The 55,777-nt window shown below is 68.0% G+C and carries 61 protein-coding genes (2 of these 61 cut by a window edge); 44 read left to right on the forward strand and 17 right to left on the reverse strand.

The features are described 5' to 3' along the window. The 5 genes from IU452_RS12465 to IU452_RS12485 all read left to right on the forward strand — a co-directional run. Window positions 1–1,455 carry the 3' portion of a [protein-PII] uridylyltransferase gene (locus IU452_RS12465; RefSeq protein ID WP_195109170.1) on the forward strand. Its footprint begins 960 nt before the window's first position, so 1,455 of the gene's 2,415 nt are visible here — the last part of the coding sequence; its start codon lies off the left edge, out of view; its stop codon occupies window positions 1,453–1,455. 173 nt (window positions 1,456–1,628) lie between these two features. Next, the gene (locus IU452_RS12470) at window positions 1,629–1,943 is read left to right on the forward strand and encodes a hypothetical protein (RefSeq protein ID WP_324192576.1); all 315 of its coding nucleotides are present in this window, start codon (window positions 1,629–1,631) and stop codon (window positions 1,941–1,943) included. A gap of 89 nt (window positions 1,944–2,032) precedes the next feature. After that, window positions 2,033–3,604: a signal recognition particle protein gene (gene ffh, locus IU452_RS12475; RefSeq protein WP_195109171.1), complete on the forward strand. Its 1,572-nt coding sequence runs from the start codon at window positions 2,033–2,035 to the stop codon at window positions 3,602–3,604. Window positions 3,605–3,718: 114 nt separating this feature from the next. After that, entirely contained in the window at window positions 3,719–4,606 is an 888-nt protein-coding gene (locus IU452_RS12480; RefSeq protein WP_195109172.1) for a helix-turn-helix domain-containing protein, read from the forward strand. 113 nt (window positions 4,607–4,719) lie between these two features. Continuing rightward, the gene (locus tag IU452_RS12485; protein ID WP_195109173.1) at window positions 4,720–5,526 is read left to right on the forward strand and encodes an SAM-dependent methyltransferase; all 807 of its coding nucleotides are present in this window, start codon (window positions 4,720–4,722) and stop codon (window positions 5,524–5,526) included. A gap of 11 nt (window positions 5,527–5,537) precedes the next feature. Here IU452_RS12485 and IU452_RS12490 read toward each other — a convergent pair whose 3' ends face one another. Further along, a complete protein-coding gene (locus tag IU452_RS12490; RefSeq protein ID WP_228817496.1) occupies window positions 5,538–6,599 on the reverse strand; it encodes a hypothetical protein in 1,062 nt (353 codons plus the stop codon). 260 nt (window positions 6,600–6,859) lie between these two features. On the opposite strand from IU452_RS12490, the gene IU452_RS12495 reads away from it, so the two are divergent. From IU452_RS12495 to IU452_RS12505, 3 genes are all read left to right on the forward strand, one after another. Continuing rightward, window positions 6,860–7,882, forward strand: a complete 1,023-nt coding sequence (locus IU452_RS12495) for an alpha/beta hydrolase (RefSeq protein WP_195109174.1) — start codon at window positions 6,860–6,862, stop codon at window positions 7,880–7,882. Window positions 7,883–8,087: 205 nt separating this feature from the next. Further along, entirely contained in the window at window positions 8,088–8,996 is a 909-nt protein-coding gene (locus tag IU452_RS12500) for an aromatic prenyltransferase (protein WP_195109175.1), read from the forward strand. 86 nt (window positions 8,997–9,082) lie between these two features. Further along, window positions 9,083–10,186 (forward strand): amidohydrolase family protein, encoded by a 1,104-nt coding sequence (locus tag IU452_RS12505; RefSeq protein ID WP_195109176.1) that lies wholly within the window; start codon window positions 9,083–9,085, stop codon window positions 10,184–10,186. A 15-nt stretch (window positions 10,187–10,201) separates the two neighbouring features. Here IU452_RS12505 and IU452_RS12510 read toward each other — a convergent pair whose 3' ends face one another. After that, window positions 10,202–10,516, reverse strand: coding sequence for a hypothetical protein (locus tag IU452_RS12510; protein WP_195109177.1), 315 nt, complete (start codon window positions 10,514–10,516; stop codon window positions 10,202–10,204). Between the two features lie 212 nt (window positions 10,517–10,728). Here IU452_RS12510 and rpsP point away from each other — a divergent pair, with 212 nt between their 5' ends. The 4 genes from rpsP to trmD are packed head-to-tail and all read left to right on the forward strand — an operon-like array spanning window position 10,729 to window position 12,671. Beyond that, entirely contained in the window at window positions 10,729–11,169 is a 441-nt protein-coding gene (gene rpsP / locus IU452_RS12515; protein WP_195109178.1) for a 30S ribosomal protein S16, read from the forward strand. Beyond that, window positions 11,169–11,411: an RNA-binding protein gene (locus IU452_RS12520; RefSeq protein WP_062511633.1), complete on the forward strand. Its 243-nt coding sequence runs from the start codon at window positions 11,169–11,171 to the stop codon at window positions 11,409–11,411. Before rpsP ends, IU452_RS12520 begins: the two co-directional genes overlap by 1 nt. After that, window positions 11,412–11,951, forward strand: a complete 540-nt coding sequence (gene rimM / locus IU452_RS12525; protein WP_195109179.1) for a ribosome maturation factor RimM — start codon at window positions 11,412–11,414, stop codon at window positions 11,949–11,951. Window positions 11,952–11,987: 36 nt separating this feature from the next. Next, window positions 11,988–12,671, forward strand: coding sequence for a tRNA (guanosine(37)-N1)-methyltransferase TrmD (gene trmD / locus IU452_RS12530; protein ID WP_195109603.1), 684 nt, complete (start codon window positions 11,988–11,990; stop codon window positions 12,669–12,671). 18 nt (window positions 12,672–12,689) lie between these two features. Here the strand turns inward: trmD and IU452_RS12535 are convergent, their stop codons facing one another. Continuing rightward, complete coding sequence (locus IU452_RS12535) at window positions 12,690–13,421, reverse strand: DUF2306 domain-containing protein (RefSeq protein ID WP_195109180.1); 732 nt, start codon at window positions 13,419–13,421, stop codon at window positions 12,690–12,692. A gap of 136 nt (window positions 13,422–13,557) precedes the next feature. Here IU452_RS12535 and IU452_RS12540 point away from each other — a divergent pair, with 136 nt between their 5' ends. The 14 genes from IU452_RS12540 (at window position 13,558) to IU452_RS12605 (ending at window position 29,239) form a co-directional block, all read left to right on the forward strand. Then, the gene (locus IU452_RS12540; protein WP_195109181.1) at window positions 13,558–14,499 is read left to right on the forward strand and encodes a TetR/AcrR family transcriptional regulator C-terminal domain-containing protein; all 942 of its coding nucleotides are present in this window, start codon (window positions 13,558–13,560) and stop codon (window positions 14,497–14,499) included. Between the two features lie 178 nt (window positions 14,500–14,677). Then, window positions 14,678–16,978, forward strand: coding sequence for a Tex family protein (locus IU452_RS12545; RefSeq protein WP_195109604.1), 2,301 nt, complete (start codon window positions 14,678–14,680; stop codon window positions 16,976–16,978). 152 nt (window positions 16,979–17,130) lie between these two features. After that, the gene (locus tag IU452_RS12550) at window positions 17,131–17,991 is read left to right on the forward strand and encodes a hypothetical protein (RefSeq protein ID WP_228817661.1); all 861 of its coding nucleotides are present in this window, start codon (window positions 17,131–17,133) and stop codon (window positions 17,989–17,991) included. Window positions 17,992–18,009: 18 nt separating this feature from the next. Beyond that, window positions 18,010–19,671 carry an alpha-keto acid decarboxylase family protein gene (locus IU452_RS12555; RefSeq protein ID WP_195109183.1) on the forward strand — a complete coding sequence of 554 codons (1,662 nt, stop codon included), beginning with the start codon at window positions 18,010–18,012 and terminating at the stop codon, window positions 19,669–19,671. A gap of 173 nt (window positions 19,672–19,844) precedes the next feature. Beyond that, a complete protein-coding gene (gene rplS, locus IU452_RS12560; RefSeq protein ID WP_195109184.1) occupies window positions 19,845–20,186 on the forward strand; it encodes a 50S ribosomal protein L19 in 342 nt (113 codons plus the stop codon). Between the two features lie 113 nt (window positions 20,187–20,299). Beyond that, a complete protein-coding gene (lepB, locus tag IU452_RS12565) occupies window positions 20,300–21,091 on the forward strand; it encodes a signal peptidase I (protein ID WP_416382310.1) in 792 nt (263 codons plus the stop codon). 159 nt (window positions 21,092–21,250) lie between these two features. After that, window positions 21,251–21,994 (forward strand): ribonuclease HII, encoded by a 744-nt coding sequence (locus IU452_RS12570; protein ID WP_195109605.1) that lies wholly within the window; start codon window positions 21,251–21,253, stop codon window positions 21,992–21,994. A 43-nt stretch (window positions 21,995–22,037) separates the two neighbouring features. Continuing rightward, entirely contained in the window at window positions 22,038–22,343 is a 306-nt protein-coding gene (locus tag IU452_RS12575; protein WP_011210678.1) for a DUF2469 domain-containing protein, read from the forward strand. An 89-nt stretch (window positions 22,344–22,432) separates the two neighbouring features. Continuing rightward, window positions 22,433–22,789: a YraN family protein gene (locus IU452_RS12580; RefSeq protein ID WP_195109186.1), complete on the forward strand. Its 357-nt coding sequence runs from the start codon at window positions 22,433–22,435 to the stop codon at window positions 22,787–22,789. After that, entirely contained in the window at window positions 22,789–24,297 is a 1,509-nt protein-coding gene (locus tag IU452_RS12585) for a YifB family Mg chelatase-like AAA ATPase (RefSeq protein WP_195109187.1), read from the forward strand. Before IU452_RS12580 ends, IU452_RS12585 begins: the two co-directional genes overlap by 1 nt. Window positions 24,298–24,506: 209 nt before the next feature. Next, complete coding sequence (gene dprA, locus IU452_RS12590) at window positions 24,507–25,616, forward strand: DNA-processing protein DprA (RefSeq protein WP_195109606.1); 1,110 nt, start codon at window positions 24,507–24,509, stop codon at window positions 25,614–25,616. A 100-nt stretch (window positions 25,617–25,716) separates the two neighbouring features. Further along, window positions 25,717–26,649: a family 2A encapsulin nanocompartment shell protein gene (locus IU452_RS12595; RefSeq protein ID WP_195109188.1), complete on the forward strand. Its 933-nt coding sequence runs from the start codon at window positions 25,717–25,719 to the stop codon at window positions 26,647–26,649. Next, window positions 26,621–28,243: a family 2A encapsulin nanocompartment cargo protein cysteine desulfurase gene (locus IU452_RS12600; protein ID WP_195109189.1), complete on the forward strand. Its 1,623-nt coding sequence runs from the start codon at window positions 26,621–26,623 to the stop codon at window positions 28,241–28,243. Before IU452_RS12595 ends, IU452_RS12600 begins: the two co-directional genes overlap by 29 nt. Before the next feature lie 72 nt (window positions 28,244–28,315). Continuing rightward, complete coding sequence (locus IU452_RS12605) at window positions 28,316–29,239, forward strand: tyrosine recombinase XerC (protein ID WP_195109190.1); 924 nt, start codon at window positions 28,316–28,318, stop codon at window positions 29,237–29,239. A 12-nt stretch (window positions 29,240–29,251) separates the two neighbouring features. Here the strand turns inward: IU452_RS12605 and IU452_RS12610 are convergent, their stop codons facing one another. Next, window positions 29,252–29,935, reverse strand: coding sequence for an ankyrin repeat domain-containing protein (locus tag IU452_RS12610; RefSeq protein ID WP_195109191.1), 684 nt, complete (start codon window positions 29,933–29,935; stop codon window positions 29,252–29,254). 77 nt (window positions 29,936–30,012) lie between these two features. On the opposite strand from IU452_RS12610, the gene IU452_RS12615 reads away from it, so the two are divergent. After that, window positions 30,013–30,768 carry a class I SAM-dependent methyltransferase gene (locus tag IU452_RS12615; RefSeq protein ID WP_195109192.1) on the forward strand — a complete coding sequence of 252 codons (756 nt, stop codon included), beginning with the start codon at window positions 30,013–30,015 and terminating at the stop codon, window positions 30,766–30,768. Between the two features lie 119 nt (window positions 30,769–30,887). Beyond that, entirely contained in the window at window positions 30,888–31,256 is a 369-nt protein-coding gene (locus IU452_RS12620) for a GatB/YqeY domain-containing protein (protein ID WP_195109193.1), read from the forward strand. A 179-nt stretch (window positions 31,257–31,435) separates the two neighbouring features. Here IU452_RS12620 and IU452_RS12625 read toward each other — a convergent pair whose 3' ends face one another. Continuing rightward, the gene (locus tag IU452_RS12625; protein ID WP_195109194.1) at window positions 31,436–31,954 is read right to left on the reverse strand and encodes a DUF1990 family protein; all 519 of its coding nucleotides are present in this window, start codon (window positions 31,952–31,954) and stop codon (window positions 31,436–31,438) included. 128 nt (window positions 31,955–32,082) lie between these two features. On the opposite strand from IU452_RS12625, the gene IU452_RS12630 reads away from it, so the two are divergent. Beyond that, window positions 32,083–32,847 carry a siderophore-interacting protein gene (locus IU452_RS12630; protein ID WP_228817498.1) on the forward strand — a complete coding sequence of 255 codons (765 nt, stop codon included), beginning with the start codon at window positions 32,083–32,085 and terminating at the stop codon, window positions 32,845–32,847. A 474-nt stretch (window positions 32,848–33,321) separates the two neighbouring features. Here the strand turns inward: IU452_RS12630 and IU452_RS12635 are convergent, their stop codons facing one another. Continuing rightward, window positions 33,322–33,819, reverse strand: a complete 498-nt coding sequence (locus IU452_RS12635; RefSeq protein ID WP_195109196.1) for a M23 family metallopeptidase — start codon at window positions 33,817–33,819, stop codon at window positions 33,322–33,324. A gap of 214 nt (window positions 33,820–34,033) precedes the next feature. Between IU452_RS12635 and IU452_RS12640 the strand changes: the two genes are divergently transcribed. Beyond that, window positions 34,034–34,408: a YidH family protein gene (locus tag IU452_RS12640; RefSeq protein ID WP_195109197.1), complete on the forward strand. Its 375-nt coding sequence runs from the start codon at window positions 34,034–34,036 to the stop codon at window positions 34,406–34,408. A gap of 160 nt (window positions 34,409–34,568) precedes the next feature. After that, the gene (locus IU452_RS12645) at window positions 34,569–34,880 is read left to right on the forward strand and encodes a DUF202 domain-containing protein (RefSeq protein ID WP_195109198.1); all 312 of its coding nucleotides are present in this window, start codon (window positions 34,569–34,571) and stop codon (window positions 34,878–34,880) included. Window positions 34,881–34,937: 57 nt separating this feature from the next. Here the strand turns inward: IU452_RS12645 and IU452_RS12650 are convergent, their stop codons facing one another. After that, on the reverse strand, window positions 34,938–36,389 hold the full coding sequence (locus IU452_RS12650; RefSeq protein ID WP_195109199.1) for a cellulase family glycosylhydrolase: 1,452 nt from the start codon (window positions 36,387–36,389) through the stop codon (window positions 34,938–34,940). A gap of 296 nt (window positions 36,390–36,685) precedes the next feature. Between IU452_RS12650 and rpsB the strand changes: the two genes are divergently transcribed. The 5 genes from rpsB (at window position 36,686) to IU452_RS12675 (ending at window position 41,016) form a co-directional block, all read left to right on the forward strand. Continuing rightward, complete coding sequence (gene rpsB / locus IU452_RS12655; protein WP_195109200.1) at window positions 36,686–37,516, forward strand: 30S ribosomal protein S2; 831 nt, start codon at window positions 36,686–36,688, stop codon at window positions 37,514–37,516. A gap of 106 nt (window positions 37,517–37,622) precedes the next feature. Beyond that, the gene (gene tsf / locus IU452_RS12660) at window positions 37,623–38,447 is read left to right on the forward strand and encodes a translation elongation factor Ts (RefSeq protein WP_195109201.1); all 825 of its coding nucleotides are present in this window, start codon (window positions 37,623–37,625) and stop codon (window positions 38,445–38,447) included. A 244-nt stretch (window positions 38,448–38,691) separates the two neighbouring features. Beyond that, complete coding sequence (gene pyrH / locus IU452_RS12665) at window positions 38,692–39,420, forward strand: UMP kinase (protein WP_195109202.1); 729 nt, start codon at window positions 38,692–38,694, stop codon at window positions 39,418–39,420. 36 nt (window positions 39,421–39,456) lie between these two features. Beyond that, window positions 39,457–40,014, forward strand: coding sequence for a ribosome recycling factor (frr, locus tag IU452_RS12670; protein ID WP_195109203.1), 558 nt, complete (start codon window positions 39,457–39,459; stop codon window positions 40,012–40,014). Between the two features lie 114 nt (window positions 40,015–40,128). Next, a complete protein-coding gene (locus IU452_RS12675; RefSeq protein WP_416382320.1) occupies window positions 40,129–41,016 on the forward strand; it encodes a phosphatidate cytidylyltransferase in 888 nt (295 codons plus the stop codon). A gap of 4 nt (window positions 41,017–41,020) precedes the next feature. Here IU452_RS12675 and IU452_RS12680 read toward each other — a convergent pair whose 3' ends face one another. From IU452_RS12680 to IU452_RS12695, 4 genes are all read right to left on the reverse strand, one after another. Beyond that, entirely contained in the window at window positions 41,021–41,419 is a 399-nt protein-coding gene (locus IU452_RS12680; RefSeq protein ID WP_195109205.1) for a LapA family protein, read from the reverse strand. 37 nt (window positions 41,420–41,456) lie between these two features. Continuing rightward, complete coding sequence (locus IU452_RS12685; RefSeq protein ID WP_195109206.1) at window positions 41,457–42,467, reverse strand: NAD(P)H-dependent flavin oxidoreductase; 1,011 nt, start codon at window positions 42,465–42,467, stop codon at window positions 41,457–41,459. Between the two features lie 36 nt (window positions 42,468–42,503). Then, window positions 42,504–42,905, reverse strand: a complete 402-nt coding sequence (locus IU452_RS12690) for a tautomerase family protein (protein WP_195109207.1) — start codon at window positions 42,903–42,905, stop codon at window positions 42,504–42,506. A gap of 196 nt (window positions 42,906–43,101) precedes the next feature. Then, window positions 43,102–43,908 (reverse strand): methyltransferase domain-containing protein, encoded by an 807-nt coding sequence (locus IU452_RS12695; RefSeq protein WP_324192577.1) that lies wholly within the window; start codon window positions 43,906–43,908, stop codon window positions 43,102–43,104. A 180-nt stretch (window positions 43,909–44,088) separates the two neighbouring features. Here IU452_RS12695 and rlmN point away from each other — a divergent pair, with 180 nt between their 5' ends. Beyond that, a complete protein-coding gene (gene rlmN / locus IU452_RS12700) occupies window positions 44,089–45,198 on the forward strand; it encodes a 23S rRNA (adenine(2503)-C(2))-methyltransferase RlmN (protein ID WP_195109208.1) in 1,110 nt (369 codons plus the stop codon). Window positions 45,199–45,231: 33 nt separating this feature from the next. On the opposite strand, the gene IU452_RS12705 is transcribed toward rlmN, so the two are convergent. Further along, window positions 45,232–46,143, reverse strand: a complete 912-nt coding sequence (locus tag IU452_RS12705; RefSeq protein ID WP_195109209.1) for a D-alanyl-D-alanine carboxypeptidase family protein — start codon at window positions 46,141–46,143, stop codon at window positions 45,232–45,234. 60 nt (window positions 46,144–46,203) lie between these two features. Then, window positions 46,204–47,043: an alpha/beta fold hydrolase gene (locus IU452_RS12710; protein WP_195109210.1), complete on the reverse strand. Its 840-nt coding sequence runs from the start codon at window positions 47,041–47,043 to the stop codon at window positions 46,204–46,206. 71 nt (window positions 47,044–47,114) lie between these two features. Here IU452_RS12710 and IU452_RS12715 point away from each other — a divergent pair, with 71 nt between their 5' ends. The 3 genes from IU452_RS12715 to IU452_RS12725 all read left to right on the forward strand — a co-directional run bounded on the left by IU452_RS12715 (window position 47,115) and on the right by IU452_RS12725 (window position 49,225). Further along, window positions 47,115–48,068 carry a GlxA family transcriptional regulator gene (locus tag IU452_RS12715; protein WP_195109211.1) on the forward strand — a complete coding sequence of 318 codons (954 nt, stop codon included), beginning with the start codon at window positions 47,115–47,117 and terminating at the stop codon, window positions 48,066–48,068. Window positions 48,069–48,146: 78 nt separating this feature from the next. Further along, on the forward strand, window positions 48,147–48,569 hold the full coding sequence (locus tag IU452_RS12720; protein WP_195109212.1) for a PPOX class F420-dependent oxidoreductase: 423 nt from the start codon (window positions 48,147–48,149) through the stop codon (window positions 48,567–48,569). Between the two features lie 83 nt (window positions 48,570–48,652). Beyond that, window positions 48,653–49,225 (forward strand): cupin domain-containing protein, encoded by a 573-nt coding sequence (locus IU452_RS12725; RefSeq protein WP_195109213.1) that lies wholly within the window; start codon window positions 48,653–48,655, stop codon window positions 49,223–49,225. A 26-nt stretch (window positions 49,226–49,251) separates the two neighbouring features. Here IU452_RS12725 and IU452_RS12730 read toward each other — a convergent pair whose 3' ends face one another. Next, entirely contained in the window at window positions 49,252–50,196 is a 945-nt protein-coding gene (locus IU452_RS12730) for a MerR family transcriptional regulator (protein WP_324192578.1), read from the reverse strand. A gap of 75 nt (window positions 50,197–50,271) precedes the next feature. Between IU452_RS12730 and acpM the strand changes: the two genes are divergently transcribed. Further along, window positions 50,272–50,577 (forward strand): meromycolate extension acyl carrier protein AcpM, encoded by a 306-nt coding sequence (gene acpM / locus IU452_RS12735; protein ID WP_195109214.1) that lies wholly within the window; start codon window positions 50,272–50,274, stop codon window positions 50,575–50,577. 7 nt (window positions 50,578–50,584) lie between these two features. On the opposite strand, the gene IU452_RS12740 is transcribed toward acpM, so the two are convergent. Next, a complete protein-coding gene (locus IU452_RS12740; RefSeq protein WP_195109215.1) occupies window positions 50,585–51,799 on the reverse strand; it encodes a winged helix DNA-binding domain-containing protein in 1,215 nt (404 codons plus the stop codon). Between the two features lie 59 nt (window positions 51,800–51,858). Further along, window positions 51,859–52,833, reverse strand: coding sequence for a helix-turn-helix transcriptional regulator (locus IU452_RS12745; RefSeq protein WP_195109216.1), 975 nt, complete (start codon window positions 52,831–52,833; stop codon window positions 51,859–51,861). Window positions 52,834–52,894: 61 nt separating this feature from the next. Here IU452_RS12745 and IU452_RS12750 point away from each other — a divergent pair, with 61 nt between their 5' ends. The 3 genes from IU452_RS12750 to IU452_RS12760 all read left to right on the forward strand — a co-directional run bounded on the left by IU452_RS12750 (window position 52,895) and on the right by IU452_RS12760 (window position 54,810). Next, a complete protein-coding gene (locus tag IU452_RS12750; protein ID WP_228817500.1) occupies window positions 52,895–53,248 on the forward strand; it encodes a YybH family protein in 354 nt (117 codons plus the stop codon). Between the two features lie 73 nt (window positions 53,249–53,321). Continuing rightward, the gene (locus IU452_RS12755; RefSeq protein WP_195109217.1) at window positions 53,322–53,801 is read left to right on the forward strand and encodes a DUF488 domain-containing protein; all 480 of its coding nucleotides are present in this window, start codon (window positions 53,322–53,324) and stop codon (window positions 53,799–53,801) included. A 142-nt stretch (window positions 53,802–53,943) separates the two neighbouring features. Next, complete coding sequence (locus IU452_RS12760) at window positions 53,944–54,810, forward strand: LLM class flavin-dependent oxidoreductase (RefSeq protein ID WP_195109218.1); 867 nt, start codon at window positions 53,944–53,946, stop codon at window positions 54,808–54,810. A gap of 308 nt (window positions 54,811–55,118) precedes the next feature. Here IU452_RS12760 and IU452_RS12765 read toward each other — a convergent pair whose 3' ends face one another. Then, window positions 55,119–55,777: the 3' portion of an AI-2E family transporter gene (locus tag IU452_RS12765; protein WP_324192579.1), read on the reverse strand. It continues 484 nt past the right edge of the window; 659 of the gene's 1,143 nt are visible here — the last part of the coding sequence; its start codon lies off the right edge, out of view; the stop codon is at window positions 55,119–55,121.

Below are 55,777 nucleotides of genomic sequence, written 5' to 3' on the forward strand. Positions count from 1 at the left end.
CACGCGGGCGAGGTGGTGCTGGCGCGCGATGCCCGCCCGCAGAAGGATCCCGGGCTGATCCTGCGGGTCGCCGCGGCGTCGGCGCAGACCGGGCTGCCGATGTCGGCGACCACGCTCAACCGGCTGTCCGAGGACGCCCCCGAACTGCGCGAGCCGTGGCCGCGCGAGGCGCTCAACGATCTGCTGGTCCTGCTGGGCGCCGGTCGCGGCACCATCGACGCGGTGGAGGCACTGGACCGGACGGGACTGTGGGGCAGGCTGTTTCCCGAGTGGGGCGCGGTGCGCGACCTGCCCCCGCGCGATCCGATGCACACCTGGACCGTCGACCGCCACCTGGTGGAGACCGTTGCCTATGCGAGCGCGCTGAGCACCCGCGTGGCCCGGCCCGACCTGCTGCTGCTGGGTGCGCTGCTGCACGACATCGGCAAGGGACGTCCCGAGGATCACAGCGTCGTCGGCGCGGAACTGGCCACCCATATCGGCCGCCGGATCGGGCTGTGGCCGTCGGACGTGCACACGCTCAGCGCGATCGTCCGCCACCATCTGCTGTTGCCCGACACCGCGACTCGCCGGGATCTGTCGAATCCGGAGACCGCGCGGATGGTGGTCCAGGCCCTCGACGGCGATCCGCAGCTGCTGGAACTGCTGCACACCCTGGCCGAGGCCGATTCGCTGGCCACCGGGCCCGGCGTGTGGGGCGACTGGAAGGCCTCGCTCATCGGCGAGCTGGTGCGCCGGTGCCGGCTGACGATGGCCGGTGAGCCACTGCCGCAACCGGATCCGATCGAGCCCGAACTGCTGGACAAGGCCAAGACGGGCGGCGTGCACGTGGAGCTGCGGGTGGGTGCGGGCCGCTACACCCACGTCGTCACCGTCGTCGCGCCCGATACGCCGGGGCTGCTGTCGGATGCGGCCGGTGTCCTGGCATTGCACTCGCTGCGGGTGCTGTCGGCCTCGCTCGGGGGAGCGGGGGAGTCGGCGATCGACAGTTTCGTCGTGACACCGAAATTCGGTGATCCGCCCGACGCCGGGTTGCTGCGTCAGGAGTTGATCCGCGCGATCAACGGTGATCTGGACGTGGCCGCGGTGCTGGCCAAGAGGGAACGCGAGGCGGCGGCGCGAACCAGCCCGTATGCTCAGGCCGAGCCGCGCATCAAGTGGACCGATACCAGCGTGCCCGGGCAGGTGCTGCTGGAGCTGCGGGCCGAGGATCGGGTCGGACTGCTGAGCAGGCTCGCGGCCGCGTTGGCCGCGGCGGGCGCCGATGTGCGGTGGGCGAAGGTCGTCACCATGGGCGCCGCGGTCGTCGACTCGTTCTGCCTGGACTTCGGGGACGCCGATACGCCCCGGCGGCGGGCCGACATCGAGGCCGCGCTGCTGACGGTGGTTCCGCATCCCGAACCGAAGAAACCGGCCGAAACGGACAATGAAGCCAGGTCCGAGGGCGTTTACTGATCGGTAGCCCTGCCTGGTGGTAACTGGCAAACCGGTCGATTGCTGGTTAACCAGATCGTTGCTTCGCAAGTGCCGCGAGTTATGTCGCAGGTGAGCTGGATCACTCTAATATCAGACCCGTCCGAGCTGTCGCTGTGCTGGTCGCGTTAGTCGAACGTGAGGGGAGCGGGTCGGTGGCCATCGAAGTCGTGTCCGCGTCGATCATGACCAGCGATATGACCCAGCACATCGCCCGTTGCGTCGGCGGCGATCGCTGGGTGGTGTCCTGGCTTCCCGGCCGCACGCTCACCGGCCAGCAGGCCGTGACGGCGATGACGATCGCCTCGACCGTCGCCGACCAGGAGGAACTGACCGAGGCCGAGTGGACGATGCTGGACAATATGGCCCTCGAGCTGGGACTGACCGCCCGCGAGGCGGTCGGAATGGTCGCCTCGGAGAACCACGACATCCGCCAGGCACCCAGGCCGCGGCGGCGCAGCCTGGAGTAGGGGCGCCGGGGTACGGGGAGGACGGCTCTCCGTTGCCCGTACCCTGGTATATCGAGTGACGTCCCCTCGAGAAACCAGGAGCGCGATCGGTGTTCGAATCCCTGTCCGACCGGTTGACCGGTGCCCTGAAGGATCTGCGCGGCAAAGGGCGTCTGTCACCGGCCGATATCGACGCGACCGCCCGCGAGATCCGGCTCGCCCTGCTCGAGGCCGACGTGGCACTGCCGGTGGTGCGCCAGTTCATCGCGCGAATCAAGGAGCGTGCCAAGGGCGCCGAAGTGTCGGCGGCACTGAATCCGGCGCAGCAGGTCGTCAAGATCGTCAACGAGGAGCTCATCACCATCCTCGGTGGTGAGACCCGCCGGCTGCAGTTCGCGAAGAACCCGCCCACGGTCGTCATGCTCGCCGGTCTGCAGGGTGCGGGTAAGACCACCCTGGCCGGGAAGCTCGCGAAATGGCTGAAGGGCCAAGGACATACGCCGCTGCTGGTGGCCTGTGACCTGCAGCGCCCGGGGGCGGTCACGCAGCTGCAGGTGGTCGGCGAGCGCGCCGGGGTGCCGGTATTCGCGCCGCATCCGGGCACCTCGGTCGGCGGCGGCGAGAACCCGCTGGGTGTGACGGCGGCCGATCCGATCAATGTCGCGAAGGCCGGTGTCGAGGAGGCGCGGCAGAAGCAGTACGACGTCGTCATCGTCGACACCGCGGGTCGCCTCGGTATCGACGAGGAACTGATGCGCCAGGCCGCGGGCATTCGCGATGCGGTGCAGCCGGACGAGACGCTGTTCGTGCTCGACGCCATGATCGGTCAGGACGCCGTCACCACCGCCGAGGCGTTCCGCGACGGTGTCGGCTTCACCGGTGTGGTGCTCACCAAGCTCGACGGCGACGCCCGCGGTGGCGCGGCGCTGAGCGTGCGCGAGGTGACCGGCGTCCCGATTCTGTTCGCCTCCACCGGTGAGAAGCTCGAGGACTTCGACGTCTTCCATCCCGACCGGATGTCGAGCCGCATCCTCGGCATGGGCGATCTGCTCACCCTGATCGAGCAGGCCGAACAGGTCTACGACCAGCAGCAGGCCGAGGAGGCCGCGCGCAAGATCGGCTCGGGTGAGCTGACCCTCGAGGACTTCCTCGAGCAGATGCTCGCCATCCGCAAGATGGGGCCCATCGGGAACCTGCTCGGCATGCTGCCCGGGGCCGGCCAGATGAAGGACGCGCTGGCGGCGGTCGACGACAAGCAGTTGGATCGGGTGCAGGCCATCATTCGCGGCATGACTCCCGCCGAGCGCGAAAATCCGAAGATCATCAACGCTTCTCGCCGCCTGCGCATCGCCAACGGTTCGGGCGTGAGCGTGTCGGAGGTCAACCAGCTGGTCGACCGGTTCTTCGAGGCCAAGAAGATGATGGCCATGATGGGCCGCCAGATGGGACTGCCCGGTGGGCGCGGCCGGGGCGGCAAGAACAAGAAGGGGAAGAAGGGCAAGAAGGGCGGTCGCGGACCGACGCCGCCGAAGATGCGCGGCGGTTTCCCGGGGATGCCCGCCATGCCGGGCGCGATGCCCGGCGGGTTCCCGGACCTGTCGGATATGCCTGCCGGACTCAACGAGCTGCCGCCGGGGCTCGAGGGAATCGATATCTCGAAGCTGAAGTTCCCGAAGAACTGAGCGGCTCTCGCGTCGGCGAGTTCGAGGGATATTATTACGGGTTAACGCGGTGCGATTCGCAGCAGTGCGGACCCGCACACCGTGGGTGACCCTCGAACATCGGAGTGGGATCTCATGATCGCAGAACCGGTCCGGCCCAGCGCTATCGAGTCGAACGTCGTGGAGCGTGGCCCGACGGCGTTGCGGATTGCCATCGGCGGGCAACTCCGCAAGCTGCGCGAGGCATGCGGCATTACGCGCGAGGCCGCGGGTGAGCACATCCGCGGCTCGCACGCCAAGATCAGCCGGCTCGAGCTCGGGCGCACCGGCTTCAAGGAACGCGACATCAAGGATCTGCTGACGCTGTACGGCGTCGTCGACCCGGATCAGCGCGAGATGCTGCTCGATCTGGTCCGCAAGGCCAATCAACCGGGGTGGTGGCATCGCTACAGCGATCTGCTGCCGCCCTGGTTCGAGACCTACCTCGGTCTCGAGGGCGCCGCGAAATCGATCAGGACCTATGAGAGCCAACTGATTCCGGGCTTGCTACAAACCGAGGAGTACGCCCGCGCGGTCGTCGCGCTCGGTCACGGGCAGGCCGCGGCGGCGCGGCGCGTGGAGCTGCGCAGGCGGCGTCAGGAGATCCTGAACATCTCGGGCGGACCGCTGCTGTGGGCAGTGCTGGACGAGAGCTTGCTGCATCGGCCGATCGGCGGCAGGGACGTGCTGCGCGCGCAGATCGAGCATCTGGTCGAGACGTCGGACCGGCCCAACGTGACAATTCAGGTGCTGCCGTTCCTTGCCGGCGGCCATGCGGCGGCGGGCAGTTCGTTCACCATTCTCCGCTTTGCCGAGCAGGAACTGCCGGACATCGTGTATCTGGAACAGCTGGCAAGCGCGCTGTATCTGGATCGCCGGGTGGATATCGACATCTACCGGCAAGTAATGGAACAGCTCGCCCTGCAGGCCGAGTCGCCGGAGCGATCGCGTGACATGCTGGTCGCCGCCGCCGCACGGTTGTAATCGCGAAACCGATTGAGCCGCAACATCTGTCGAATTCCTCGTCCAGGTTGTTCATTTCGACAGGACAGCGGTGCGGAGTTGTTACCATTGTCGAGAATGTGGGAGGAGGTGTGGTGTCGGAGAACCGGGGTGCACCGGAGGGGGCCGACGCGTCCAAGCCCAACTCGGCTCGGATGTTCGACTATTTGCTGGGCGGCAAGGACAACTACGAGATAGACCGGATGGCCGTCCACGCGATGCTCGCGGTCGCGCCCGACACCCGCACCTTGGCCTGGTTCAGCCGCCAATTCCTGCTGAAAGCCGTTCAGATCGCGGCCGAATCGGGCGTGCGGCAGTTCATCGATCTCGGCGCCGGTATTCCGACCTCACCCGCCGTGCACGAGGTGGCCCAGAAGGTCGATTCGTCGGCGCGGGTGGTGTCCATCGACTTCGACCCGGTCGTGCAGGTGCACGCCACCGCCATGCTCTCCGGAATCCCCGGTGTGACACCCATGCTCGCCGACGCCCGCAAACCCGACGACATCATCGCTCGGCTGCGAGCGGACCGGTTGATCGACTTCGACCGGCCGGTCGCGGTGTTGATGGTCGGCCTGCTGCACTTCGTGATGGACGAGGAACATCCGGCCGAGATCGTCGCGCGCTTCCGCGAGGTCATGGCGCCGGGCAGCTATCTCGCCTTCACGCACGGCGGTGACGAGAGCGATCCGGCATTCATCCAGCAGACCGTGAAGGACACCGGTGGCAGTACCGCCCATCCGGTCTATCGGTCCAGGGCCGAGGTTGCGTCGTTCTTCGAGGGGTTCGAAATGCTCGGTCCCGGTGTGGTTCCCCTGCAGGAATGGCTCGGCGGCGACCTGCCGCACACCGGGCTCGTGCTCCTGGGCGGAATCTGTCGTACGCCGACGGCCCGGAAGGACTGACCGCACCCGGGCTATTCCGCCGTTGCCAGCGCATGGGCTCGCACCATGAGCGCGTCCGCCACGTCGCGCGGGCGACGACCCAGCCCGCAGGCGCTCGCGACCGCGCCGACCTGCCGTCCGAGCGACTCCTCGATCATGTGCAGCGTCCGCACCTGCTGTTCCTCGGTCGGCCCGTCGTGCACCAATCCCGCATAGAATTCGGTGTCGGCGCCGAGCGCCAGATCCGCGAGCGGCGCATAGAATTCTGGCTTCTCCGACGGTGGTATGTCACCCGCGGCGAGCGGACCGTGCACATATTCCAATATGCGACCCGACGGCCATTGCCGCGCAATCGAATTGGCCAGATATACGAGCGGGCGAGCATCTCGTAAGGTTGCGCGTGCCTTGTTGCGCATGCTGCCGAGGCACAGGTGCACGCCGAAGCGAGTGCCCACCGGCGCCGCCGCGGCCAATGCGGCGATCCCCCGTCCCAATCCCAGCGCGGCCTCCACCAGCCGGTGTACCGGTTGGGTTTTGGCCATGAGCACCAATTCGGCGGTGGCCTCGAGTTGCACGACGACGTCGTTGCCGGCCAACTCGTGGATGGCGGTGATGTCGCGGACGGTGGCGTCGGTGAATGCCCGGCGGTGCGCGCGCAGGCCGGAGGCGCCCATGGCGATGAACGCCAACGTGAAATCGGTGGGCATCCCGATCTGGAGCGACAGCCCAGGGAGATCGCGCTCGGCGCGCAACTGTCGGAACAGCGGCAGCGCCTCGCGGGCCTCGCCGAGATATCCGAGCTCCATCATGTCGCCACGCAGTTCGGTGCCGCGGGCTACTCGATGAATCGTCCGGTCCCGGCTCGAGGTCCATGCGCCGGGTTTCTTCACCTCCAGCACGCCCTGTGCCACCAGATCCTCGATGATGGGTTGGATGTAGAACTCGTAGCGCCGCGTCTCGCCGGTGGGTAATGTCCGCAACCGCGGCCCCGCGGCGTCGAGCATCGCCCGCATCGCCTCGTCCGTGCTCTCGGCCGGAAAGCTGCCGACGAAGTGCACGGCCCGCGTGCCCGCACTGCGCTGTGTGGAAGGCAACGCTGCGCTCCTCGTGTCACCCTCATTGTCCGGATGCTCACTCTACAACCGCCCTGGCGATCTTGGAGCGAATGCTGCCCGGCTGTGTCGGCAACGGTCGAAACAGTCTGTCGCAGCGGACATTTACCCGCCCGGCCGGACACGGCGTGTTCGGTGCAAACCTTGCGTGCCGGTAGTCGCTCGCTATAACCTGCCTCACTAATAACCGATAACGGTGGGCAAACCCACGCACTCGTACTTCGGCAAAGGGAGCGCATCTCGTGCGAACCTCGGTACGGACGATAGCCGCACTCGCGGCGGCGGCACTGCTCTGTTTCGCACCGAATGTGGCCCGCGCCGACGGCACGTCGGCACCGGGGAGCTGCCGATCCTTCCCCTTTCCGGTCCCGCAGGGACAGCTCGCCTCGACTCTGTGCCTGCCGGACGAGCCGACCGACACCGTCATGGTGCTGATGGCCGGGTCCAACTACAACGGCTTGTATTGGGATTTCCCCTATCAGCCGGAGACCTACAATTTCCGGCGCGCGATGAACGCCGCCGGCTACGCGACCCTCGTGGTCGATCGGCTCGGCAACGGCGCCAGCACGCATCCGCCGGCCTTGACGCTGACGGCGACCGCGACGGCGAGCGCGCTGCACGACATCGTCGGCTCTCTGCGCCGCGGGCTGGCCGGTGCGCAACCGTTCGGCAAGGTCATCACCGTCGGCCATTCCCTCACCTCGGGCACCTCGGTCATCGAGGCCAGCACCCATCACGACGTCGACGGCGTTGTGCTGACCGGGTATTCGCACGTGTTGAACGTCCCCGAGGTCCTCGGCGTCATCTCCACCTATCACCGTGCCGTCGACGATCCCGTATTCGCCGGTCGCGGTTACGATCCGGGCTATCTGACCACCCGCCCCGGCACGCGCATGCACGACTTCTATGCGCCCGCCACGGCCGACCCCGAGGTGGTCGCGTTCGACGAGCAGAACAAGGAGGTCTTCTCGCTCACCGAGTATCCCGACGGCCTGCTCTCGACCCTGCCCGGCATGTCCAGCCTCATTACGGCGCCGGTCCTCATCGTCAACGGCAGCCTGGACCGCCTCTCCTGCGGTCCGGGGTACGCGGTGTGCCGCGACGCCGCCACGCTGCACGCGGCGGAGGCGCCCTACTTCGGCCCGGCCGCGCAGCTGCGCACCTTCGTGCTGCCGGGCAGCGGACATTCGGTGAATCTGGCCCGCAACACCGGCGAGTATCAGGCGGCGGTCATCGACTGGGCGAATGCCTTCGTCGGGCGCTGACGGTCGGCCACGCGAGGGCTCGATAGCCGTGGCGTCGCCGTTGTGTAGCGAGTGAAACACTCGAATTCGCAACCGAGTTGCGCAAGTGGGACGGATGCGGGCCGCCGACGGATTATTCTGGCCCTGAAGACCGTGTGAGGTGCTGAGTGCGGTAGCCGTCAACGGGACGGCCGGTGGATCCGGCCGTCGGACACTCGAGGTGACCATGAGCGCGTCCGCCCGCTTGACACTCGACCAGTTCCGGCGAGATCTGCGCACGTTCGCCGCGCTGGCCGAGGTCGACTACGACCCCTCGGTGGTGGATCCCGGACTGGAAGTGCTCGCCGATCTGTGGACCAGTTCCTGGATCGGCGTGCGCACCACCACCCATCCGCAGCGGCATCGGACGGTCAATGCTCGGCTGATGACCTCCGATCCGCACGCCGACCCAGTTGCCACACTGCGGGCGGCCGGATTGCTCACCTTCAGCGGCCATCCGATGGAGCGGTTGCTGGCCGAGGTGTCCACGACGGTGCCGGTGCGCTGGGGTGTCGATCTCTCGCTCGCGGACGGCATTCAGAAGATCTGGATGGTCTTTCCCGAACTGATCTCCGTGCAGCGCATGCTCGCCTTCGAGGGCATGCCCGCGGGGGCGCGCGACCACGCAGCACACCTGTCCCGCTACGGCGGCGAAATCGGAATGATGGCACTGGATTTCGTCAGCCGCACCATGAACTGGTACTCGCAGGTGTTCCCGCCCGGGCGGCTCACGCCGGACGATATCGCGACGATCCTGGCCGGCCTCGACTTCGTCGCCGCTACCGATGAGGAGCTGGCGGTGCTGGGGCGCACCTTCAACACCTACCGCACCTTTTCCTGGGCCTCGCCGCGGATGGAGCGCATCTGTTTTCCGGTCCGCACCGACGCCGCCGGGTTCCCGGTGCACTTCCACCCGCTGCTCGAGCGTTTTGTCGGCGGCGCGCCCTACGCCGATCAGGGCCCACGCGGATTCGTGTTCTACGCCGCCTACGGATCGGCCGATCGGTATTACAAGGTTCAGGCCGACTACACCTCGGCGAGGCACGCGACATTTCCGGGCGGGACCGCCCCGCGCATCGAGTCGGCCCGGCGATAGCGCCTCGCGCCGACCCCGCCGGCGGGACACGCGGTGTCGTGCGCAGTAGTTTGTGCTCGAGCACATCGGCGCGACCAGGAGGCGGTATGCGGCTGCATCTGCGGGGAGTGGTACTACCGGACGACGAGGTGCGCGACCTGTGGGTGCACGACGGGCTGATCTCGTTCGAGCCGGTGCGGGACGCCCAGATGCTCTGTGGGAGTGGGTGGATCGTGCCGGGGCTGGTCGATGCCCACTGTCACGTCGGGATTCGGTACGGCGGCGGGCACGAGGACCACGCGGGCGCGGTCGCCCAGGCCGAGATCGAGCGGGATGCGGGTGCGCTGCTGCTGCGCGATGCGGGGTCGCCGATCGATACCCGGTTCATCGATGGGCGCGAGGACCTGCCGAAGATCATTCGCGCCGGCCGGCACATCGCCCGGCCCAAGCGCTACATCCGCGAACTGGGCATCGAACTCGACGACGAGCGCGACCTGCCGGAGATCGTCGCCGAGCAGGCGCGGTTCGGGGACGGGTGGGTGAAGATCGTCGGCGACTGGATCGACCGGTCCGTCGGCGATCTGCGCCCGCTGTGGAGCGAGGCGATCCTGAAGGAGGCCATCGACGCCGCCCACCGCGAGGGCGCACGGGTGACCGCGCACGTCTTCGGCGAGGACGCGCTGCCGGGCCTGATCGAGGCCGGAATCGACTGCATCGAACACGGGACCGGGCTGACCGACGAGACCATCGCGATGATGGCCCGGCACGGGACGGCCCTGGTGCCCACCCTGATCAATATCGACACCTTCCCCGACATCGCCGAGGGTGCCACGAAGAAATTCCCGGTGTACGCGGCCCACATGCGCGACCTGCACCGGCGCGTCCGCGACACCGTCGCCGCGGCCCACGCCGCAGGCATACCGATCTACACCGGCACCGACGCGGGCGGTTCCATCCGGCACGGGCGCATCGCCGACGAGATCGCGGCGCTGGCAGCAGCGGGCCTGTCCCGGCACGAGGCCCTGGCCGCAGCGTCCTGGAAGGCCCGGGAATGGCTGCGCCGCCCCGGCATCGAGCCGGGCGCCCCCGCGGATCTCGTTGTCTACGAGGAGGACCCGCGCACCGCCCGCGCTGTGCTCGACGCCCCCTCGTTCGTCGTGCTGCGCGGCCGCGTCCATCCGCGCCGCGACCCCGTCACCGGGCACCGGTGAGTGCGGTGCGCGCCGCTACGGGCGCGTTCGCCGGTTCTGCCGGACGGCGGTGGGGTAGGGGCGGGCCTGCATGACCAGCCATACCGAGCATCCGAAGGCTCCGCTCGCGGTGACGAGGACACCGAAGATCCAGTGGATGTGCCAGAAGGCGGCCACGACGCCGACGGCACCGCTGTTCATGCCCAGCACCTTGGCGACACCCTCCCACCGATTCTGGTTGGTGTAGTGCTCCTGGTCTTCGATGCGGTCCATCAGGAGGAGAAAGCCCAGCAGCGGCAGTCCACCGTCCACCTCTCCCCCGGGGGTGAACGGTGAGGGTAACTCGCGCAACCGTGGTCCCCAGGGGATCGACGCGGGCCGATTTCCACGCGTTGCGCACGGTCTGGCAGAATGGTCGATCGTCCTCGTCGAGGACGGTGTCAGCCCGTCTCCGGTTACGTACCGCGCGGCGGTCACAGCACCTGACGCAAAACCGGGCCCGTACGCCGTACGGGTCGCTGAATTGCGACCGTGACCAAATCACCGAAAGGCATCAACAGCACATGGCTGTCAAGATCAAGCTCACCCGGCTCGGCAAGATCCGCAACCCGCAGTACCGCATCGTGGTGGCGGACGCCCGCACCCGTCGCGACGGCCGGGCCATCGAGGCGGTCGGCAAGTACCACCCGAAGGAGGAGCCCTCGCTGATCGAGGTGAACTCCGAGCGCGTGCAGTACTGGCTGGGCGTGGGCGCGCAGCCGACCGAGCCGGTCAAGCGCCTGCTGGAGATCACCGGCGACTGGCAGAAGTTCAAGGGTCTGCCGGGCGCCGAGGGCACCCTCAAGGTCAAGCCCGCGAAGCCCTCGAAGCTGGACCTGTTCAACGCCGCGCTGGCCGCCGCCGACAGCGAGCCGGTCGCCGAGGCCGTGACCCCGAAGAAGAAGGCCTCGAAGAAGGCCGACGAGGCTGCCGGGGCTCCGGCCGCGACCGAGGCTTCCGAGTAATGAGCGCAGTCGTCGCCGATGCCGTCGAGCACTTGGTTCGCGGCATCGTCGCCAATCCCGATGACGTCCGCGTCGAGCTGATCACCAGTCGCCGCGGGCGCACCGTCGAGGTGCACGTGCACCCGGACGATCTGGGCAAGGTGATCGGTCGCGGCGGCCGTACCGCGACCGCGCTGCGCACCCTCGTCGCCGGTATCGGCGGCCGGGGCATCCGGGTCGACGTGGTCGACACCGATCAGTAGATGGAACTGGTTGTCGGACGGGTCGCCAAGTCCCATGGGGTACGCGGCGAGCTCGTGGTCGAGGTGCGCACCGACGAGCCCGAGCTGAGGTTCGCGCCCGGCTCCGTCCTGCGCGGCCGCGCGACGCGCACGAATACGACGCAGGAATACACGGTCGAGTCGGCCCGAGAGCACTCGGGTCGGCTCCTCGTGCGGCTGCACGGTATTTCCGATCGGTCCGCCGCGGATGCCTTGCGGGGCACGGTATTTCTGGTCGACACCGAGGATCTGCCGCCCTCGGAGGATCCCGACGAGTTCTACGACCACGAACTCGAGGGACTGACCGTGCAACTGGGCGACGGCACCGTGGTCGGCGTGGTCGCCGAGGTCCTGCATTCCGCCGCGGGTGAACTGCTTTCGGTGCGTGCCGCGGAGAGTTTCGACGGCCCGGGCGGCCGCGAGATCCTGATTCCGTTCGTGACCGCGATCGTGCCGACGGTGTCGATCGCCGAGGGCCTGATCGTCATCGATCCCCCCGAGGGGCTGCTCGACAAGGAGTGAGGGATGAGCACCGGCGTCGACGCATCCTCCGCCGCGCTGCGGATCGATGTGGTCACGATCTTCCCCGAATACCTCGAGCCGCTGCGAACCGCCTTGCTGGGCAAGGCGATCGAGAAGGGCATCGTCGAGCTGGGCGTGCACAATCTGCGGCGCTGGACCCACGACGTGCACCAGGCCGTGGACGACGCACCCTACGGCGGCGGCCCCGGCATGGTGATGAAGCCGACCGTGTGGGGTGACGCGCTCGACGAGGTGTGCCCCGACGACGCGCTGCTGGTCGTGCCCACCCCGGCCGGAGTGCCGTTCACTCAGGCCACCGCCCAGCGCTGGTCACGCGAGAAGCACCTGGTCTTCGCCTGCGGTCGCTACGAAGGCATCGACCAGCGCGTATTCGACGATGCCGCCCGCCGCGTGCGGGTCGAAGAGGTCAGCATCGGCGACTATGTGCTCATCGGCGGCGAGGCCGCGGTGCTCGTGATGACCGAGGCCGTGGTGCGCCTCATTCCGGGCGTGCTGGGCAATCAGCAGTCCCACCAACAGGATTCGTTCTCCGACGGATTGCTCGAGGGCCCTTCCTACACCCGCCCGGTCTCCTGGCGTGGCCTCGATGTCCCGGAGATCCTGCTGTCCGGCAATCACGCCAAGATCGAGGAATGGCGCCGCGAACAGTCCCTGGCCCGGACGAGACAGCGCCGCCCGGATCTGCTCCCGCCGGACTGATTCGACCGAAAAGGCCTGTCACACAACGGGTTGGTGTACCCGGCCTCGCCGGCGTCCACGCTCCACGACCCACCATTCGGCCGCCAGCAGCGCGACCGTCCAGCCGAGCCACGTGCCGATACCGGCGGTGACCTCGGTGAGGCGTTCCTCGGGCATGGTCGGTGCCGCCGTGCCCACGATGATCATGATGATCGCGGCCCAGAGGCGGTTTCCGATGATCGAGAGGGTAAGGGCGAAACTGCGGATCATCCAGCGCCGGTGGTCGGCGTACCGGCGCTGGCGGGCCATCCGGAATCCGGCCACGGTGCAGGTCAGCCACAACAGCGCCACCATGACGTTGCTGACCCGGGCGACGGGGCCGAAGGGGGAGAAGGCGCCGATTGCCAGGGCGGTCACACCGGCGGGCAGGACGCCGCCGAACATGTAGATTCGCCCGGAGATTCGGTGTGCCCGGGGATTCCGTTGCCGGAACCACGGCCAAACCTGCAGGCAGCAGGTGATCATCGCGACCGATCCGAACAGCACGTGCGCGACCAGCAGGGGGTAGTGCGGGGCGAAGCCCTCGGGAGCCGGGACGCGGGAGCGGTCCGGATCGAAGGTCAGATAGGGCGGTACGGAGAACGCGACGAAGGCGAATACGACGAACCCCAGGGGCATCACCCACGGCCGTCGCCACCATCGTTGGGCGCGCGGGCCCGGTGCCGTAGGGGGAGATGGGGAGTTCGCAGGTGCGGTCGCGGTGTTCGTCATGGGGACCCTTTCGTGTACGTCGTATCTACGTCTACGGCGTATCGCCAATCATGGCTTGAATCCGATGTTTTCAGCGAGTGTGAGCAACGAATTGGTGCACTAGAGAACTAGTGCACCCTGAGGCACAATGAAGCCCATGGAGATTCCCGGCCATCCGCTCGAACCGCCGTATCAGCGGATCGCCTCCGAGATCCGCCATCGCATCGAGACAGGCAGTCTGCAGCCCGGCGACCTCGTGCCGTCCACCCGGCAGCTCACCCGTCGCTACGGCGTGGCGATGGCCACCGCCACCAAGGCCCTGTCGCTCCTGCAGCGGGATGGCCTGGTCGAACCGGTGGCCGGAGTCGGGACCGTGGTCCGGCTGCGAACGGCCGCCAGCTCCGCCCCCCGCCCGGTCCGACCCGCCCGGCCCACGGTGGCGGATCAGCGGCCACATCGTGAGGCGATCGTGCGCACCGGAATCGACATCGCCGACGCCGAGGGGCTGCGCGCGGTATCGATGCGCCGAATCGGCGCCGAACTCGGGGTCGGGGCCATGGCGCTGTACCGGCACGTCGCGAACAAGGAAGAGCTGTCGGCGCTCATGGCCGATGCCGTCTTCGGTGAGCAACCGCTGCCCGAACCGGGCCCGACGGACTGGCTCGCCCGGCTGGAGTTTCTCGCGCGTCACCGATGGCGCATGTGCCGCCGCCACCCGTGGGTGGCCGGTCTGGCCGCGTCGCTGGTCGACCCGCCGCTGTTGCCGAACGCCATCGCACAGGTCGAGTGGTCGCTCGTGGGGGCCCGTGAACTCGGTCTCGAACCGATCGCGGTGGCCAGGGCCATGATCACGGTGGCGGGTTACGTCACCGGTATCGCGGTCAGCTGGGCCACCGAGAGCCGTTCGGCCGGCGAGCCCGACGGCTTCCGGCGCGTCTCCGACGCCGCGGCCGTCGACGCGGTGTTCGGCTCGGGCCGGTTCCCGCTGGTCGCGGAATTGGAGGTCGACGACGAAGACCTGAACGACCTGGACGCGATGTTCGAGTTCGGGCTGCGCCGTCAACTCGACGGTCTCGCCGCCTACCTGGGCCGTCGCTGATCCACCGGTGTCGGAAATACCTGCAGCCGTGCCGGTTCGACGCGCCACCTTGCCGGTTTGTCGGGGGAACTCTGTAGTGTCTGCGGGCGTGACGACAGCCTCCGAACCCGTCAGCACCGCAGCCGCTGGTTCCGCGCAGCTCGCCGGAACCGTCCGCCTAGCCAGTGTCAGCCGTCGCATCGCCGACGAACTGAATGTGCGCGACGAACAGGTGCGCGCCGCCGTAGAACTGCTCGACGGCGGGTCGACCGTGCCGTTCATCGCCCGCTACCGCAAGGAGGTCACCGGCGGGCTCGACGACGCGCAGCTGCGGCAGCTGGAGGAGCGGCTGCACTACCTGCGCGAGCTGGACGAACGCCGGGTGTCGATCCTCGAATCCATCCGCAGCCAGGGCAAATTGGATGCCGCGCTGCAGCAGCAGATCATGCTGGCCGAGACCAAGGCCCGCCTCGAAGACATCTACCTGCCCTACAAGCCCAAGCGGCGCACCAAGGCCCAGATCGCGCGCGAGGCCGGGCACGAGCCGGTCGCCGACGCCCTGCTGAGCGACCCCACCACCGATCCCGCGCAGTACAGCGCCGAACAGCTCGACGGCGCCCGCGCCATCCTGGTGGAGCGCTTCGCCGAGGATGCCGACCTGGTCGGCGAGCTGCGCGAACTGATGTGGAACCGCGGGCAGATCACCTCGCGGGTGCGCGCCGGTAAGGAAGAGGCCGGTGCCAAATTCGCCGACTACTTCGACTTCAGCGAGCCGTTCACCAAGCTGCCCTCGCACCGCATCCTGGCGCTGCTGCGCGGGGAGAAGGAAGAGATCCTCACCCTGCACCTCGAGCCGGACACCGAGGAGCCCGAGCCGGGTGACCGCACCCTCTACGAGGGCCGCATCGCGCTGAAGTTCGGCATCGCCGACCAAGGCCGTCCCGCCGACACCTGGCTGCTCGACACCGTGCGCTGGGCCTGGCGCACCAAACTTCAGGTGAGCCTGGGCATCGATATCCGGATGCGGCTGCGCCAGTCCGCGGAGAAGGATGCGGTCGACGTCTTCGCCGCCAACCTGCGCGACCTGCTGCTGGCCGCCCCCGCCGGTACCCGCACCACCATGGGCCTGGACCCGGGTTACCGCACCGGCGTGAAGGTGGCCGTCGTCGACGGCACCGGCAAGGTGGTGGCCACCGAGACCATCTACCCGCACAAGCCGCAGGGCCAGACCGAGAAGTCGCTGGCCGTGCTCGGCGCGCTGGTCGCCCGGTTCAATGTCGAACTGATCGCCATCGGCAACGGCACCGCCTCCCGCGAAACCGATGCCCTGGCCGCGGAACTGATCTCGCGCATCCCGGACAACAAGCCCACCAAGATCGTGGTGTCGGAGGCGGGCGCCTCGGTGTACTCCGCCTCGGCCTATGCCTCCCAGGAACTACCGGAACTGGACGTGTCGCTGCGTGGCGCGGTGTCGATCGCCCGTCGCCTGCAGGACCCGCTGGCCGAACTGGTGAAGATCGACCCGAAGTCGATCGGCGTGGGCCAGTACCAGCACGACGTCTCCGAGACCCTGCTGGCCCGTTCGCTCGGCGCGGTCGTCGAGGACGCGGTGAACGCGGTCGGTGTCGACGTCAACACCGCCTCGGTGCCGCTGCTGTCGCGGGTGTCGGGTATTTCGTCCTCGGTGGCGGAATCCATTGTGGCGCACCGCGACCAGAACGGCCCCTTCCGCAGCCGCACCGCGCTGCGGGAGGTGCCGCGGCTGGGTCCGAAGGCCTTCGAGCAGTGCGCGGGCTTCCTGCGTATCCGCGGTGGCGACGACCCGCTCGACAGCTCCGCGGTGCATCCGGAGGCCTATCCGGTGGTGCGTCGCATCCTCGACGACACCGGTCGTGGCGTGCACGAGCTGATCGGCAACACCACGGTGCTGCGGTCGCTGCGTGCCGACAAGTTCACCGACGAGAAGTTCGGTGTCCCCACCGTCACCGATATCATCGCGGAGTTGGAGAAGCCGGGCCGCGACCCGCGCCCGGAGTTCAAGACCGCCGAATTCGCCGCGGGCATCGAGAAGGTCGCCGATCTGAAGCCGGGCATGGTGCTCGAGGGCGTGGTCACCAACGTGGCCGCCTTCGGTGCGTTCGTCGATATCGGCGTGCACCAGGACGGGCTGGTGCACGTGTCGGCCATGTCGCACACCTTCGTTCGCGATCCGCGCGAGGTCGTCAAGTCCGGGGACGTGGTGAAGGTGAAGGTGCTCGAGGTCGACGTGGCCCGTCAGCGCATCGGCCTGTCGCTGCGACTGGACGACGAGCCGGGCGCGGGCGGCAAACCCGACAAGGCCGAGGGACGCGGCCAGGGCCAGCGGGGCGGCGGCAATCAGCGTCAGCGACCGCAGGGCCAGGGCCGGGGCAATCAGAATCGCGGCGGGCAGCGCCGCAATGCACCCGAACCGAGCGGTGCCATGGCCGATGCGCTGCGCCGCGCCGGTTTCGGCCGCTAGCGTTCCGCGCGCCGGACGATCGGCACCGCCCCGATAACTGCGGTTGGGTCACCCGTCGGCTGAGTGCTGCACAATGTGGCAGGACGGGTCCGGTCTGTTGACCGGACCCGTAGCTCGGCGGCTATCGCACAGGGAACGGGGATATGGCGGATTTGCGACGGTGGCTCGACGATTCCGTGATCGCGCACGGCCGTCTGCCGCTGATGTGTTTCCTGCTCGGGTTCATCGTCGGATTCCTGCTGATCCGGCTCAGCGTCCGGCTGATTCGCAAGCAGGTGCGCTGGTGGCCGGGCAATCTGCGCGCCGGTGACGTGCACATCCACCACATGGTCTTCGGGGTGGTGCTGGTGCTGCTGTCCGGGATCGGCCTGGTCACCCTGTATCAGAGCGGGGTGGGCACGGTGAGCGCGCTGGCGTCCGTCTTCGGGCTCGGCGCCGCCCTGGTGCTCGACGAGTTCGCGCTCATCTATTACCTGCGCGACGTCTACTGGGAGGAGCAGGGCCGCACCTCCGTCGACGCGGTGTTCGTCGCGCTGGCGGTGACGGGGCTGCTCCTGCTGGGTTTCCATCCGCTGTGGTTGTTGGACATCAACGACATTCGGCACGACGACAGCCTGCCGGGCCGGTTGTTCCTGACCGTTTTCGCCGTGGTCAACCTCGGGCTGGCGGCCGTCGTGATCGCCAAGGGCAAGATCTGGACCGGGTTGTTCGGCATGTTCTTTCTGCCGTTGCTGGTTGTTGGCGCGCTACGCCTGAGCCGCCCGGGAGCGCCCTGGGCGCGCTGGCGATATGCGGGCCGGCTGAAGCTCATGCAGCGGGCCATCCGTCGCGAGCGCCGGTATCGCAGACCCGTGATTCGCGCCAAGATTTTCGTACAAGACCTGATAGCGGGCAAACCGGACGTAGCACACATTCGCCGCGCGACCGAAGAGGAATTGGCACGTACCGTCGTTCCTGCCCCCGCTCCGCCGCATCCAAACCGTGGTAGCCGACACGTTGCTGGCAAATTGTAGACGTGTCAATGTGGAAGTATGGCTTATGTAGTCGGGGACTATCTGCTCGATCGTTTGCATGAACTGGGTGTCACCGAAATCTTCGGTGTCCCGGGCGATTTCAATCTCCGCTTCCTCGACCACGTCGTCGCCCACGAGGGCATGCGGTGGGTCGGTGGCGCCAACGAACTCAATGCCGGATACGCGGCCGACGGGTACGCCCGGCTGCGCGGTATCGGCGCGGTGGTGACCACCTACGGCGTGGGGGAGCTGAGCGCGGTGAACGCGATCGCCGGTAGCTATGCCGAGCGGGTGCCGGTGGTGCACATCGTGGGTGTTCCGGCCAAGGACATCCAGGCCCACCACCGCGTCGTCCACCACACGCTGGGCGACGGCGACTTCCACCACTTCCGGCGCATCGCTGCCGAAGTCACCTGCGCCCAGGCGGATCTGGGAGCGGCCGACGCCTGCGCGGAGATCGACCGGGTGCTGCGCGCGGTGCGGGTGCATCGGCGGCCCGGCTACATCATGCTCGCCACCGACGTGGCCCAGGTCGAGGTCGAGCCGCCGAGCGCGCCGCTCGCCCCGGCCAGCGACTTCTCCAGTGCCGGTGCCCGCGCGGCCTTCGAGGAGGCCGCGCGCGAATTCCTGGCCGGTCGGCAGGTCACCGTGCTGGCCGACGTCTTCGTCGACCGGGTCGGCGCCACCGAGCGGCTGCGCAAACTGGTGACCACCGCCGACCTGCCGCATGCCACCCTGGCCTGGGGTAAGACCCTGGTGGACGAGTCCGCACCGAACTTCCTGGGCGTGTACTCCGGCGCGGCCTCGGAGCCGGGTGTCCGCAAGGCGGTCGAGGACGCCGAGCGCCTGGTGACCGTCGGCGTGCAGTTCACCGACAGCATCACTGCCGGATTCAGCCAGCACGTGGATCCGCGCCGCACGATCGATATCGGCGCCGACCGCACGGTCATCGGGGGCGTGGACGCCTTTGCGCCGCTGTCTCTTCCGACGGCACTGGAGGTGCTCACCGAGATCGCGGCGGAATTCGCGCCCAACCACATCAGCGTGGCGGCCGAGCCCGGTCACGAGCAGCCCTCGGCCGATGGTCCGCTGACCCAGGCGGCGCTGTGGCCGATGGTCGCCGAGGCCCTCGGCGACAACAACATCGTGGTCGCCGACCAGGGCACGGCCTTCTTCGGCCTGGCCACCCTGCGCATGCCGTCGGGCATCACCTTCCTCGGCCAGCCGCTGTGGGGTTCGATCGGCTACACCCTGCCCGCCGCGCTCGGGGCCGGACTGGCCTGTCCGGACCGCCGGCCCGTGCTGGTGATCGGCGACGGTGCGGCACAGCTGACCATCCAGGAACTCGGCGTATGGATCCGCGAGCGGGTGCCGGGCGTGATCGTGCTGGTCAACAACAACGGCTACGCCGTCGAGCGGGCCATCCACGGTGAACGCGCGCCCTACAACGACATCGCCCCGTGGCGGTGGGAGACGCTGCCGCACGCCTTCGGCGCCGATCCGGACGCGGTGTCGGTGCTGCGGGCCCGCACGGTGGCCGAGTTGGCCGACTGCCTGCAGGCCGCCGCCGAGGCGAAAGATCGCCTGGTGCTGCTCGAGGTGTTCACCGATACCGTCGACTACCCGCCGTTCATGACCGATGTGGCGGCCTCGATCACCAAGGCCAATTCCCGGTCGTAACACCCGGGCGCGGGCGTCGGCAACCCGATTAACGGTCCGGTCGCGGGGTCTGGCACAATAGCCGGGTTGCCCTGGGCGCATCAGGTCCAGCGCACCGCCCATATCCGGAGCACGAGCCGGTCGAGCGCGAGCCGCCAGGTTCCTCTGTTCACGCGAACTTCCAAAGGACGGAAATGAACACCCTCGACTTCGTCGACGAAAAGTCGCTGCGCACCGATGTCCCCGACTTCCGGCCGGGTGACACCATCAACGTGCACGTGAAGGTCATCGAAGGTAACAAGGAGCGCATCCAGGTCTTCAAGGGCGTCGTCATCCGGCGTCAGGGTGGCGGCATCCGCGAGACCTTCACGGTCCGCAAGATCTCCTTCGGTGTCGGCGTCGAGCGCACCTTCCCGGTGCACAGCCCCAACATCGACCACATCGATGTCGTGACCCGCGGCGATGTCCGCCGGGCCAAGCTGTACTACCTGCGCGATCTGCGCGGCAAGGCCGCCAAGATCAAGGAAAAGCGCTGAAGCGCTGATCCGGTTCGACTTGATGCCCCCGGCCGCCAGGCCGGGGGTTTTTCATGGCATATGCTCAGGCGGCGGTCCGGCTTCGGGTCGCCGTGCTGGGTAGTCTGTTCCGCGTGGCAGAGGAGAGCGAGTCGGTGACGGTGCCAGAACCAGGCGATGAGCGCGCAGGCGAACCCTCGCCGAAGCGGCGACGCGGACGCGAGAAGAAGAACCGTCCGTTCTGGCAGGAGCTGCCGATTCTCATCGTGATCGCGGCGGTGATCGCGGCGCTCGTGGTGAATTTCATCGGCCGCCCCTACGTGATCCCGTCCGAATCCATGGAGCCGACCCTGCACGGCTGCGCGGGCTGCACCGGCGACCGGATCTACGTGGAGAAACTGAGCTACGACTTCGGCGACCCGAAGCCCGGCGACGTGGTCGTGTTCGTCGGCCCGACCGACTCGTGGAACAGGGCCTACCACTCGAATCGGTCCAGCAATGTCGCCATCCGCGGCGTCCAGAACTTCTTCTCCTTCTTCGGCCTCGTTCCCCCGGACGAGAACGACCTGGTCAAGCGCGTGATCGCGGTCGGCGGCCAGACCGTGCAGTGCTGCGACATCCAGGGCCGGGTCATGGTGGACGGCAAACCGCTCGACGAGCCCTACGCCCGCTATATCGCCCCGTACGTGCCCGGTCAGCCCTACAGCATGGTCAACCCCTCCGGCCGGGAGTTCGGGCCCGTGAAGGTCCCGGACGGTCATCTGTGGGTGATGGGTGACAACCGCAACCGGTCCGCCGACTCCCGCGCGCACATGGAGGACCAGTACCAGGGCACCGTGCCGGTCAGCGACGTCCGTGGTAAAGCGGTGTTCAAGATCTGGCCGCCCAATCGCATCGGCCCGGTCCGGGCGCAGAATCCTCAGTAGAGAGCGGGACCACCCGAACCGAACACAACGTGGCCACGGCATAATCGAACGGTGGGTGCAGTGGGGCGCAATCAACAGCGCGCCGCCCGGAACGGTAAGGGCGGCAATGGGATTCGGTCCGTCGCTGTTCGGCGTGGGGATTGGCCGCCGCGCGTGGTGATGCGCAAGGCCGCAGGGTTGCGCACCCTGGAGGCCGCGCTGATCCGCAGCGGGCTGGGGCCGGTCGCCGGGGTAGACGAGGCCGGTCGCGGGTGTTGCGCGGGTCCGCTCGTCGTGGCCGCATGCCTGCTGGCGCCCAAGGCCTACGACTCGCTGGCCGACCTGGACGATTCGAAGAAGCTCACCGAGACCGCCCGGGAACGGTTGTTCCCGATCATCCAGCGCCGGGCGCTGGCCTGGAAGGTCGTGGTGATCCCGGCCTGGGAGATCGACACCATCGGCATCCACGTCGCCAATATCGAAGGCATGCGGCGGGCGGTGATGGGGCTGGACGCCGATCCCGGCTACGTGCTGACCGACGGATTCCGCGTGCCGGGCATCCCGGCGCCGTCGCTGCCGGTGATCGGGGGCGACGCGTCGGCGGCCTGCATCGCGGCCGCCAGCATTCTGGCCAAGGTGACGCGCGACCGCATCATGGTCGACCTGGACCGCCGGCTGCCGGGATATGGTTTCGCAGCGCACAAGGGTTACAACACTCCCGAGCATATGGCCGCGCTGAACAGTCTCGGCCCCACCAGCGAGCATCGGCGATCGTGGCGCAATGTGCGGCTGCGGGGCCGGGGCGAGGCCGAGCTCGTCGACGATGCCGATCTCGTGGATATCGAGCTGCTCGATGATGAGCTGGTCGACACGGAGACGCCCGAGACCGGGCGAGTGGCTACCGATACTGCCCATGCGAGATGATGTCAGCACACGCATTGCGGCGAGAAGGAGGACGTTCCACCCGATGAGTGCCGAGGACCTCGAGAAGTACGAAACCGAGATGGAGCTCTCGCTGTATCGCGAGTACAAAGACATCGTCGGTCAGTTCTCGTATGTGGTGGAGACCGAGCGCCGCTTCTATCTCGCCAACTCCGTCGAGTTGCGCCCGCAGAACGCCGACGGGGAGGTGTACTTCGAGGTGCGCATGTCGGATGCCTGGGTGTGGGACATGTACCGCCCCGCCCGCTTCGTCAAACACGTCCGGGTCATCACCTTCAAGGACGTGAATATCGAGGAGCTGGAGAAGCCGGATCTGCGGCTGCCGGAATGACGTTGTCCACAGGCTGAGATATCCACAGGCTTTCTATTTCCCCAGGTCGCGGCCGTTGAGTCGAAGGGCGGCCGGGCCATGCTGGCCGGGTGGCAGACAAACAGGCGCTCGGCGCCCGAGGGGAAGAGCTGGCGGCGCGGTTCCTGCGTGCGGCAGGGATGCAGATCGTCGAACGGAACTGGCGCTGTCGAGACGGTGAGCTGGACCTGATCGCCCGCGACGCGGCAGTGACCGCGTTCGTCGAGGTGAAGACGCGGTCCGGGCTGCGGTTCGGGGCACCGGCCGAGGCGGTGACCGTGGACAAGCAGCGGCGTATGCGACGGCTGGCGCTGCTGTGGCTGCGCGAACAGCCCGGGCCGTGGCGGCAGATCCGCTTCGACGTGGTGGCGGTACTGCTGCTGCCCGGCCGTGAGCCGGCCATCGAACACCTCAAGGGGGTGATCTGATGGCGCTCGGGCGGGCTCATTCGGTCGCGGTGACCGGCGTGGATGGGCAATTGGTCGAGATCGAGGCCGATATCGGCCAAGGGCTGCCGTCGGTCCACCTGGTCGGGCTGCCGGACACCACCTTGCAGGAGTCGCGCGACCGGGTGCGGGCCGCGGTCACCAACTCCGGGGAGAAATGGCCCGACGGCCGGGTGATTCTCGCCCTGTCGCCGGCCACCCTGCCGAAAGTCGGCAGTGTCTACGACCTGGCTCTGGCCGCGGCCGTCCTGGACGCGGGGGATGCGATCCCGTCGACGCGGTTGGCGGGCACGGCGCTGCTGGGCGAACTGGCACTGGACGGCCGGGTGCGCCGGGTGCGCGGCATCCTGCCCGCCGTGCTGGCAGCCCGCAGTGCCGGACGGACGACGGTGGTGGTGCCGGAGTGCGCATTGGCGGAGGCCGGTCTGGTCGATGGGATCCGGGTGCTGGGCGCGGGGACCCTGCGCGAGCTGATCGATTGGCTGCGCGACGACGGTGAGCTGCGTGTCCCGGACGGTGGTCTGCCGCCGACCGAACCCGTCGGCGGCGATCTGAACGAGGTGGTGGGTCAGGACGAGGCGCGGTGGGCCTTGGAGGTGGCCGCGGCGGGCGGACATCACCTGCTGTTGACCGGTCCGCCCGGCATCGGGAAAACCATGCTCGCACAACGCCTTCCGGGCCTGCTGCCGCCGCTGACCGAACCGGAAGCCTTGGAGGTGACGGCGATCCATTCGGTGGCCGGGACGCTACCGGGCGACCATCCGCTGATCACCATGCCGCCGTTCGTCGCCCCGCACCACTCCACATCGGTGAGCGCGATGGTCGGCGGCGGTTCGGGCTCGGCCCGGCCGGGCGCGGTCAGCCGGGCCCACCGCGGCGTGCTGTTTCTCGACGAGTGCGCCGAAATCGGCGCGAAGGTACTCGAAGCCTTGCGAACTCCGTTGGAGGAAGGGGAGGTTCGCATCGCCCGCCGCGACGGCGTGGCGCGGTATCCGGCCCGGTTCCAATTGATTCTGGCGGCAAATCCGTGCCCCTGCGCGCCCGCCCGCGATGTCGACTGCATCTGCGCGCCGCTGGCCCGGCGGCGATACCTGGGGAAGCTGTCCGGCCCGCTGATGGACCGGATCGACATCTGGGTCCAGATGCACGGCCAGGCGGCCGGGGCGTTCGCCACCACCGAGGTCGAAAGCAGCGAAGTGGTTCGGAGCCGAGTGACCTTGGCGCGCAGGGCGGCCGTCGAACGCTGGCGCGAATACGGCTGGACCACCAATGCCGAAGTACCGGGACATGTGCTGCGACAACGGTTCCGCCTGCCGCGCGAATCATTGGCGCCGGTGGAGAACGCGCTGCGGCAGGGACGCATGTCGGCGCGCGGGGCCGACCGAGCCATCCGCGTCGCATGGACCATCTGCGACCTGCGCGGGGGAGATCAGCCGCATGCGCAGGACGTCATGCAGGCGTTGAACTTTCGTCAGCGGGGTGCGTTGTGACCGTCTGCGCCCCTGTGTGTGCGTCGTGGCAGCCGTCTGTCGATTCGCAGAGGAGCCGACGGCGTGGAGGTCGAATTTTGTCAGCAGTGGGGATTGCCGATGCGGCGGAAGGGGGACGGGTGAACGGGGGAGTTGACGAGCCGGATTCGGCACACGGAACAGACGGTGCGGGCGGGGGATTGGTGCTGCTCGATGCCGATGAGCGGCGGTTGGCGTGGGTGTATCTGTCGCGAGTGGTCGAGGGGCCGTGTGCGGCGTTGTCGGCGTTGATCGAGCAGGTGGGTGTCGTCGAGGCGGCGCGGGCGGTGCGGGAGTGTGCGCTGCCGGAGTCGCTGCTGGGACCCACCGAGAAACGGCGCGGAATCGACCGGGCCGAAGAGGATCTGGAGACCATCGCTCGATTGGGCGGGCGCGTGGTGACGCCCGACGACCTCGAGTGGCCCGCGTGGCGGATGCTCGGGCTGAGTCAGCTCGACGCGGCGCGCGATACGGGTGCGGCGGTGCCGCTGGTGCTGTGGGTGCGGGGCCCACTGTCGCTGGTGGGCTCGACCGAGCAGGCACTGGCCGTGGTGGGTTCGCGCTGCAGCAGCGGTTACGGCGACCGGGTGACCGGCGAGATCGTGAGCGATCTCGTGGCGCGCGGCTGGACGATCGTGTCGGGTGCGGCCTTCGGCATCGACGGCATGGCGCACCGGGCGGCGCTCGCCCTGGGCGGGTCCACGATCGCCGTGCTGGCCTGCGGCGTCGACCGCCCCTACCCGGCGCAGCATCACCGGCTCCTCGCCGAGATCGCGGAAACCGGATTGGTCGTCAGCGAGTATCCGCCGGGCACCGCCCCGCACAAGCATCATTTCCTCGCCCGCAACCGCGTCATCGCGGCCTTGGCCGACGGTGTCCTCGTGATCGAGGCCGGTCTGCGCAGCGGTGCCCGCAACACCGTCAAATGGGCCCGCCGACTCGGCCGCCCCGCCCTCGCCGTGCCCGGCCCGGTCACCTCGGCCTCGTCGGTGGGTTGCCATCGGATGATCCGCGAGGGCGAGGCCCTGCTCGTCAGCCGGGCGGAGGAGGTCGTCGACGAGGCGGGCCCACTGCGGCTGTCCTTGCCCGGCCCGCGGTCCGAGGACGAAAACCTCAGCGGCGACGAGGCATTGGTCTTCGCCGCCCTGCCGAAGATCGGTTCGCGCCTACCCCGGGAACTGGCCGAACAAGCCGGACTATCGCTGCAAGCCGTCCGCGCGGTCCTGCCCGCCCTCGAGTTGGCGGGCCTGGTCGGCTCGGATGCCTCCGGCTGGTTCCGCCTCGCTCGGGACCAGCGATAGCCCGAATTCGCGTGCGTGTCGCTGATCGGGTTGTTCCGGGCGGTTGTAGCAGTATTGCGGCACTGGTAGCGGTTGATTTGCCAATCATGAAGGCGGTTCCATGACAAAAGCTGTACCGCAGCCCATGGCGTTGGGTGATGACGCTGCCCGGACGCTTGCGAATGCGACGAAGACCGTTCCGCAGATGGAGTCCATCACTCCGAGATGGCTGGTTCATCTGCTGGATTGGGTCCCGGTGGAGGCGGGCATCTACCGGCGCAATCGCGTCACCCACGAGCAGACCGTGGACATCAAGTGCGACAACGCCGACGAGTCTCCGCTGCCGGAGACCTTCGTCGACTACGAGAAGGACCCGCGGGAGTACCGCCTCAAGGCGGTGAACACGATTCTCGATGTGCACACCCGGGTGTCGGATCTGTATTCGAGCCCCCACGATCAGATTGCCCAGCAGTTGCGGCTGACCATCGAGGCGATCAAGGAGCATCAGGAGGGCGAGCTGATCAACAGCCCGGACTACGGGCTGATCGCGAATACGGCGGCCAAGCAGAAAATTTCGACGGTCGCCGGGCCGCCGACACCGGACGATCTGGACAACCTGATCACGAAGGTGTGGAAGGAACCGGGCTTCTTCCTGACCCACCCGCAGGGCATCGCGGCATTCGGCCGGGAATGCACGCGGCGCGGTGTGCCGCCGCCGACGGTCAGCCTGTTCGGCTCCCAATTCCTGACCTGGCGCGGCATACCGATCATTCCGTCGGACAAGGTTCCCGTCGAGCGCGGTAAGACGAAGTTTTTGCTGATCCGCACGGGTGAATCACGACAGGGCGTGGTCGGCCTCTACCAGCCGGGTCTGGCGGGCGAGCAGGGCATGGGGCTGTCGGTGAAGTTCATGGGTATCGATCGAAGTGCCATCGCGTCGTATCTGGTGTCGCTGTATTGCTCGCTGGCGGTGCTGACCGACGATGCCGTGGCCCTGCTCGAGGGAGCCGAGGTGAACAAGTTCCATGACTACGCCCCCACCTACCGGAAGTGATGCCTCGACTGCCGCAACGGACGCCGCTGCGGCAGGCCGGGGGCGCCTGCTCCCGGACGAGGCGACGCTGAACCGCCTTGCGGCGGAATTCTTCTCGGCCTTGCCGACGGAGGCGCCGACCACAGCGGTGGTACCGACCGCAGCGGCGGTGCCGCCCGGTGGACCCACGCCGGAGCCGTCGGTTCCGGCGTGGGAGCCGAATACGCCCATGTCCAGCCCGGCTTCGCAGCCGGGCGGCGCGGCCAGATATGCCGATCCGCTACTGCCCTGGTTGCCGTCACTGGATATCCCGCTGTCGCCGCCTCGGTTCGCAAGCTCGACCCCGCCGACGCAGGCGGGGCCGGACTTCTATTTCCTCGATCGGTCGAAGCATCCGGCATTCGACGTCCACGCCGTGCGAAACGACTTTCCGATTCTGCGCGAACGGGTGAACGGATATCCCCTGGTGTGGTTCGACAACGCCGCAACGACGCAGAAGCCGCGGCCGGCCATCGACCGGATCGGCTACTTCTACGAACACGAGAACTCCAACATCCATCGAGCGGCCCACGAACTCGCGGCGCGCGCCACCGATGCGTACGAGAAGGCGCGTGACACCGTCGCGCGTTTCTTGGGCGCCTCCTCGGCGGAGGAGATCGTCTTCGTCCGCGGGGCCACCGAGGGCATCAATCTGATCGCACAGACCTGGGGTCGCAAGAATATTCGCGAGGGTGACGAGATCATCCTCTCGCACCTCGAACACCATGCGAATATCGTGCCCTGGCAGCTGCTCGCACGCGAAACCGGTGCGGTACTGCGGATCATTCCGGTCGACGACAGGGGACAACTGCTCCTCGACGAGTACGGCCGGTTACTGTCGGATCGGACGAAACTCGTGTCGGTAGCGCACGTTTCGAATGCCCTGGGCACGATCACCCCGGTGCGCGAGATCGTGGCACAGGCCCACCGGGCCGGAGCCGTCACGGTCGTCGATGGTGCGCAATCGGTTCCGCATATGCGGGTCGATCTGCGTTCGCTCGACACGGATTTCTTCGTGTTCTCCGGTCACAAGCTGTTCGGGCCGACCGGAATCGGCGCGGTCTACGGCAAGTCCGACATCCTGCAGGACATGCCACCGTGGCAGGGCGGTGGGAACATGATCAGCGATGTCACTCTCGAGCGGTCGCTCTTCCAGCCGCCGCCGGGCCGATTCGAGGCGGGCACCGGCAATATCGCGGATGCGATCGGGCTCGGCGCCGCCATCGACTACGTCGAGTCGATCGGCATCGAGAACATCGAACGCTACGAGCACGAACTGCTCGCCTATGCGACACCGCGTCTCGCGGCGATTCCGGGTATTCGAGTGATCGGCACGGCGGCCGACAAGGCGAGCGTCTTGTCGTTCACGCTCGACGGCTACGAGCCCCTCGAGGTCGGCAAGGCATTGAACGAGAAGGGAATTGCCGTCCGCGCCGGCCACCACTGCGCCCAGCCGATTCTGCGCCGGTACGGAGTGGAAGCGACGGTCCGGCCGTCGTTCGCCTTCTACAACACCTGCGCAGAAATCGACCGCATGATCACCGTTGTCGAACAACTCGCACGTGCGCGCAGGTGAGCGCCCTCTCCGACATCTCGGCGTCGGCGCGGTGACTTGCCACGGGCGGCTCGGTCGGTGAACGTGGACGATATGGATGAGTTGCCCGAGGATCTGGAGGCGCTGCTGGAGGAGTATGGGCGGCACCTGCGGCTCGGGCGGAATCGGTCGGCGCATACGGTGCGCGCCTATGTGGGGGATGCGCGGTCGCTGCTGCTGCATTTGTGTGGGCGGGCCGCCGATTCCGGGGTGGGGGAGATCGATCTGGCGCTGTTGCGGTCGTGGCTGGCCGCGCAGTCCGCGGGTGGGGCGGCCCGCACCACCATGGCGCGAAGGGCCTCGGCGGCACGGACATTCACCGGCTGGCTGACCCGAACCGGGCGGTTGGCCGTCGACCCGGGACCGCGGCTCGGATCGGCCCGCGCGCATCGCGTACTGCCTGCCGTACTGGGTCGCGAACAGGCAAGCGAGGCCATGGCGGCCGCGGAATCCGGTGCGGAGCAGCACGATCCGATGGCACTGCGGGACCGGCTGATCGTGGAAATGCTGTATGCCACCGGAATTCGAGTGAGCGAGCTGTGCGGTTTGGACATCGACGACGTCGACCGGGAACGCCGTCAGGTGCGGGTGCTCGGCAAAGGGAACAAGGAACGCACTGTCCCCTTCGGCGTCCCCGCCGACCAGGCCCTCGAGGCGTGGCTGCGCTATGGCCGCCCCGGCTTCGCCACCGCCGAATCGGGACGCGCCCTGCTGCTGGGCCGTCGCGGCCGCCGCCTCGACCAGCGCCAGGCCAGAACCGTTGTGCACGAGGTCGTCTCGGCCATACCCGGCGCACCGGATATGGGCCCGCACGGCCTGCGCCACACCGCCGCCACCCATCTTCTGGAAGGCGGCGCCGATCTCCGCATCGTCCAAGAACTCCTCGGCCACGCCAGCATGGCCACTACCCAGCTCTACACCCACGTCTCCATCGAGCGCCTCAGAAAGGCCCACGACCAGGCCCACCCCCGCGCCTGACCGGCAGCAGGTTCACACGAACCCCGCTGCCACGAGCTCGAATCCGTCGGTGCGAACCCGATGCCGCTGCCCGGACCCCTCCACGATCCGGCACCAGCTCTGCACATCGAGTTCAGCGCGGTCGCCGCCGCGCACCAGAACGATCTGGAATCCCCCGTACATTCCCGGCACGGGAAACCACATTCTCGGATCCCGCGCCTCGGTGAGCGGTCCCAACTGCGGTGGGGTGATGCGAGCTTCGCGCATCAACCGCAGCGCCCGGCCCGCGACGACGGCGTGCAGCTGACATTCGAGCTGTGTCACAGCGAAGTCGTCGACCTCGTGCACCGGCTGCGGTGCCAGCGCCTCGCGAAGATGCCCGTGACCACGGGACTCCGCAACCTGCAGCGGTGTCTCACCACTCGCGCAGCGCAGGGTGCGCCAAGCGCCGAGCCGTATCAGTTCCTCCACCACCGACGTGGGTGCCCCGTGCCATGCCGCCTGATGCAGGGGTGCGTAGCCGGACATTCCACCCACCCGCGACGCATTGGGATAGAAGCTCTCGCTGACCGGCGGGAGTGTCGGCCGATGCGACAGCAGGTCGAACAACCTGGGCCAATCACCGTCTCGCCCTGCGTCGGCGAGGGCGTCCACATGCGCGACGATCGTGTCCTTCAACGAGTCTCGATTTCCGATACCGCACCATTCCACGCTCACGAGCCTGAGCGTACGAGTCCGGGTGCGCCAGGAAAATCGGTCGAGACGCGGTGAGGTTGCTGACAGAATGCTCCCACATGGGCTTGACGTTCGAGGGATTGGTGGAGGAGGCCGCGGCGGCCTCGGTGGATGGTTGGGACTTCTCCTGGCTGGATGGTCGCGCGAGCGAGGAACGCCCGTCGTGGGGTTATCAGCGGCTGATGAGCGGCCGGTTGAAGACCGCGACGGCCGCGCTGGACATCCAGACCGGCGGGGGTGAAGTCCTCGCCGAGGCCGAGACATTTCCGCCCACGACGGTCGCGACCGAGTCGTGGCCGCCCAATGTCGCGAAGGCCACCGCGCTGCTGCATCCGCGGGGCGTGGTCGTCGTCGCCGATCCGGACGAGCCGCCGCTGCCGTTCGCGGACGGCGCATTCGACCTGGTGACCAGCCGGCACCCGGCCACGGTCTGGTGGGATGAGATCGCGCGAGTCCTGCGGCCGGGTGGGGCCTACTTCGCTCAGCACGTCGGTCCGGCCAGCGTGTTCGAACTGGTCGAGTACTTCCTCGGCCCGCAGCCCGAGGCGCGCCGGGCACGCCATCACGACGACGAGGCCGCTGCCGCCGAGGCCGCCGGTTTGCAAGTGGTGGACCTGCGTACCGAGCGGCTGCGCATGGAATTCCACGACATCGGGGCGGTCGTTTACTTCCTGCGCAAGGTCATCTGGATGGTTCCCGGGTTCACCGTCGAGGCCCACCTGGATCGCCTGCGGCAACTCCATGATCGGATTCAGCAGGAAGGTCCCTTCGTCGCCCACTCCTCCCGCACTCTCATCGAGGCGCGAAAACCCTGACATCAGGGCACGAAAAGATACGCCTGCCCGCGCGGGCATGGGGCACCAGGGCTTGCGAACGCAGGGGCACGCCGGAAATGCGGTGGACCGGGACGGGTTGCCGCCGTACGGTCGTGCTCATGTCGATCGAGTTCACCGAGGCCCCGCTGCGGGAGCGGTTGCGTGCTGCTCTACCGGTTGCGATGAAGGCACGGGATCGGGATGCCGCGTCCGCTCTGCGGTCGGCGCTGGCCGCGATCGACAATTCCGAGGCCGTCGACGCGGCAGAAGTCAAAGCCGGGGCGATCGAGGCCAGCGCCGTGGGTCTGGGCGCGGCCGAGGCACGCCGCCGCGAGCTGACCGAGGCCGATATCGAACGGATCGTGCAGCGAGAGATCGACGAAAGGCGTTCCGCCGCCGAGGAATACGAATCTCTGGGCCGCTCGGACCGAGCCGACCGCCTACGCGCCGAGGCCGCAGCCTTGGCGGCACACCTGCCGACCAAGTGATCAGCGCCTATAACCCACTGCCAGTAGATGAGACGTCTGTACTGCTCGCGATCGATAGCCGAACCGCGACGTGAGGGCTGACCCGGACCGCGCGGTGTCTCACCCGGGCAGCAGCGGTGGGCGGGGCCATCGCCTCCCTGTGCGCCGCCACTGACACCGGCTTGTTGTGCCCCGGGTTCTCATTCACGCGGCCGGATCGTGTCGATGTACCTGGTGGCGAAATAGTGCTGGATCCATCGGACGGCTGGGCCGCCGAGGCGGGTGTACCAGGTGCCGGGGCGGGAGAAGGCGGCGACGACGCCGTATACCGCGTGGTCGGTGGGGTCGTATTCGACGGCGAACAGTTCCTCGCCTATTTCGGGATGGCCGCGGAGGGTGCCGTAGGCGAAGCCGCGGCAGTCGGGTTCGTCCAGGACGTAGACGACGCGGCAGGGTGCGGTGATGCCGAAGGGGCCCAGGCCGAGGCGGACGGTCAGCAGGGTGCCCGGGGCCGCGGTGGGCGTGCTCGCCTCGCGAAAGATGCCGGTGCCCTTCTGCATTCGGTAGGCCAGGATCTGGTCGGCCGCCGAGTCGAACAGGGTGCGGCCGGAGCCGATGCGGTGTCGCAAGCGGAAATGGTGGTAGCCGGGAGGGAATTCGTGCGCGGTAGCGCCGACTTCTGGATAGGTGAACGGTGCGGTCTGGGGGAGGTCGGCCATATCACCATCCTGATGTGCCGGATCCCGGTAGACGAGTCGGAGGACGATTAATTCCGATACATCCCGAGCTATCGGCGATTGTTCTTGCTACGCTGTCTTAGGTAACCCTAATTATGGAGGAGGCTTCCTTGGCTCGCACTCGTCACAGCTTCGTGGTCCGCGGCAGCGAACGCCTGACCGATCATCTGATCCGGATCCGCCTGGGCGGTCCGGGCTTCGCGGCCTTCGAGCCCAACGGCTACACCGATGCCTACGTCAAACTGCTGTTCCCGAATTCGGACGGCGAGGTGATGCGCACGTATACGGTGCGTGCGATCGACACCGAGGCGCAGGAGATCGTGATCGATTTCGTCTATCACGGCGACGAGGGCGTGGCCGGGCCCTGGGCGGCCGCGGCGCAACCCGGCGACGCCATCGACCTGTTCGGCCCCGGCGGCGCCTATTCGCCGCGCTCGGACGCGGACTGGCATCTGCTCGCCGGAGACGAGTCGGCGCTGCCCGCCATCTCGGCCGCCTGCGCCGTCCTACCGTCGAATGCGGTGGGAAGTGTCTTCGTCGAGGTCGCCGGTCCCGCAGACGAATTGCCGGTCGAGCGCCCTGCGGGCGTGGAACTGACCTGGCTCCATCGCGGAGACGCGGCCCCCGGCGAGGCACTGGCCACCGCGGTCCGCGCCGAGCCCTGGCGCGACGGACAGGCCCACGTCTTCATCCACGGCGAGGCCAAAGCGGTGATGCACGACCTGCGCCCCTACATCCGCAAGGAGCGCGGGGTCCCCGCGGACTTCGCGTCGATCTCCGGCTACTGGCGCCGCGGCCGCACAGAGGAGGGCTTCCGAGAGTGGAAGCGCGACCTGGCCGAACGAGAATCCACCCCAACCGCCCCCGCCCAATAACCCACCCCACCGCGCCCAACTCCCCGTGGCGCGTGGCAGCACCGCCCCCAATCGCCGGATCCAGTTCTGCGGCACGGCAAAGCTACCCACTCGTTCAACCGGCGGCCCACGAGATGGAGTTGGCGACGACACCTGTGACGTGGCTCGTGGACGGTTGGCCGACGAGCGGCATGGCGGCGTGTGGGCTGACAAGCGGCATGGCGGCGCGTGGGCCGACAAGCGGTGTGGCGGGGCGTGGGCCGACGAACGGCATGGCGGTGCGTGGGGCCAACGAGCGGTGTGGCGGTGCGTGGGCCGACAAGCGGTGTGGCGGTGTGTGGGGACGATGAGCGGTGTGGTGGTGCGTGGGACGACGGACGGCGTGGTGGTCGACGAGCGGTTCGGCGGGGGGTTGGCCGACGAGCGGTCCGGGAGCGTGCTGGACGAGGACGCGTTGATATTGGACGCTGGCTCGGTCTGTTCGGCGGTGGTTGATCATGTCGGGGCAATGGGTTTGAGGCGCAGGGGGGTTGTGCGCAGCAGGCCGAGGGGGTCCAGGTAGTCGTGGCCGCGGCGGGCTCCCCAGTGCAGGCAAGGGGTGGGGCAGGCCTCGTGGCCGGGTTCGAGGGTGCCTACCGCTTCGCCGCGGAATACTCGGTGGCCGGGCGGGACGGTGGCTCGGACCGGTTCGTAGGTGGTGCGGAGGCCGCCAGGATGGTCGATGGACACCACGGGTTTGCCGGCGACCTCGCCGGCGAATGCCGTGATGCCGTCGGCTGCGGCGAGTACCGGCTGGCCCGTCGTGCCGGCGAGGTCGACGCCGCGGTGGCCGGGTAGCCAATCGTGCTCGGGTTTGTCGAAGGGGCGCAGCACCGCTGGGCGCGGGTGCAGCGGCCAATCGAATCGAAGGGCAGGTGCCGCCCCGGACTCGGGGGCGGGCAGGAATACCGGCAGCAGGAGCCAGGTCAGCACGACAGCGGTCAACCAGCGCATATCGGCCACTCTGCTCGTGACCCGGCCGTGTGGAAAGATCGGTTTCGGCGAGTGTGGATAACCATCCGATTGTGAACAGAGCGCGTTCCCGCGCGGTCGCGTGGCGCGCGGAGAGGATGCCGATGGCCTTGCCGGACCGACGCACCGCTCAGTCCATCGCCGCCGCGCCGCTGCGAAAATCGCGTCGACCCACGATGATCCGGGCATCGGTCGCATGACGGAGACCCCGCCCGACACCACGGAGACCTCGCCCGATCCGCGCGAGTCCGAGGTCGACTACCGCTTCACCCTCGCCAACGAACGCACCTTCCTCGCCTGGATCCGCACCGCGCTCGGTCTGCTCGCCGCCGGTGTCGCGGTCCACGAACTGGTCCGCCCGTTCCGCCGCCACGACCTGCGCGCCGCCCTCGCCATGAGCTGTATCGTGCTGGCCGCGATCGTCGCCCTCGGCGCCTACGGCCGCTGGCGCCGCGTCGCCGCCGCCATGCGCCGCGGAAAACCCCTCCCGCACACGGTGCTGGTCCCCATCCTCGCTGTGGGCATCGCCCTCATCGCACTCCTCGCCAGCTTCGGCCTGCTCGTCTCATGACCACTTTCGAGCGCGGGACGCAAGCCGACAGCACCGCCGCCGCAGCGTCTCGACATCATGCCGCCGCGCCCTGCCGTGCGGCGCGCTCCCACGCCGTGACGACTCCGGGCCCCGTGCCGGGAGCGGTTCTCATCGCCATCAGCGCAGAACTTCTCGGCTCATGACCACCTCCGAACGTGGCCTGCAGGCCGAACGCACTGCCCTGGCCTGGTGGCGCACCGCCATCGGTGCGATGGCCAACGCCCTGCTGTTTCTGCACGTCGCCCTGGTCAGCGATCGGCCATCGGCCATCGCCCTCCCGTTCGCGGCCGTCGCAGCTTTGATCGTGGTAGCCGTAATCGCGCTGCGCCGCAGCAGGTTTCTACACAGCCACCACCGAAGCCAGTGGCACGAGGCGCGTTTCGCCGTCGCCGTGGTCACCGTCGCCATCGTGGCCGTCGCCTGCACGGCGATCGTGCTCGGCTTCGAATAGGTTTCGGCCGAGTAGCGGTGCCCCGCCACCCGCCACGGACGCGGACAGACCACCACGTCAGGAACGTGCCCGGATCACCACGTCCACGGCTAGTGCGCCGGAATCGGCCTCGATGGTGACGACGCGGCTGTCGGGGGCCGACGTGGCGCGCCCACCCTGGACATCGACGGTGTAGCCGTTCGGGTAGTGCAGATCCGAGGTAGTGATTTCGGTTGGCACACCGAGATTTTCGGGCCGGTAGCGATAACGCATTTCGCCGGTCCGGGCGTCGAAGGACAGTGACAGCGGAGTGCCCGCGGTCGCCCGGGGGTAGGTGCGCACCAGCTGCCGACCCAGATCGCCGGTGAAGGGATCCGGGCGGTCTCCCGGCCCCTCGATGCTGTTGTAATGCCACCACATCCAGCCGACGAGGCGCTGATCGGCGCGGTCGAGGGTGCGGGCCGCGGTGTCGGCGCGGGTGTCGCCGCCGAATTCGGTGACCAGCGCTGGTATTCGGGTGCGTGCCTCGAAGGTCTCGTAGTTGGACCAGGTGCGGTCGTGCTGAACACCGCACAGGCCCACCAACTCTCGCGGCAGGCCCAGATAGATCGCCGCCTCGTTGAACACGCAGTAGTCGTGGAAGGAGAACCCGATCGCCGGATCGGTAATCGCCGGTGTCAGTGGTGGTTCCGCGATATGGGTGGGAATCGTCTGATTCCACATCACGTGCGGTTCCCACAGCACGGGCGCCGTCGGGTCACCCTCGCGGATGCGCCGGGTCAGCCGTTCGTGCACCTGCTGGTACTGCGCGTCGAACTTCGGGCAGCCCGCCGGTATGCAGCTCGGATAGGCCAGACCCGGCCACGGCTCGTTCATCACCTCGTAGCCGAGCACCGCCGGATTGCCGCGCAGCCGTGCCGCCAGCGCGGCGAGAGCGTCCCCGAGCCGGTCGACCACACCGCCGCCGTTGTTCCAGAAGTTGGTCCACGCCAGATTCAGCGACAGCATCAGCGCGTTGTTCAACGGCCAACCCGGATTCGGTTCGCCCGGAAAGGGTTTCGGGTCGACCGCCCACGCCGGAAAGCCGTTCCCGCCGAAGACGGCACTCAGCGAATCCTGGTGATGATCCAGCAGCACATGGATACCGGCCCGCCCGAGCACGTCCACGGTCTGTGCCACGCGCTCGATGTAGTCGCGGTCGATGCGTCCCCGCTCGGGCATCAGCCCGTCGAATTCCACACCGAGCCGGACCGCGGTGAACCCGTGCCGGGCCAGCAGGTCGGCATCGCGGGCGGTGATGGTGAGGCCGTCGCCCGGAGTGACGTAGGGCGGGTCCTTGTCCACGTTGTTCACCCCGTGCAGGAGGACCACCCGCCCCTGCTCGTCGACGAACCACGAGCCCTGGACGGTCAGGCGAGAGATCGGTGCGGGGTCGGCGGCGGCTGGTTCGGTCACGGTCGTTGCGACGGCGAGTGCGACGGTCGCGGCCACGACGGCGGCCCAGCGAGCGCCCGGAGTCAGTGAACGCATGTGTCAACGGTGGGGCATGCGGGACGCGGTCGGGGGCACATTCTGGACGATTGACCAATACCGTGGGTGGAAATAGGGGGTTCCGGCCGACCCCGTTTAGGTTCCCGCGCCACCTGGTCGTAAACTGTGCTTGCGGTCCGCTCATCACCGGATCGACTTCGCGCGCCCGTCACTGTGGGTCGTCGGCTGGTCCCGAACATTCGTGCATATGCCGAATCGGGTCCGGCGGCCGCGGGCGCCAGGGCAGAGGTCGCCGATCTCTGCGTCAACCAGCAACGAAAGGTTGTTACGGAGCCATGGCTGTCGTAACCATGAAGCAGCTGCTCGACAGCGGCGCGCACTTCGGGCACCAGACCCGCCGGTGGAACCCGAAGATGAAGCGGTTCATCTTCACCGACCGCAACGGCATCTACATCATCGACCTGCAGCAGACGCTGACCTACATCGACAAGGCCTACGAGTTCGTCAAGGAGACCGTGGCCCACGGTGGGACCGTGCTGTTCGTCGGCACCAAGAAGCAGGCGCAGGAGGCCATCGCGGCCGAGGCGACCCGCGTCGGTATGCCGTATGTGAACCAGCGCTGGCTGGGCGGCATGCTCACCAACTTCTCGACCGTCCACAAGCGGCTGCAGCGCCTGAAGGAGCTGGAGTCGATGGAGCAGACCGGCGGTTTCGAGGGTCGCACCAAGAAGGAAATCCTCATGCTCACGCGTGAGAAGAACAAGCTGGAGCGCACCCTCGGCGGTATCCGCGATATGGCCAAGGTGCCCTCGGCCATCTGGGTGGTCGACACCAACAAGGAGCACATCGCCGTCGGCGAGGCCCGCAAGCTGAACATCCCGGTCGTCGCGATCCTCGACACCAACTGCGACCCGGACCTGGTCGACTACCCGATCCCGGGCAACGACGACGCCATCCGCTCGGCCGCGCTGCTGACCAAGGTCGTCGCCTCCGCGGTCGCCGAGGGTGTGCAGGCTCGTGCCGCGCGTGCCGCCGGCGATGCCAAGCCGGAGGCCGGCGCCGGTGAGCCGCTCGCAGAATGGGAGCAGGAGCTGTTGGCCCAGGCCAACCCGAACGCCGAGGCGGCCCCCGAGACCGCCGAGGCGCCGGCTGCGGCCGAGAGCTGAGTTAGCAGCTCCCCTTTGTTCACCGTGCCGGCCCTTCCTGTTCGGAAGCGGTCGGCATGGTGGTGCTAAGAGACCCTAGAGACCAACATCGAGGAGGCTCGCCAGGATGGCGAACTACACCGCCGCGGACGTGAAGCGGCTTCGCGAGCTCACCGGCTCCGGCATGATGGACTGCAAGAAGGCGCTGGAGGAGACCGACGGCGACTTCGACAAGGCCGTCGAGGTCCTGCGCATCAAGGGCGCCAAGGACGTCGGCAAGCGCGCCGAGCGTGCCACCGCCGAGGGCCTGGTCGCCGCGTCGGACGGCGTCATGTTCGAGATCAACTCCGAGACCGACTTCGTCGCCAAGAACGACGAGTTCCAGAACCTGGCCGGCGATATCGCCGAGGCCGCCGCCAAGGTCCGCCCGGCCGACCTGGACGCGCTCAAGGCGTTGGACGTCAACGGCAAGACCGCCGATCAGGCCGTGCAGGAGCTGGCCGCCAAGATCGGTGAGAAGCTGGAGCTGCGCCGGGTCGTGTCGTTCACCGGCCCGGTCGCGACCTACCTGCACAAGCGGTCCTCGGACCTGCCGCCGGCCGTCGGCGTGCTGGTCGAGTACCAGGGCGAGGGCGACGAGGCCGCCGAGGCCGCCCGCAGCGCCGCCATGCAGATCGCCGCGCTGAAGGCCCGCTACGTCACCCGCGACGAGGTTCCGGCCGACGTCGTCGAAAAGGAGCGCGGCATCGCCGAGGCGACCGCCCGCGAGGAGGGCAAGCCGGAGGCCGCGCTGCCCAAGATCGTCGAGGGCCGCATCAACGGCTTCTACAAGGACGTCGTCCTGCTGGAGCAGCCGTCGGTCACCGACAGCAAGAAGACCGTCAAGCAGCTGCTGGACGAGGCCGGTGTCACCGTGACCCGCTTCGCCCGCTTCGAGGTCGGCCAGCCCTGATTCGGCTGTCAAGACCCCTCGCGTAAAGGATTGCGCGAGGGGTCTTTTCATGTCGGACGCCGCCGCCCATCTGCGGGAACGGACCCCGCGGGATCGATGTATCGCTCGATTCCGGGGTCGGGTAACGTTTCGGGCCGGTCGTAGGGCAGGATAGACAGAGCTTCGTCACCGTCTCGTGTCCACCCCGACACCAGATGGTCTTTTCGCGTGTGTGTACCCGTCTGCCGAAGAGGTAAGGAGACCGATGTCGGACCCGGAACCGGCCCGTAAGGGCTATCGCCGAGTACTCCTCAAGCTGGGTGGGGAGATGTTCGGCGGCGGCAAGGTCGGACTCGACCCGGACGTGGTGCAGACGGTCGCCGAGCAGATCGCCGAGGTCGTCTCGACCGGCGTGCAGGTGGCGGTCGTCATCGGCGGCGGAAACTTCTTCCGCGGCGCCGAACTCGAAGAACGCGGCCTCGAGCGGGCCCGCTCGGACTATATGGGCATGCTCGGCACCGTCATGAACAGCCTTGCGCTGCAGGACTTCCTGCAGAAGCAGGGCGTCGACACCCGGGTGCAGACGGCGATCACGATGGGCCAGGTGGCCGAGCCGTATATCCCGTTGCGCGCCAAGCGGCATCTGGAGAAGGGCCGCGTGGTGATCTTCGGCGCCGGTATGGGCATGCCCTACTTCTCCACCGACACCACCGCCGCCCAGCGCGCCCTCGAGATCGGCGCCGAGGTGGTGCTGATGGCCAAGGCGGTCGACGGGGTCTTCACCGCCGACCCGCGGGAGGATCCGACCGCCGAAATGTTCTCCGAGATCACCCACAAGGAGATGCTCGAGCGCGGTCTCAAGGTCGCCGACTCCACCGCGTTCAGCCTCTGTATGGACAACCAGATGCCGATTCTGGTGTTCAATCTTTTGACGAAAGGCAATATCGCCCGTGCGGTGGCCGGTGAGAAGATCGGCACGCTGGTTCGATCCTGAACGGATCGACACGATGACGCTGTGGAGGAAACGGTCGTGATTGAAGAAGCGCTCTTCGACGCCGAGGAGAAGATGGAAAAGGCCGTCTCGGTGGCGAAGGACGACCTGGGATCCATTCGGACCGGTCGCGCTAATCCGAGCATGTTCAACAGGGTCGTCGTCGACTACTACGGTGCGCCGACGCCGATCACCCAGATGTCGAGCATCACGGCTCCCGAGCCGCGCATGCTCGTCATCAAACCGTACGAACAGGCTCAGCTGCAGGCGATCGAGACCGCGATCCGCAACTCGGATCTGGGCGTCAACCCCACCAACGACGGCAACATCATCCGCGTGGTGATCCCGCAGCTGACCGAGGAGCGCCGCCGCGAACTGGTCAAGCAGGCCAAGAGCAAGGGTGAGGACGCCAAGATCGCCATCCGCAACGTGCGGCGTAAGGCGATGGACGAGCTGGGCCGGATCCAGAAGGACGGCGAGGCCGGCGAGGACGAGGTCGGTCGCGCCGAGAAGGAACTGGACAAGACCACCCACAAGTACGTCGGCCAGGTCGACGAACTGGTCAAGCACAAGGAATCGGAACTGCTCGAGGTCTGACGGCCGGTCGGTCGGTGGGCCGGACCGACGGGCGCTGACTGCCGCGGGGGACGAAATGGACGACAAGTGAGCGACGGGACAATCGTGGCCGAACAAGCCGCGGCCGGTGATGCGGTGCCGGCTGGTGATGCGACGGGTGCCGCATCGGCTCCGCAGGCGCCCTCGGCGCTGCCGAGCGGGAAGTCATCGCGCGCCGGGCGCAACCTACCGGCCGCGCTGGCGGTCGGTTTCGCGCTGGGACTGTCGCTCATCGCGATCCTGTTGTTCGTGCCGAAGGTCCTCATCGGCGTCATCGCGGTGGCCATCGCCGTCGCCACGTGGGAGGTCGCCAAGCGGCTGCGCGAGGCCGATGTGCTGGTGCCGCGGATCCCGCTGATCGCGGGCGGGCAGGCCATCATCTGGCTGGCCTGGCCGTACGGGTCGCCGGGGGTCGTGGGAGCGTTCGCGACGACCGTGCTGGTGTGCATGGGGTGGCGGCTGTTCGACCACGGCCTTGCGGCGACCCCGCGAAACTTCCTGCGCGACACGGCGATCACGGTATTCGTGCTGGCCTGGATTCCGCTGCTGGCCTCGTTCGCGACGCTGCTGCTGCTCGAACCGGACGGCAACCTGCGGGTGTTGACGTTCATGATTCTAGTGGTGTGCTCGGACGTCGGCGGTTATGTGGCGGGGGTGCTGTTCGGTAAGCATCCGATGGTTCCGGCGATCAGCCCGAAGAAGTCGTGGGAGGGTTTCGCCGGGTCGCTGGTGTTCTGCGTGATCGGCGGCCTGCTCACGGTGACGCTGCTGCTGCAGGCGAATTCGATGATCGGCGTGCTGGTCGGTGTCGCGGTGGTGCTGGTGGCGACCGGCGGCGATCTGATCGAATCTCAGGTCAAACGCGAGCTCGGCATCAAGGATATGGGCACGCTGCTGCCCGGGCACGGCGGCATCATGGACCGCCTGGATTCGATGCTGCCCTCGGCGCTGGTGTCGTGGCTGGTGTTCACCGCGCTGCTGTGAACCCCTAGCGTTTGGCGGCGCGGCGCAACTGAAGCATGCGGTAGCCGCCGACCAGGGCCATCACCAGGGCACCGGCGATCACCGACAGCAGGATGGTGACGCCCAGCGGCAGGTGGAAGCTCCAGAAGAACAGGGTCAGCTGCACCTGATCCAGGTTCTGCAGGATGAAGATCAACAGGATGATGCCGAGGATCGCGGCGGCGACCAGGGCCGTCCAGGCGGAGCCCGTGCGGGTGCGCAGTGAGCGGGCAGGGCTGGTCCGTGCCGGGGGCGGCGCTGTTTTCGGCGGGGTGGTCGGCTGTGCCGGGGGAGTCCGCGGGGCAGGGGAGGTCGGCGGGTTGGGGGTGGTTCCGGCGCGCGGCACCGGGTCCGGGCCGGGGTTCGGGACTGCGTCGCTGGTCATAACCCGATCATTCCCGATAGCTATGGGCAGTACACGTCTATTGCCCGATCTGTCGGTGGCATGTCGTCTCAGGCCGCCCAGCGGTCAGCAGATCGCGGGCTCGGCTGGTGATGGCGTCGAGCAGGTCCGCCGCCGGTGTGACGTCGTGGATTCGGCCGATGGCCTCGCCGACGATGATATTGAGGTTGTCCAGGTCGTGGCCGGTGCGGGCGTGCCGGTAGGTGGCCTGGGCGTCGGGCAGGGCGTGCAGGAGCTCGGACTCGCGGCCGTGCCAGCGGTCGATGAAGCCGTTGCGCAGCAGGCGTCCGGTGTACCGGGCGGGCCAAGGGCTTTCGCGGACGAGGTCGTAGACGCTGGTGCGAATCGTGTCGTCGCCGGTGGCCTCGATCGCGTGCCGCTGCACCGTGTCCGGCACCAGGGCTTCGGCGCTGGCCCAGAAGCGGGTGCCGATCAAGGCGCCGTCCGCGCCGAGTACGAGTGCGGCGGCCAGGCTTCGTCCGTCCGCAATGCCGCCCGCCGCGAGGACGAGGGTCTCCGGCGCTGTGTCGGTGACCAGGTCGGCGATCTCGGGGACGAGGGTGAAGGTGGAACGTGCGGCCGTGCCGTGGCCACCGGCCTCCCCACCCTGTGCGACGAGGATGTCGGCACCTGCGGACAAGGCGCGGCGGGCGTCGTCGACGCTGTGAATCTGGCAGATGACCTGTGCGCCCGCGGCGTGGATGCGGTCGACGAACGGAGCGGGGTCGCCGAAGGACAGCATGATCGCCGGTGGGTTGTGGTCGAGCGCGATGTCGAGCAGGTGGGGCCGGCGAGCGAGGCTCCAGGTGATGAATCCGCATCCCACCCGGGCATTTCCGGCGTTGGCGAATTCGCGGATCAGCCAGTCGCGGTCCCCGTATCCGCCGCCGATGAGGCCCAGGCCGCCGGCGCGGGTGACGGCGGCGGCGAGGTGGCCGCCGGAGACGACGTCCATCGGGGCGAGCACCACGGGGGAGGTGAGGCCGAATGCCGTGGTCAGGCGGGTGGGTAGGGGGGTGTTCACGGACATGGTCGTGCTCCTTCCGAGGTTTCGGGTAGGGCGTGGCTAGCGGGGGACCGGAAGGTCACCTTCGAGGTACTGGGCGCGGCCGTATCCGAAAGACCAGTCCTGCGCGGTGTTCTCGACGATGCCGATGAACACGTCGTTGCCGTCGATGCCCAGGTCGCCGAGGGAAGAGGCGATGGTGCGGAACAGTTGTTGTTTGACCGCCGGGGTACGGCCGGTCTGGGTGAAGATTTGCACCATGACCAAGGCCGGGGTGCGGCCGAACCCCAGGCCCGCGTCCTGGGCGATCACGTCCTCGGCATCGTGCTGGGTGATGATCTGGAACCGGTCGCGCTCGGGAATGCCCAGGACGTCCACAATCGCGCGGTGGACGGTATCCGCGAGGGTATTGATCTGGTCGCGGGTCCGGCCGCGAATTAGGTCGATGCGCACCAATGGCATGCTTATTTTCCTTCCAGGTAATCGCGTGGCGAATTCGCCCGTAAATGTCGTTCGGGGGCGGTCATCACGTCTTCCCAGACGTTACGGTCGCGGAAATAGACGTGTGAAATGCCGATCGGCGAGGTGGCTATGCGTGGCCTGTATAGACACAGGTAGAGCAACCCCTTCTCGGACCCGTGCGAATTCCGGCCGCGGGTCAGGGCCGGTGTGCCAGCACCGCGAACATCGTCACCGAGAAGTGGTAGTCGCCGGTGGCGACACCGCGGTCCAGATCTGCATTCAGCGCGTCTCGTTGCGCGCTGGTGATGACGCCCCCGGCCACAGCTTGCTCGCCGATCGTGCGGCCCACACCTTTCACGGTGACCGGATCCCAGATCGCCGCGCCCGCACCGATATCGTCGATCTCGAAGCCGGCGGCGGTCAGCAACCCGCGCAGTCGCCTCCCGGCATCGCGGTTCGGACCCATTTCGTGCTGGAGCACGCGCCGCACCACATCAGGGTCGGCCGGATGCAGGATCGCCGTCGCCCAATCGCTGTCGATCAGCATCACTCGCCCGCCCGGCCGCAGCACACGGGCGATCTCGGCGGTGGCCCGATCGGGATGGTCGAGGTGCTGAAAGACACGTTCACTTCGCACGACGTCGAAGGACCCATCGTCGAACGGCAGGGCATAGGCGCTGCCCTCCAGGAAACGCGCAGGGACTCCCTCGGCCGCGGCGCGCTTGCGGGCTACGTCGAGCATCGCGGGATTCGGGTCGATGCCCACCGCGTCGCCGGTGGGTCCTGCCAGCCGGGCGAATGCCAACACCTCGGATCCGGTGCCGGAACCGATATCGAGGGTCCGGTCACCGGGCTCGACCCCGACGGTGTCCAGCGCCCAGCGGCGCAGACGCTGCACGCTCGGCAGCGCGGCCTGCGCGTCGAGAATATCGACGAGCCGCTGCTGGCCGGTCTCGCCGACCCGACCGGAGTGAAACGGCGACAGATGTCCGTTTTCGGCCACCGCAGCAGTATTTCGCGAGTTGCAGCTATAGACGGGCAACCACGCCGAGCGCGACGGCGATCGCGGGATGCGGCACCATCCGACGTCGCCATCTCCCGTCGGCGGATATCGGACGGTGTGATCGGACTATCGCCGCCCTGGCGTGGGGCATGGGCGTCCGGATGGGACACTGGAGGGGTTATGACAACCACCCTGCCGCTCGTTTTCGATGCTCCGCGCCGTGGCATGCCGCCGCGGCATCTCGCCGACCTCGACGCGGACGAGCGGCGCGCGGCGGTCCAGGAGCTGGGCCTGCCGAAGTTCCGTGCCGACCAGATCGCGCGTCAATACTACGGCCGCCTGCAGGCAGATCCGGAACAGATGACCGATCTGCCCGCCCCGATGCGGGCGAAGGTGGCCGAGGCCCTGTTCCCGCCGTTGCTGACCGAGGTGCGCCACGTGGTGTGCGACGACGGCACCACCCGCAAGACGCTGTGGCGCGCGGGCGACGGCACGCTGCTGGAGAGCGTGCTCATGCGCTACCCGGACCGCAACACCCTCTGCATCTCCAGCCAGGCGGGCTGCGGCATGGCCTGCCCGTTCTGCGCCACCGGCCAGGGCGGCCTCAACCGCAACCTGTCCACCGCCGAAATCGTCGACCAGGTCCGCGCCGCCGCGGCCGCCCTGCGCGACGGCGAGGTGGCGGGCGGCCCGGGCCGCCTGTCCAACATCGTGTTCATGGGCATGGGCGAGCCACTGGCCAACTTCAAGCGGGTTCTTGCCGCGGTGCAACGGATCACGTCGCCGTCGCCGGATGGGTTCGGGATCTCCCAGCGCAATGTGGTGGTGTCGACGGTTGGCCTGGCCCCGGCGATCCGCAAGCTTGCCGACACGGGTCTGTCGGTGACTTTGGCGGTGTCGCTGCATACTCCGGACGATGAGTTGCGGGATACGTTGGTGCCGGTGAACAATCGCTGGCCGGTCGCCGAAGTCTTGGACGCCGCAAGGTATTACGCGGATAAGACGGGTCGTCGGGTGTCGGTGGAGTATGCGTTGATCCGTGATATCAACGATCAGCCGTGGCGTGCGGATCTGCTGGGGTCGAAGCTGCACAAGGCGTTGGGCTCTCGGGTGCATGTGAACCTGATACCGCTGAATCCGACTCCGGGGTCGAAGTGGGATGCCTCGCCGAAACCTGTCGAGCGGGAGTTCGTGCGCCGGGTGGAGGCCCAAGGTGTGCCGTGCACGGTGCGGGATACGCGCGGCCAGGAGATCGCGGCGGCCTGTGGGCAGTTGGCTGCCGAAGAATAGAGATCGAGACGGGGCAGCCCGCCGCATTCGGCGCTAACCGATCGGCAGCGCGCTCAGGATCGGGCCGTAGGCCCAGTTGAGCATGCGCTCGGCGTCGTCCTTTGCGGCGACGTCGCTGTGGGGTGAGCTGTGCAGGACCACACCGATCAGCGGAATTCCCGCCCTGACCGTTTCGAACAGCAGGCAGGTTCCCGCGGCGTCGGTGTATCCGGTTTTGATGCCGACAGTGCCGGGATAGGCGTGCAGCAGCCGGTTCGTGGTCTGCCAGTGGTGCTCGCGGTTGCCCGGTCCGGCGGGCACGTGATAGCTCCGCGACCTGACGATGTCGCGGAAGCCCGGCAGGCTCATCGCGCGCAGACCGAGGGCCACCAGGTCCGCCGGTGTGGAGTAGGTGGAATGGTCGGTGGGGGCGGGTAATCCGCTCGGGTCGGTGAAATGTGTTCCCGCCAAGCCCATGTGACGCGCTGTGTCGTTCATCCTGGCGAGGAAGCCGTCTTGGCCGGGGCCGTAGGCGTCGGCAAGGGTATAGGCGGCGTCGCAACCTGACGGCAACATCATCGCGTACAGGAGCTGTCGCGTGGTGAGCACCTCGCCGGGGGCCAGTCCCGCGGTGCTTCCGTCGTAGGTGGTGCAGTAGGCGATGATTCCTTGCGGCACGGTAATAGTCCGGTCGAGGTCGCCTGCGTTGATCACGACCAAGGCCGTCATCACCTTCGCGATGCTGGCTATCGGGACCGGAGTGTGCAGCTGTCGCGACCACACCACCGTGCCGGTGATTCCGTCTGCCAGCGCTGCCCCCGACGCCTGCACTCCGTCCGGCTCAGGAGTCGGCCAGGGCAACTGACTATGAACGACGCTCGCAGCAGGGGTGGCCGCGAGGCCATGACCGGCCGCCACCAGCGCCCCGACGACAGCAGCCTGCAACAACCGGGCAAATGTCCGCATGGCCACATTCTGCCGCCCGACCCCGTCGACCAGCGGGATTTCACCGACCGGATTACCGCTCTATGTCGTGAAGAATTCGATGAGGGCGTGGGCGATCCGGTCGGGGGCGCTTTCCGTGGGGATGTGGTCGGCTTCCGGGATACGGATGAGCGTGGTGTGCGGGATCTCGGTGGCGAACTTCTCGGCGTACTCGACCTTTTCGAAGCTGTCGTCCTCGCCCCAGATCAGCAGCTTGGGCGTCGTGGACCGCTGCAGCGCGGGAACGAGCTCGCGGGTGTAGCGGTTGTCGGCCGCGCCTGCCATGGCAAGCCAGGAGCGGCGGACCCGCGGATCGGTCCACGGATCCAGATAGTCGATGATCCGCTCCTCGGTGGCGGCGCCGGCCAGCGCCGCTGTCACGGCCTGTCGGCGGGCGGCGAGAAGGTCGTCGGCGGTGGTCGCCGCGGCGACCACCGGGTCCCGGAACCGGGCCACGTGTGGTGCAGGCCAGGAGTCGTAGGCGACCGAGTTGACCAGGGCCAGCCGGGACACCTCCAGCCGATCATGGACAAGGAGATGCTGGGCGATGGCGCCGCCGATGTCATGGCCTGCCACGGCGATCGGCCCGGAGATCCGCAGTGCGGACGCGAATCGCACCACCCACTCCGCAAGGGCCGGGACCGTGGCCGTTTCCAGGGTGAGCTCGCCGCCCGAACGCCCCGATCCGGGGAGGTCGACCGCAATGGGCCGCAGCCCCGCCTCCGCGAGGCGGCCCAGCACCGGGAGCCACACCCGGCTCCAATAGGTCCCGTGCAGCAGCAACACCGCCGGGCCGTCCTGCCCTGCGGTCAGGTAGCTGGCCGTTTCGCCGTCGACCTGGACTGCGGTCCTGCGCACGTCGGTTTCGGTGGTTTCACGCATGGGACCACTGTGACCGGGGGCCTGCGTCCCGGCCGAGAGTTCAAAAAGACATCCTTGGGTATATTCCTGCCATGAGCCTGCATCGGGTGGTGGCCCTGCTCAACCCGCCTCAATCACCCTTCGAACTCGCCTGTGCCGCTGAGGTCTTCGGCGCCGCCCGGCCGGATGTGCCGGTGCGCTACAGCTTCCGGATCTGCGCCGAACGTCCCGGCCCGCTGCCGACCACCGTCGGTTACGCGATGCTCGTCGATGCGGGGCCGGAGGCCCTGCAGCAGGCCGATACCGTGATCGTCCCCGGCTGGCAGCCGCCCGACGCACCGGTGTCGCCGACGGTCACCGAGGCGCTGCGGGCGGCCCACCGGCGCGGCGCCAGGATCGTCGCCATCTGCACGGGGGCGTTCGTCCTCGCACGGGCCGGACTGCTCGACGGCCGCCGCGCCACCACCCACTGGCACCACACCGCCCAGTTCGCCTTCACCTTCCCCGAGGTGCAGGTGGACCCGGAGGTGCTCTACGTGGACCACGGCGACGTGGCGACCAGCGCCGGAACCGGCGCAGGCATCGACCTGTGCCTACATCTCGTACGTTCCGATCACGGTGCGGCATACGCCGCCCAGATCGCCCGGAACATGGTGCTGCCGCCACACCGCGACGGCAGCCAACTCCAGTACGCCACGCAGCCCGCCCCGGCCAGAGCGGACGAGTCGTTGGCGCCACTGCTGGAGTGGGCCACCGCTCGGCTCGACTCGGACCTGACCGTCGGCCGGCTCGCCGGACACGCCGGGCTGTCGAGCCGAACTCTCGCCCGGCGATTCACCGAACAGCTCGGCACCAGCCCGGGACAGTGGCTGCTCGGCCGCCGCCTCGACGCGGCACGCGTACTGCTGGAACAGACGAATCTTCCGGTGGAAACCATCGCGACCCGAGTCGGACTCACCTCGGCGGTCAACCTGCGCCGCCGCTTCCGGGCGCACCTCGGCACCACCCCCGGCGCCTACCGGAGGACCTTCGGCGAAACCCGGTAGACGAGCAGGCCCAGCTACACCGCAACGCCCTGCCGTCCTCCGGAATGATCCCGGGGCGGTCCCATGTTGACACAAACCATGAGACTGAACGACGAAGCTCGCGCGCTCATCGGCGCCGGTGCCGATGCGACCCTGGTGACCCTCAATCCCGATGGCAGCCCGCAGGTCAGCGTCGTCTGGGTCGCCCTGCAGTCGACCCCCGACGGGGACGAATTGGTGGCCGCCCACCTGGGCGTCTACCAGAAGATCCGCAACGTGCGCCGGGACGGCCGCGTCGCGCTGACCATCCTGTCGCCCGAGCGCGGCGGGGTCATGCGCCCCTACCTGGCCGTCACCGGCACCGCCCGCATCGTCGAGGGCGGCGCCCCCGAACTGCTGCGCGAGCTGGCCAAGACCCTGGTCGGCCCCTCCTCGCACTTCCCGCCCGAGGACGCCCCACCCGGCTACCTCACCCGCGTCCGCATCGAGAAGGTCGGCGGCATCGGTCCCTGGGCGTCCTGACCGCGTCCCGGGCGCGGATGTCGACCAACGCCCGTCGGTCGATATGCGTTGCGCGAAGATCGTTTCCCCAACACCCTGGGGGGATGACAGAGTACGAAACCATCCGTCGTGTCGTCACCGGCCACGACAGCACCGGTAAGGCCATCGTGGTCGGCGACGAACAGGTTCCCTCCATGGCCCCACCGGAATTCGGTGGGCGATGGGCGGTTTGGGCGGCCGACGCCACTGTGACCCTCCCGAACGACGGCACCGCACCGGAGGTGCGCAACCCGCAGGTCCCGCCGCCCGGCGGGGTCAGGGTGATCAAGTTGGCGTTCCCCCCGAAGTACAACCCGGATGCGTTGTTCGATACGACCCAGCTCCTCGAACCGGAAGCCCTGGCCCAGCTCGGATTCCTGGTCGACCCGAACCCGCCCGGCAGCTACGGTTCGCTGCCCGGTGCCGCGGGCATGCACGCCAGCGCGACCGTCGACTGCGTGCTGCAGTTGTCCGGCGAATCGGTATTCGTGTTGGAGGACAACGAGGTTCACCTGAAGCCGGGTGATTGGCTCGTGATCAACGGCGTGGTGCACAGCTGGCGCAACGACGGCGACGAACCGTCGGTCCTCATCGGTGTGATGGTCGGCGCCGAACACCGCGGCATCCCGAAGCGCTAGCGGCCGTGCAGAGCTTCGCGGTGTAATCATGGTGGGGTGGAGCCCGACGGACCCGCGGTGGAGTGGGTCAGTGCGTCGTACAGCCAGTGGTGGGCCCGCCCCACAGTGACACGAGTTCCGAGGAACTGCCCTGTCAGAGTCCAGTATCGATGGATCCGGTGGTCGGTGTCGGTTGCGTCGATCAGCAATTGCTCGCGGAAACGCGGGGAATCACGTTCCCCTCGCGCGCTGGCGTGAGCGTTGACGAATCGATCGAGTTCGCTGCCAGCGTGCGGCCGCACGCCTTCCGATACCAGTGGCACCACGTCCTCCATGACGTCGCCCACGTCGTTGTACAGTCCTCGGCGGTTGCGGATCAATTCCGGCTGATTCCGCCAGTATTGCTGTCGCACAGCACCGTTCATTTCGGGGTCGGCGACAAGAGCGGCCAACTCGGCATACGCGACGACCTCGTCGACGGATGGATCGGCGGGCGGCTCCGGGACGTTCCAGTACAACCAGATGTCGAGGTCGCACCGAGGTACTGGTGCGAGAACGCGTCGCCAGAACTGAATGAGGGAATCGTGTACCGCACCACCGTCCTGTGCTGCGGCCAGCAACGCGAGTCGCTCGGCCCGCTGCGTCGGGGCCGCCGTCTCGACCGCCCGCAGTGACGCCCGCCGCCATGCCAGCGACCTGAATTCGATATCGAGGCGCGCACTTTCGGCGGCGACGGCCTCGGCGATCGACCGCTCTTCGTGCAGCACAGCGGTGATCGAGCCCAGCCCGAGACCGAGCGCGCGCAACCGCCGGACCAGCAGCAGTCGTTCTGTCGCGCTGTCGACGTCGAACATCCGATGCCCGCCTGCGCTGCGTTGGGATTCCAGAATGCCCTCGTCGCAGTAGAACCGGATCGTTCGCACCGCCAACCCGGTGCTGCGCGCCAACTCCCCGATGCTCACCAGCGCGCTCGCCTGTGTGTCGTCTGTCACAACCTGTTGAACCTCCACCCCAATGGAGCTTTTAGCGTACTGCCGATATGTGATTGCACCGAGGAAGGGTGATTCGTGGCTACCACACGGGAAGAAATCGTCGCCGGCATCGCGGAGATCGTCGAGGAGGTGACCGGCATCGATCCCTCGGAGGTGGTGATCGAGAAGTCTTTTGTCGACGATCTGGACATCGACTCGCTGTCGCTGGTGGAGATCGCCGTGCAACTCGAGGACAAGTACGGCGTGCAGGTCCCCGACGAGGACTTTGCGAGCCTGAGGACAGTCGGCGACGCGGTCGCCTACGTTCAGAAGATGGAAGCCGAAAGGCCGCAGCTTGCCGCGGAAATGGAGGCGAAATTCAAGGAAGGCCAGGCGAATTGAAACCTGTCTAATCCGCGAACTCGACCTGTGCCGTCGACGCGCCGCGCAGTTCGGCCACGTGGTCGGCTTCCTCGCGGAGCTGTTTGTGAAGCCCGGCGGTCAGCGACCGGAACGTCGTGATCGTCAGAGTCAGGTTGCGACCGCTCTTGCGGGGCCGCCAGATTCCGGCGATGTGGCCGTCGGCCAGCACCGTGCCGGGTGCGCCGACCGTCTTCCAGACGTCGCGGTGGTATTTCTTGTCGACGATGGTGTCCCGGTCACGCATCTGGGTGTAGGGGTCGTTCGGCGGCAGCAGTCGCGCCCCGCGTGCTTCGGGCGGCGACCGCAGGGCGTCGAGATCGTCGGCGAGGATCCACGTGCGGTTGCCGTCGAATTCGACGGGGGTGAGCTCGTCTTCGACCGTGGTCCACCACGGGTCCACGTCACCGGCGGACACACCGACCCAGGCGGCGAAATCCTTGCGGGTGGACGGGCCGTAGCACTGCAGGTAGCGGCGCAGCAGTGTGGCGCGGGCGCTGTCGGGGTCGACGTGTGGCAGGGGTCGGCCCAGCCATTCCTTCACCAGGACGAACGGCGCCTTGTTCGCGCTGCGTGGTGCGAAGCAGACGATGCCGCGCAGCGTCAGTAGCCGGATGCAGAAGTGCACCACCCCCTCACCCAGCGGCTGGTTCGCGGCGTAGGGTCCGGCTGCCTGCCAGGTTTTGCGTTGGGCGGGCGACAGTTTCCGCGCGATCCGCTCGGACAGTTCCTCGCCGAGTTCGTTGATCGCCAGCTGCCGTCCCGACAGGACGGTCTCGATTTCGGCGGCGGTGGCATCGACGGCCTCGTCCAAACCCATGCCGAGTTCGTTCAGCGACTGATCGATGCCGACGATCAGATGCAATCGCGCCGTCTCGGTGTCCGGCAGGACGCCGGTGGTGAACACCGGTGCGTCGGCGGTCGGGAAATAGTACGGCGAGCCGCGCATGCACCAGGTCTGCAGCAGGCTTTTCTCCTCGCCGACGAGGTGGTCGATGCGGTCCTGCGTGACGTCCTCGACGCGGGCGTGCAGCGCGAGCAGCGCCGAACCCGGTGGACTGTTCTGAATCCCGCATGCGCCCGCCACCTCGTGCAGGTCGTCGGCGCGCTGTCGGTGCGTGAGGTGGTGGGCGTGCAGTCGAAACGCGATGACGTCGCGGGTTCGCACCTGGGCAGTGCCGCCGGTGCTTTTCCGAGGTGCCACTGATCGCCTCCGATGACGGGTTCGATTGTGCAGGAAGAGCTCATCCACAGGGGCAATTCTCAGGATGACACTCCGTAGCAGGTGGCGATCGCGACGGCGCGGTCGCGCAGGGTGGTGCGCACCCACTGCGGGGCCAGGGCCTCCGCGTTCGTGGCGAGCTGCCACAGCGCCCATTCGGCGTGTCTGGAATCTTGGAAGGTCACCTCCAGCCGTAGCCAGCCGTCCGCGTCGGCTTCTTCGGCGCCGACGGCCACCGCGGTGTCCACCAGTTCGTCCCGCCGTGCCGGGTTCACCCGTACCAGCACGGTGACTTGATCTCCGCTGGCCCGGAACTGCGTGCTGCGTTCCTGCCAGGCCCGGTCCAGATCGACCCGGTCCGGTCGCTGTGCGGGTTCGGGGAGTTCCTCGGCGGCCAAGATCCGGGACAGCCGGTAGGTGCGGTCCGCGCCCGACCTCGTGGCCAGCAAGTAGCCCTGGTCGCGCACGGTGACCAGGCCGATCGGGTCCACCGTGCGCCACTTCGGGCTCTGGTCCACGGCCGCGTAGTGGATGCGCAGCTTGTGTCCGGCGAATACCGCGCGCCGGACCTCGGTCACTACCGTGTCGGGCACTTCCTCGGTGATCAGCTTGCGCGAGAAGAGGTCGGTCTCCGGGTCGATCAGCAATCGCTGGGCCGCGCCGGTCGCGGTGGCCCGATAGCTTTCGGGTAGCGCGTCGACCACCTTGCGCATGGCCGAAGCGAGCGCCGAGCCGAGGCCGAATGCCTGGGCGCCGCGCCGTGATCCGGCGACCAGCAGGGCGAGCGCCTCATCGTGGTTCAGTCCGGTGAGCTCGGTCTGGAAACCGGGCAGCAATGCGAAACCGCCGTGCCGTCCGCGTTCGGCGTAGACCGGGACGCCGGCCGCGGACAGCGCCTCGATGTCGCGCAGCACGGTTCGGGTGGACACCTCGAGTTCGCGGGCCAGCGCGGGCGCGGTCATCCGACCGTGACGGCGCAGCAGCAGCACCAGCGAGACCAATCGGTCGGCGCGCATACGAAACCTTTGCAGAAATACACGACACAGGATGTCGTGATTCGTTGGGAGCCTTATCAGTATGACGAACAAGAAAGTGGCCACTGATCCGAACGACCTGGGCAGGTACTTCATCGAGCGCGCCAACGCGGGCGACGTCGACGGGCTGGTGGCGTTGTACGAGCCGGACGCCGTGCTGGCGTTTCCGCCGGGCAACCACGCGACCGGACATGCGGAGATCCGCAAGGTGTACGAGCAGTTCGTCGCGGCCGCACCGGTGCTCTCGCCGGGAAGGCAGCATCCAGCGTTGGTGAGTGGCGATCTGGCACTGACAGCGTCCACGCTGAGCACCGGCGAGGTGACCGTCGAGATCGCCCGTCGCCAGCCGGACGGATCGTGGCTATGGGCCGTGGACCAGCCGACACTCGTGCCGTAGCGGGGCGGCAGTGCGCCGTGACCGAGCCCACCGCCGCACAGCGGCGTGTGGACGTGCGGCGCCGGGTGCTGCGATGAGGCGCATCGCGACGATCGGCGTCTACGGCTTCACGGCCGAAGCCTTCCTCGAGAAGCTCGCCGGCGAGGGCGTGGGGTTGCTGCTCGACCTCCGCCAGCGCCGCGGCGTGCGAGGCCCCGACTACTCCTGGGCGAACTCGGCGCGGCTGCAGCGCGCACTCGCCGCAGCGGACATCGACTACCGGCACGTGAAGGAGCTGGCGCCGACAACCGAACTGCGCCGGCTCCAGTACCGCGAGGACGACCGCCAGGGCGTGGGCAAGCGCAACCGCATCGCCCTGGCACCCGAGTACACCGAGCGCTACACCCGCGAGATCCTCGACCCGTTCGACCTCGGCGCCCTCGTGGCCGAACTTCCGAACGGCTCGTCGACCGCCCTCTTCTGCGTCGAGCGCGATCCGGAGGCATGTCACCGCTCACTCGTGGCCGCACGCATGCGCGCCGAACATGGCCTACCGGTCACGAACCTCCGCTGACACGTGTGAGCGGCTGGTGCGTGTTCGCGAACCCGTATGGACACAGGTTATTTCGGAGACCTCGGCGGACCGGCTGATCAAATCCCTTCGGCTGCCGAATATTCGGTCGACCGCGACGGTTCCGACTGGTAACGATGCGGGCATGACGACGCTGGGTGTTGTGTTCAAGCCGCAGAATCCTCCTGAGCGGTTGCGGGAGGTGGTGCGGGTGGCCGATTCGGCGGGGCTCGAGGAGCTTTGGCTGTGCGAGGACTGCTTCGCCGAGGGCGGCATCTCGACCGCTGCGGCCGCGCTGGCCTGGTCCGAGCGCGTGCGCATCGGTGTCGGGGTGCTTCCGGTGCCGCTGCGCACTGTTGCCGTCACGGCGATGGAAATCGCCACGCTGGAGCGGATGTTCCCCGGCCGGGTGATCTGGGGGGTCGGCCACGGTAATCAGCAGTGGATGGGTCAGGTCGGCGCCCGGGTCGCCTCGCCGATCACCTTGCTGCGCGAGTATCTCGATGCCCTGCGGGGTCTGCTCGCGGGGGACCGAATCACCGTGAAGGGCCGCTATGTTCAACTCGACGACGTCGCTCTCGACTGGCCCCCGGTCACCGCGCCGACCGTGGTCGTCGGGGGATTCGGACCGCGCACCCTGCGGCTGGCCGGCGAGGCCGCCGATGGCGTCGTCACCGGCACCACGCTGGGGGGCATGCGACAGGCTATCGAGCTGACGCAGGAGGGCCGTGCAGCGCGCGAGCGGAGCGGAGACTTCTCGTTCATGGTCCAACTGGTGGCCGCCACCGGTCCCGACGCGGCCGACCGCGCCGAAGCCGAAGTGCGAAAACTAGGTCATGCCATCCACGACGGCCTCTGCGCCGTGGGCGATGCGCAGGCGATCGCCGATACCGTCGCGCAATGGGCACAGGCCGGTGCCGACACCGTGATCCTCGAACCCACCCCCGATGAACCCGACCCCGTCGCATTCTTCCGCTTCATCGCCGAGAAAGTCCGCCCACTCGTTCCGTAACAAACGTCGAGGTGAATCTCCGAGCAATGATGGGCGGTCCGTCTCCCCGGACGGGCTGCCCTACGGCATGCAGATCATCGGCCCCTACCTCGAAGAGCGCACAACACTGCGGTTCGCAGAGCTGATCGAGCAGGAGTTCGGCGGATTCACCCCGCCGCCGGGTTTCGCGTAGATGCCGACGGTCACGAGAGCGCCTGGCGACCAACGGCTCCGACCGACATAACCCGCACCCCTTCTTGTCATCCGCACCCCCTGCGGCACGCTGCAGGGGGTGCGTTTGCCGAGAAGGGGTGCGGATGACAGACCGACTACTCCGGAGCGGGTTGGAGGTCTTCGGGGTCTTCGGGGGGTGCGGTGGCTATGTCTATTTGTTCGCTGATGTAGCGGAGGATGACGGCTATGACGCCTGCCACCGGGACTGCGAGGAAGGCGCCGGTGATGCCGTAGACGGAGCCGCCGGCGGTGACGGCTACCAGGACCACGGCGGCGTGGAGGCGCATGCTGCGGCTTTGGAGGACCGGTTGGAGGACGTTTCCCTCGAGTTGCTGGACGGCGATGATGATGGCCAGCACGATCAGGGCCGTGGTGAGGCCGTTCGCGACCAGGGCGACCAGGACGGCGAGGGCACCGGCGACGAAGGCGCCGACGATCGGGATGAAACCGCCGATGAAGGTGAGCACGGCCAGGACCAGGGCCAGGGGGACGCCGAGGATGACCAGGCCCGCGCCGATGAAGACGGCGTCGATCAGGCTCACCAGCGCCTGGGTGCGGATGAAGCCGCCGAGGGTGAGCCAGACCCGGTTCAGCACCTCCTCGACGTGGCGGCCGCTGCGGCTGCCGAGCACCGAGTGCAGCCAGGGCAGCAGGCGCGGGCCGTCCTTGATGAAGAAGAAGGTCAGGATCAGCACCAGGAACAGCGCGACCAGCACCGACGTCGCGGTGCTGACACCGGTGAACACCCCGGAGG

This window comes from Nocardia transvalensis, assembly GCF_015477765.1.
Classification (GTDB): Bacteria; Actinomycetota; Actinomycetes; order Mycobacteriales; family Mycobacteriaceae; genus Nocardia; species Nocardia transvalensis_A.

Bases quoted from the DNA above. Each gene is read 5' to 3' on its own strand.
- IU452_RS12480 (WP_195109172.1), top strand. From the start codon at position 3,719: ATGATCGCAGAACCGGTCCGGCCCAGCGCTATCGAGTCGAACGTCGTG.
- IU452_RS12500 (WP_195109175.1), top strand. From the start codon at position 8,088: ATGAGCGCGTCCGCCCGCTTGACACTCGACCAGTTCCGGCGAGATCTG.
- IU452_RS12505 (WP_195109176.1), top strand. From the start codon at position 9,083: ATGCGGCTGCATCTGCGGGGAGTGGTACTACCGGACGACGAGGTGCGC.
- rpsP (WP_195109178.1), top strand. From the start codon at position 10,729: ATGGCTGTCAAGATCAAGCTCACCCGGCTCGGCAAGATCCGCAACCCG.
- IU452_RS12520 (WP_062511633.1), top strand. From the start codon at position 11,169: ATGAGCGCAGTCGTCGCCGATGCCGTCGAGCACTTGGTTCGCGGCATC.
- rimM (WP_195109179.1), top strand. From the start codon at position 11,412: ATGGAACTGGTTGTCGGACGGGTCGCCAAGTCCCATGGGGTACGCGGC.
- IU452_RS12535 (WP_195109180.1), bottom strand. From the start codon at position 13,421: ATGACGAACACCGCGACCGCACCTGCGAACTCCCCATCTCCCCCTACG.
- IU452_RS12540 (WP_195109181.1), top strand. From the start codon at position 13,558: ATGGAGATTCCCGGCCATCCGCTCGAACCGCCGTATCAGCGGATCGCC.
- IU452_RS12555 (WP_195109183.1), top strand. From the start codon at position 18,010: ATGGCTTATGTAGTCGGGGACTATCTGCTCGATCGTTTGCATGAACTG.
- rplS (WP_195109184.1), top strand. From the start codon at position 19,845: ATGAACACCCTCGACTTCGTCGACGAAAAGTCGCTGCGCACCGATGTC.
- IU452_RS12570 (WP_195109605.1), top strand. From the start codon at position 21,251: ATGCGCAAGGCCGCAGGGTTGCGCACCCTGGAGGCCGCGCTGATCCGC.
- IU452_RS12575 (WP_011210678.1), top strand. From the start codon at position 22,038: ATGAGTGCCGAGGACCTCGAGAAGTACGAAACCGAGATGGAGCTCTCG.
- IU452_RS12585 (WP_195109187.1), top strand. From the start codon at position 22,789: ATGGCGCTCGGGCGGGCTCATTCGGTCGCGGTGACCGGCGTGGATGGG.
- IU452_RS12595 (WP_195109188.1), top strand. From the start codon at position 25,717: ATGACAAAAGCTGTACCGCAGCCCATGGCGTTGGGTGATGACGCTGCC.
- IU452_RS12600 (WP_195109189.1), top strand. From the start codon at position 26,621: ATGACTACGCCCCCACCTACCGGAAGTGATGCCTCGACTGCCGCAACG.
- IU452_RS12605 (WP_195109190.1), top strand. From the start codon at position 28,316: ATGGATGAGTTGCCCGAGGATCTGGAGGCGCTGCTGGAGGAGTATGGG.
- IU452_RS12615 (WP_195109192.1), top strand. From the start codon at position 30,013: ATGGGCTTGACGTTCGAGGGATTGGTGGAGGAGGCCGCGGCGGCCTCG.
- IU452_RS12620 (WP_195109193.1), top strand. From the start codon at position 30,888: ATGTCGATCGAGTTCACCGAGGCCCCGCTGCGGGAGCGGTTGCGTGCT.
- IU452_RS12625 (WP_195109194.1), bottom strand. From the start codon at position 31,954: ATGGCCGACCTCCCCCAGACCGCACCGTTCACCTATCCAGAAGTCGGC.
- IU452_RS12635 (WP_195109196.1), bottom strand. From the start codon at position 33,819: ATGCGCTGGTTGACCGCTGTCGTGCTGACCTGGCTCCTGCTGCCGGTA.
- IU452_RS12640 (WP_195109197.1), top strand. From the start codon at position 34,034: ATGACGGAGACCCCGCCCGACACCACGGAGACCTCGCCCGATCCGCGC.
- IU452_RS12645 (WP_195109198.1), top strand. From the start codon at position 34,569: ATGACCACCTCCGAACGTGGCCTGCAGGCCGAACGCACTGCCCTGGCC.
- IU452_RS12650 (WP_195109199.1), bottom strand. From the start codon at position 36,389: ATGCGTTCACTGACTCCGGGCGCTCGCTGGGCCGCCGTCGTGGCCGCG.
- rpsB (WP_195109200.1), top strand. From the start codon at position 36,686: ATGGCTGTCGTAACCATGAAGCAGCTGCTCGACAGCGGCGCGCACTTC.
- tsf (WP_195109201.1), top strand. From the start codon at position 37,623: ATGGCGAACTACACCGCCGCGGACGTGAAGCGGCTTCGCGAGCTCACC.
- pyrH (WP_195109202.1), top strand. From the start codon at position 38,692: ATGTCGGACCCGGAACCGGCCCGTAAGGGCTATCGCCGAGTACTCCTC.
- IU452_RS12680 (WP_195109205.1), bottom strand. From the start codon at position 41,419: ATGACCAGCGACGCAGTCCCGAACCCCGGCCCGGACCCGGTGCCGCGC.
- IU452_RS12685 (WP_195109206.1), bottom strand. From the start codon at position 42,467: ATGTCCGTGAACACCCCCCTACCCACCCGCCTGACCACGGCATTCGGC.
- IU452_RS12690 (WP_195109207.1), bottom strand. From the start codon at position 42,905: ATGCCATTGGTGCGCATCGACCTAATTCGCGGCCGGACCCGCGACCAG.
- rlmN (WP_195109208.1), top strand. From the start codon at position 44,089: ATGACAACCACCCTGCCGCTCGTTTTCGATGCTCCGCGCCGTGGCATG.
- IU452_RS12705 (WP_195109209.1), bottom strand. From the start codon at position 46,143: ATGCGGACATTTGCCCGGTTGTTGCAGGCTGCTGTCGTCGGGGCGCTG.
- IU452_RS12710 (WP_195109210.1), bottom strand. From the start codon at position 47,043: ATGCGTGAAACCACCGAAACCGACGTGCGCAGGACCGCAGTCCAGGTC.
- IU452_RS12715 (WP_195109211.1), top strand. From the start codon at position 47,115: ATGAGCCTGCATCGGGTGGTGGCCCTGCTCAACCCGCCTCAATCACCC.
- IU452_RS12720 (WP_195109212.1), top strand. From the start codon at position 48,147: ATGAGACTGAACGACGAAGCTCGCGCGCTCATCGGCGCCGGTGCCGAT.
- IU452_RS12725 (WP_195109213.1), top strand. From the start codon at position 48,653: ATGACAGAGTACGAAACCATCCGTCGTGTCGTCACCGGCCACGACAGC.
- IU452_RS12745 (WP_195109216.1), bottom strand. From the start codon at position 52,833: ATGCGCGCCGACCGATTGGTCTCGCTGGTGCTGCTGCTGCGCCGTCAC.
- IU452_RS12750 (WP_228817500.1), top strand. From the start codon at position 52,895: ATGACGAACAAGAAAGTGGCCACTGATCCGAACGACCTGGGCAGGTAC.
- IU452_RS12755 (WP_195109217.1), top strand. From the start codon at position 53,322: ATGAGGCGCATCGCGACGATCGGCGTCTACGGCTTCACGGCCGAAGCC.
- IU452_RS12760 (WP_195109218.1), top strand. From the start codon at position 53,944: ATGACGACGCTGGGTGTTGTGTTCAAGCCGCAGAATCCTCCTGAGCGG.